This is a genomic window from Neobacillus drentensis, assembly GCF_036962125.1.
In the GTDB taxonomy this organism is placed as follows: Bacteria; Bacillota; Bacilli; order Bacillales; family Cytobacillaceae; genus Neobacillus; species Neobacillus drentensis_B.
In genome coordinates, this window is the sequence record NZ_JBALOA010000014.1 from 301,083 (window position 1) to 356,922 (window position 55,840).

The 55,840-nt window shown below is 36.6% G+C and carries 66 protein-coding genes and 1 riboswitch (1 of these 67 running past the window's edge); of the genes, 58 read left to right on the forward strand and 8 right to left on the reverse strand.

Features of this window, described 5'->3' with window-relative positions:
- From sigF to lysA, 6 genes are all read left to right on the forward strand, one after another.
- A protein-coding gene (gene sigF, locus V7121_RS13235; protein WP_335496108.1) for an RNA polymerase sporulation sigma factor SigF crosses the window boundary here: on the forward strand, positions 1-288 show its 3' portion. Its footprint begins 471 nt before the window's first position; only the last 288 of its 759 coding nucleotides appear in the window; the start codon falls outside the window, past its left edge; its stop codon occupies positions 286-288.
- Between the two features lie 110 nt (positions 289-398).
- Entirely contained in the window at positions 399-1,019 is a 621-nt protein-coding gene (locus tag V7121_RS13240; RefSeq protein WP_335496106.1) for a stage V sporulation protein AA, read from the forward strand.
- The gene (locus V7121_RS13245; RefSeq protein ID WP_335546783.1) at positions 1,012-1,431 is read left to right on the forward strand and encodes a stage V sporulation protein AB; all 420 of its coding nucleotides are present in this window, start codon (positions 1,012-1,014) and stop codon (positions 1,429-1,431) included. Before V7121_RS13240 ends, V7121_RS13245 begins: the two co-directional genes overlap by 8 nt.
- A gap of 48 nt (positions 1,432-1,479) precedes the next feature.
- Positions 1,480-2,055, forward strand: a complete 576-nt coding sequence (locus V7121_RS13250; RefSeq protein ID WP_335496101.1) for a stage V sporulation protein AE — start codon at positions 1,480-1,482, stop codon at positions 2,053-2,055.
- Positions 2,042-3,532, forward strand: coding sequence for a spore germination protein (locus V7121_RS13255; protein ID WP_335546785.1), 1,491 nt, complete (start codon positions 2,042-2,044; stop codon positions 3,530-3,532). The genes V7121_RS13250 and V7121_RS13255 overlap by 14 nt, the downstream gene beginning before the upstream one ends.
- Positions 3,533-3,689: 157 nt before the next feature.
- Positions 3,690-4,994 (forward strand): diaminopimelate decarboxylase, encoded by a 1,305-nt coding sequence (lysA, locus tag V7121_RS13260; protein ID WP_335496099.1) that lies wholly within the window; start codon positions 3,690-3,692, stop codon positions 4,992-4,994.
- Positions 4,995-5,031: 37 nt separating this feature from the next.
- On the opposite strand, the gene V7121_RS13265 is transcribed toward lysA, so the two are convergent.
- The gene (locus V7121_RS13265; RefSeq protein WP_335496097.1) at positions 5,032-5,895 is read right to left on the reverse strand and encodes a DUF1002 domain-containing protein; all 864 of its coding nucleotides are present in this window, start codon (positions 5,893-5,895) and stop codon (positions 5,032-5,034) included.
- Positions 5,896-6,385: 490 nt separating this feature from the next.
- Between V7121_RS13265 and V7121_RS13270 the strand changes: the two genes are divergently transcribed.
- A complete protein-coding gene (locus V7121_RS13270; protein ID WP_335500704.1) occupies positions 6,386-6,736 on the forward strand; it encodes a GNAT family N-acetyltransferase in 351 nt (116 codons plus the stop codon).
- Between the two features lie 31 nt (positions 6,737-6,767).
- On the opposite strand, the gene V7121_RS13275 is transcribed toward V7121_RS13270, so the two are convergent.
- Positions 6,768-7,289 (reverse strand): DUF309 domain-containing protein, encoded by a 522-nt coding sequence (locus V7121_RS13275; RefSeq protein WP_335546787.1) that lies wholly within the window; start codon positions 7,287-7,289, stop codon positions 6,768-6,770.
- Between the two features lie 169 nt (positions 7,290-7,458).
- Positions 7,459-7,548 carry a YjcZ family sporulation protein gene (locus tag V7121_RS13280; protein WP_066363308.1) on the reverse strand — a complete coding sequence of 30 codons (90 nt, stop codon included), beginning with the start codon at positions 7,546-7,548 and terminating at the stop codon, positions 7,459-7,461.
- A gap of 209 nt (positions 7,549-7,757) precedes the next feature.
- Here V7121_RS13280 and V7121_RS13285 point away from each other — a divergent pair, with 209 nt between their 5' ends.
- The 18 genes from V7121_RS13285 to V7121_RS13370 all read left to right on the forward strand — a co-directional run bounded on the left by V7121_RS13285 (position 7,758) and on the right by V7121_RS13370 (position 24,637).
- The gene (locus V7121_RS13285) at positions 7,758-8,534 is read left to right on the forward strand and encodes a segregation/condensation protein A (protein WP_335546789.1); all 777 of its coding nucleotides are present in this window, start codon (positions 7,758-7,760) and stop codon (positions 8,532-8,534) included.
- Positions 8,521-9,108, forward strand: coding sequence for an SMC-Scp complex subunit ScpB (gene scpB, locus V7121_RS13290; protein ID WP_335500701.1), 588 nt, complete (start codon positions 8,521-8,523; stop codon positions 9,106-9,108). The genes V7121_RS13285 and scpB overlap by 14 nt, the downstream gene beginning before the upstream one ends.
- 120 nt (positions 9,109-9,228) lie before the next feature.
- Positions 9,229-9,648, forward strand: coding sequence for a hypothetical protein (locus tag V7121_RS13295; protein WP_335500700.1), 420 nt, complete (start codon positions 9,229-9,231; stop codon positions 9,646-9,648).
- A gap of 34 nt (positions 9,649-9,682) precedes the next feature.
- Positions 9,683-10,171 carry a YpuI family protein gene (locus tag V7121_RS13300; RefSeq protein WP_335500699.1) on the forward strand — a complete coding sequence of 163 codons (489 nt, stop codon included), beginning with the start codon at positions 9,683-9,685 and terminating at the stop codon, positions 10,169-10,171.
- A gap of 178 nt (positions 10,172-10,349) precedes the next feature.
- A complete protein-coding gene (locus V7121_RS13305; RefSeq protein ID WP_335546791.1) occupies positions 10,350-11,240 on the forward strand; it encodes a superoxide dismutase in 891 nt (296 codons plus the stop codon).
- Positions 11,241-11,397: 157 nt separating this feature from the next.
- Positions 11,398-12,543, forward strand: coding sequence for a D-alanyl-D-alanine carboxypeptidase family protein (locus tag V7121_RS13310; protein ID WP_335500696.1), 1,146 nt, complete (start codon positions 11,398-11,400; stop codon positions 12,541-12,543).
- Positions 12,536-13,123, forward strand: coding sequence for a nucleoside recognition domain-containing protein (locus V7121_RS13315; protein WP_335500694.1), 588 nt, complete (start codon positions 12,536-12,538; stop codon positions 13,121-13,123). Before V7121_RS13310 ends, V7121_RS13315 begins: the two co-directional genes overlap by 8 nt.
- Positions 13,124-13,129: 6 nt before the next feature.
- Positions 13,130-13,666 (forward strand): spore maturation protein, encoded by a 537-nt coding sequence (locus V7121_RS13320; RefSeq protein WP_335500692.1) that lies wholly within the window; start codon positions 13,130-13,132, stop codon positions 13,664-13,666.
- A 212-nt stretch (positions 13,667-13,878) separates the two neighbouring features.
- The gene (gene rluB / locus V7121_RS13325; protein WP_335546793.1) at positions 13,879-14,616 is read left to right on the forward strand and encodes a 23S rRNA pseudouridine(2605) synthase RluB; all 738 of its coding nucleotides are present in this window, start codon (positions 13,879-13,881) and stop codon (positions 14,614-14,616) included.
- Positions 14,617-14,714: 98 nt separating this feature from the next.
- A complete protein-coding gene (gene resA / locus V7121_RS13330) occupies positions 14,715-15,239 on the forward strand; it encodes a thiol-disulfide oxidoreductase ResA (RefSeq protein ID WP_335546795.1) in 525 nt (174 codons plus the stop codon).
- Positions 15,240-15,259: 20 nt separating this feature from the next.
- Complete coding sequence (gene resB / locus V7121_RS13335) at positions 15,260-16,882, forward strand: cytochrome c biogenesis protein ResB (RefSeq protein WP_335546796.1); 1,623 nt, start codon at positions 15,260-15,262, stop codon at positions 16,880-16,882.
- The gene (ccsB, locus tag V7121_RS13340; protein WP_335546798.1) at positions 16,883-18,070 is read left to right on the forward strand and encodes a c-type cytochrome biogenesis protein CcsB; all 1,188 of its coding nucleotides are present in this window, start codon (positions 16,883-16,885) and stop codon (positions 18,068-18,070) included.
- Between the two features lie 184 nt (positions 18,071-18,254).
- Positions 18,255-18,971: a response regulator transcription factor gene (locus V7121_RS13345; protein ID WP_335500682.1), complete on the forward strand. Its 717-nt coding sequence runs from the start codon at positions 18,255-18,257 to the stop codon at positions 18,969-18,971.
- Positions 18,968-20,746, forward strand: a complete 1,779-nt coding sequence (locus V7121_RS13350) for an ATP-binding protein (RefSeq protein WP_335500680.1) — start codon at positions 18,968-18,970, stop codon at positions 20,744-20,746. Before V7121_RS13345 ends, V7121_RS13350 begins: the two co-directional genes overlap by 4 nt.
- A 214-nt stretch (positions 20,747-20,960) precedes the next feature.
- Positions 20,961-21,512 carry an RNA polymerase sigma factor SigX gene (sigX, locus tag V7121_RS13355; protein ID WP_335500678.1) on the forward strand — a complete coding sequence of 184 codons (552 nt, stop codon included), beginning with the start codon at positions 20,961-20,963 and terminating at the stop codon, positions 21,510-21,512.
- Positions 21,487-22,662: a negative regulator of sigma-X activity gene (locus tag V7121_RS13360; RefSeq protein WP_335500677.1), complete on the forward strand. Its 1,176-nt coding sequence runs from the start codon at positions 21,487-21,489 to the stop codon at positions 22,660-22,662. Before sigX ends, V7121_RS13360 begins: the two co-directional genes overlap by 26 nt.
- Positions 22,663-22,869: 207 nt before the next feature.
- On the forward strand, positions 22,870-23,616 hold the full coding sequence (locus V7121_RS13365) for a peptidoglycan DD-metalloendopeptidase family protein (protein ID WP_335500675.1): 747 nt from the start codon (positions 22,870-22,872) through the stop codon (positions 23,614-23,616).
- A 136-nt stretch (positions 23,617-23,752) separates the two neighbouring features.
- Positions 23,753-23,885: riboswitch (FMN riboswitch) on the forward strand.
- Between the two features lie 167 nt (positions 23,886-24,052).
- A complete protein-coding gene (locus V7121_RS13370; protein WP_335546800.1) occupies positions 24,053-24,637 on the forward strand; it encodes an ECF transporter S component in 585 nt (194 codons plus the stop codon).
- A gap of 108 nt (positions 24,638-24,745) precedes the next feature.
- On the opposite strand, the gene V7121_RS13375 is transcribed toward V7121_RS13370, so the two are convergent.
- Positions 24,746-24,994: a ferredoxin gene (locus V7121_RS13375; protein ID WP_215043208.1), complete on the reverse strand. Its 249-nt coding sequence runs from the start codon at positions 24,992-24,994 to the stop codon at positions 24,746-24,748.
- 261 nt (positions 24,995-25,255) lie between these two features.
- Here V7121_RS13375 and V7121_RS13380 point away from each other — a divergent pair, with 261 nt between their 5' ends.
- The 5 genes from V7121_RS13380 (at position 25,256) to V7121_RS13400 (ending at position 29,638) form a co-directional block, all read left to right on the forward strand.
- Positions 25,256-26,293 carry a helix-turn-helix domain-containing protein gene (locus V7121_RS13380; RefSeq protein ID WP_335546802.1) on the forward strand — a complete coding sequence of 346 codons (1,038 nt, stop codon included), beginning with the start codon at positions 25,256-25,258 and terminating at the stop codon, positions 26,291-26,293.
- Positions 26,293-27,804 carry a RecQ family ATP-dependent DNA helicase gene (locus V7121_RS13385; protein ID WP_335546804.1) on the forward strand — a complete coding sequence of 504 codons (1,512 nt, stop codon included), beginning with the start codon at positions 26,293-26,295 and terminating at the stop codon, positions 27,802-27,804. The genes V7121_RS13380 and V7121_RS13385 overlap by 1 nt, the downstream gene beginning before the upstream one ends.
- Positions 27,801-28,406, forward strand: a complete 606-nt coding sequence (locus V7121_RS13390; RefSeq protein WP_335546806.1) for a CPBP family intramembrane glutamic endopeptidase — start codon at positions 27,801-27,803, stop codon at positions 28,404-28,406. Before V7121_RS13385 ends, V7121_RS13390 begins: the two co-directional genes overlap by 4 nt.
- Positions 28,403-29,092 (forward strand): LysM peptidoglycan-binding domain-containing protein, encoded by a 690-nt coding sequence (locus V7121_RS13395; RefSeq protein WP_335546808.1) that lies wholly within the window; start codon positions 28,403-28,405, stop codon positions 29,090-29,092. Before V7121_RS13390 ends, V7121_RS13395 begins: the two co-directional genes overlap by 4 nt.
- Positions 29,093-29,182: 90 nt before the next feature.
- Positions 29,183-29,638 carry a YpbF family protein gene (locus V7121_RS13400; protein ID WP_335500663.1) on the forward strand — a complete coding sequence of 152 codons (456 nt, stop codon included), beginning with the start codon at positions 29,183-29,185 and terminating at the stop codon, positions 29,636-29,638.
- Positions 29,639-29,667: 29 nt separating this feature from the next.
- Here the strand turns inward: V7121_RS13400 and V7121_RS13405 are convergent, their stop codons facing one another.
- The 3 genes from V7121_RS13405 to V7121_RS13415 all read right to left on the reverse strand — a co-directional run bounded on the left by V7121_RS13405 (position 29,668) and on the right by V7121_RS13415 (position 30,895).
- Positions 29,668-30,237, reverse strand: coding sequence for a manganese catalase family protein (locus tag V7121_RS13405; protein WP_335546810.1), 570 nt, complete (start codon positions 30,235-30,237; stop codon positions 29,668-29,670).
- A 170-nt stretch (positions 30,238-30,407) separates the two neighbouring features.
- On the reverse strand, positions 30,408-30,668 hold the full coding sequence (locus tag V7121_RS13410; protein ID WP_144547518.1) for a spore coat protein CotJB: 261 nt from the start codon (positions 30,666-30,668) through the stop codon (positions 30,408-30,410).
- Entirely contained in the window at positions 30,665-30,895 is a 231-nt protein-coding gene (locus V7121_RS13415) for a spore coat associated protein CotJA (RefSeq protein ID WP_335546812.1), read from the reverse strand. Before V7121_RS13415 ends, V7121_RS13410 begins: the two co-directional genes overlap by 4 nt.
- A 147-nt stretch (positions 30,896-31,042) precedes the next feature.
- On the opposite strand from V7121_RS13415, the gene V7121_RS13420 reads away from it, so the two are divergent.
- The 15 genes from V7121_RS13420 to fni all read left to right on the forward strand — a co-directional run bounded on the left by V7121_RS13420 (position 31,043) and on the right by fni (position 44,343).
- Positions 31,043-31,678, forward strand: a complete 636-nt coding sequence (locus V7121_RS13420) for a CBS domain-containing protein (RefSeq protein WP_335500654.1) — start codon at positions 31,043-31,045, stop codon at positions 31,676-31,678.
- Between the two features lie 55 nt (positions 31,679-31,733).
- The gene (locus V7121_RS13425) at positions 31,734-32,102 is read left to right on the forward strand and encodes a hypothetical protein (RefSeq protein ID WP_335546814.1); all 369 of its coding nucleotides are present in this window, start codon (positions 31,734-31,736) and stop codon (positions 32,100-32,102) included.
- Positions 32,103-32,126: 24 nt separating this feature from the next.
- Positions 32,127-32,909 (forward strand): metallophosphoesterase, encoded by a 783-nt coding sequence (locus V7121_RS13430; RefSeq protein ID WP_335546816.1) that lies wholly within the window; start codon positions 32,127-32,129, stop codon positions 32,907-32,909.
- A 75-nt stretch (positions 32,910-32,984) separates the two neighbouring features.
- Positions 32,985-33,566 carry a genetic competence negative regulator gene (locus V7121_RS13435; RefSeq protein WP_335500647.1) on the forward strand — a complete coding sequence of 194 codons (582 nt, stop codon included), beginning with the start codon at positions 32,985-32,987 and terminating at the stop codon, positions 33,564-33,566.
- A 233-nt stretch (positions 33,567-33,799) separates the two neighbouring features.
- Positions 33,800-35,077 carry a Glu/Leu/Phe/Val family dehydrogenase gene (locus V7121_RS13440; RefSeq protein WP_335500645.1) on the forward strand — a complete coding sequence of 426 codons (1,278 nt, stop codon included), beginning with the start codon at positions 33,800-33,802 and terminating at the stop codon, positions 35,075-35,077.
- A 103-nt stretch (positions 35,078-35,180) separates the two neighbouring features.
- On the forward strand, positions 35,181-36,164 hold the full coding sequence (locus V7121_RS13445) for a YpdA family putative bacillithiol disulfide reductase (protein WP_335500643.1): 984 nt from the start codon (positions 35,181-35,183) through the stop codon (positions 36,162-36,164).
- A complete protein-coding gene (locus V7121_RS13450; RefSeq protein WP_335500641.1) occupies positions 36,161-37,117 on the forward strand; it encodes an asparaginase in 957 nt (318 codons plus the stop codon). Before V7121_RS13445 ends, V7121_RS13450 begins: the two co-directional genes overlap by 4 nt.
- Positions 37,118-37,229: 112 nt before the next feature.
- On the forward strand, positions 37,230-37,919 hold the full coding sequence (gene prsW, locus V7121_RS13455; RefSeq protein ID WP_335500639.1) for a glutamic-type intramembrane protease PrsW: 690 nt from the start codon (positions 37,230-37,232) through the stop codon (positions 37,917-37,919).
- A gap of 101 nt (positions 37,920-38,020) precedes the next feature.
- The gene (gene sleB, locus V7121_RS13460; RefSeq protein ID WP_335500635.1) at positions 38,021-38,929 is read left to right on the forward strand and encodes a spore cortex-lytic enzyme; all 909 of its coding nucleotides are present in this window, start codon (positions 38,021-38,023) and stop codon (positions 38,927-38,929) included.
- Between the two features lie 14 nt (positions 38,930-38,943).
- Complete coding sequence (gene ypeB / locus V7121_RS13465) at positions 38,944-40,293, forward strand: germination protein YpeB (protein ID WP_335500633.1); 1,350 nt, start codon at positions 38,944-38,946, stop codon at positions 40,291-40,293.
- A 77-nt stretch (positions 40,294-40,370) separates the two neighbouring features.
- On the forward strand, positions 40,371-40,550 hold the full coding sequence (locus tag V7121_RS13470; protein WP_335500631.1) for a YpfB family protein: 180 nt from the start codon (positions 40,371-40,373) through the stop codon (positions 40,548-40,550).
- Between the two features lie 164 nt (positions 40,551-40,714).
- Positions 40,715-41,389 (forward strand): (d)CMP kinase, encoded by a 675-nt coding sequence (cmk, locus tag V7121_RS13475; RefSeq protein ID WP_335500629.1) that lies wholly within the window; start codon positions 40,715-40,717, stop codon positions 41,387-41,389.
- 2 nt (positions 41,390-41,391) lie between these two features.
- Complete coding sequence (locus V7121_RS13480; RefSeq protein ID WP_335500627.1) at positions 41,392-41,973, forward strand: lysophospholipid acyltransferase family protein; 582 nt, start codon at positions 41,392-41,394, stop codon at positions 41,971-41,973.
- Between the two features lie 160 nt (positions 41,974-42,133).
- Positions 42,134-43,273, forward strand: a complete 1,140-nt coding sequence (gene rpsA, locus V7121_RS13485) for a 30S ribosomal protein S1 (RefSeq protein WP_335500625.1) — start codon at positions 42,134-42,136, stop codon at positions 43,271-43,273.
- An 11-nt stretch (positions 43,274-43,284) separates the two neighbouring features.
- On the forward strand, positions 43,285-44,343 hold the full coding sequence (gene fni, locus V7121_RS13490; protein ID WP_335500708.1) for a type 2 isopentenyl-diphosphate Delta-isomerase: 1,059 nt from the start codon (positions 43,285-43,287) through the stop codon (positions 44,341-44,343).
- Positions 44,344-44,438: 95 nt separating this feature from the next.
- Here the strand turns inward: fni and V7121_RS13495 are convergent, their stop codons facing one another.
- Positions 44,439-44,579, reverse strand: a complete 141-nt coding sequence (locus V7121_RS13495; RefSeq protein WP_335500623.1) for a YpzI family protein — start codon at positions 44,577-44,579, stop codon at positions 44,439-44,441.
- 107 nt (positions 44,580-44,686) lie between these two features.
- On the opposite strand from V7121_RS13495, the gene V7121_RS13500 reads away from it, so the two are divergent.
- The 13 genes from V7121_RS13500 to ndk all read left to right on the forward strand — a co-directional run bounded on the left by V7121_RS13500 (position 44,687) and on the right by ndk (position 55,819).
- A complete protein-coding gene (locus tag V7121_RS13500) occupies positions 44,687-45,295 on the forward strand; it encodes a YphA family membrane protein (protein WP_335500621.1) in 609 nt (202 codons plus the stop codon).
- 245 nt (positions 45,296-45,540) lie between these two features.
- Positions 45,541-46,851, forward strand: coding sequence for a ribosome biogenesis GTPase Der (der, locus tag V7121_RS13505; RefSeq protein WP_335500619.1), 1,311 nt, complete (start codon positions 45,541-45,543; stop codon positions 46,849-46,851).
- An 84-nt stretch (positions 46,852-46,935) separates the two neighbouring features.
- Entirely contained in the window at positions 46,936-47,928 is a 993-nt protein-coding gene (locus V7121_RS13510) for an NAD(P)H-dependent glycerol-3-phosphate dehydrogenase (RefSeq protein WP_335500706.1), read from the forward strand.
- A 276-nt stretch (positions 47,929-48,204) separates the two neighbouring features.
- Positions 48,205-48,390, forward strand: a complete 186-nt coding sequence (locus V7121_RS13515) for a DUF2768 domain-containing protein (protein ID WP_335500617.1) — start codon at positions 48,205-48,207, stop codon at positions 48,388-48,390.
- A gap of 31 nt (positions 48,391-48,421) precedes the next feature.
- Positions 48,422-49,132, forward strand: a complete 711-nt coding sequence (locus tag V7121_RS13520; protein ID WP_335500615.1) for a hypothetical protein — start codon at positions 48,422-48,424, stop codon at positions 49,130-49,132.
- 269 nt (positions 49,133-49,401) lie between these two features.
- Positions 49,402-50,880, forward strand: a complete 1,479-nt coding sequence (gene spoIVA / locus V7121_RS13525; protein ID WP_098261644.1) for a stage IV sporulation protein A — start codon at positions 49,402-49,404, stop codon at positions 50,878-50,880.
- A gap of 384 nt (positions 50,881-51,264) precedes the next feature.
- Complete coding sequence (gene hbs / locus V7121_RS13530) at positions 51,265-51,537, forward strand: non-specific DNA-binding protein Hbs (protein WP_024030636.1); 273 nt, start codon at positions 51,265-51,267, stop codon at positions 51,535-51,537.
- A 151-nt stretch (positions 51,538-51,688) separates the two neighbouring features.
- Positions 51,689-52,255 (forward strand): GTP cyclohydrolase I FolE, encoded by a 567-nt coding sequence (gene folE, locus V7121_RS13535; protein WP_335503368.1) that lies wholly within the window; start codon positions 51,689-51,691, stop codon positions 52,253-52,255.
- Between the two features lie 31 nt (positions 52,256-52,286).
- Positions 52,287-52,523: a trp RNA-binding attenuation protein MtrB gene (gene mtrB, locus V7121_RS13540; RefSeq protein ID WP_335503372.1), complete on the forward strand. Its 237-nt coding sequence runs from the start codon at positions 52,287-52,289 to the stop codon at positions 52,521-52,523.
- A 213-nt stretch (positions 52,524-52,736) separates the two neighbouring features.
- Entirely contained in the window at positions 52,737-53,558 is an 822-nt protein-coding gene (locus V7121_RS13545) for a heptaprenyl diphosphate synthase component 1 (protein ID WP_335503375.1), read from the forward strand.
- Between the two features lie 7 nt (positions 53,559-53,565).
- On the forward strand, positions 53,566-54,270 hold the full coding sequence (locus V7121_RS13550; RefSeq protein WP_335503377.1) for a demethylmenaquinone methyltransferase: 705 nt from the start codon (positions 53,566-53,568) through the stop codon (positions 54,268-54,270).
- Positions 54,271-54,313: 43 nt separating this feature from the next.
- Positions 54,314-55,276 (forward strand): heptaprenyl diphosphate synthase component II, encoded by a 963-nt coding sequence (hepT, locus tag V7121_RS13555; protein WP_335503381.1) that lies wholly within the window; start codon positions 54,314-54,316, stop codon positions 55,274-55,276.
- A gap of 96 nt (positions 55,277-55,372) precedes the next feature.
- Positions 55,373-55,819: a nucleoside-diphosphate kinase gene (gene ndk, locus V7121_RS13560; RefSeq protein WP_335503383.1), complete on the forward strand. Its 447-nt coding sequence runs from the start codon at positions 55,373-55,375 to the stop codon at positions 55,817-55,819.
- Positions 55,820-55,840: the final 21 nt, after the last annotated feature.

Here is a 55,840-nt window from a genome sequence, read left to right on the forward strand (position 1 = left end):
AGCAGAACACCTTCTTCCATTCATGAAACCGTCTATGAAAATGACGGGGATCCAATTACATTACTTGACCAGATTGACGATGGTAATGATGGAAAATGGTTTGATAAAATAGCCCTAAAAGAAGCTATCAGGGAATTAGACGAGCGTGAAAGGCTTATTGTCTATTTAAGATATTATAAGGATCAAACCCAATCTGAAGTTGCTCTCAGGCTTGGGATATCGCAAGTTCAAGTGTCAAGACTTGAGAAAAAAATCTTACAGCAAATGAAAGGCCGTATGGATCTCTGATTCATACGGTTTTTTTTGTTCAAAAATTATGCCATTTTTTGGATTAATGAAAAGGATGCTTAAAACTCATACTATTTATACAGGAAATCATTGTGTGGGATGTGAATGTTTTGGAAGAGACAATATATATCCGGATGAGAAATCGTGTTCAAGCTCCGCCGGAAGAAAAGGTATTGTTAAAGGATATTGCCCAAGTCATTGCCCGAGATGATGTTCTTTCACATTTGCAAACTATGATGATTCATCAATTAACAGCTTCGGACCGGAATATCGTCATCATTGATGTCATGAAAGTGATTCGCTTAATAAAAAGTCAATTAGGTGATATGGATATTCAAACGATTGGACCAGCCCAAACTATTATTGAAGTCACGATTAAGAAAAAAGGAGTTTCCGTTCCTTTTTTCCTTTTAATTTGGTTTCTCTTATTTTTCGGATCAGCTATGGCCATTATGAATTTTCATGATGATGTGAGCATGAGAAGTGTACAAGAAAAGATTTATACAATCATTACGGGAAAAAAAGAAACAAAACCATTATTGTTTCAAATACCCTATTCCATTGGATTAGGAATGGGAATGATTCTTTTTTTTAATCATGTTTTTAAGAAACGTATTAATGAAGAACCCAGTCCACTAGAGGTTGAAATGTTTAATTATCAAATGGATTTAGATAATTACGTGATTATCCATGAAAATAAGGAAAGTGTGAAAAGAATAAGTGATGATTAAGATTATTATCATCCTTTTTTTTGGTCTAGCAAGTGGATTGGCAGTAGGTTCTGGGTTTGTGGCATTTCTTACCGTATTAGGGATTATCCCGAGGCTAACTCAGCTGAGCAAAACAATGAAAATGATTCAACACTATGAATGGGCTGTAGTTTTAGGGGCACTTGCAGGGGTAGGAGCAAGTCTAAGAGACCCTATTTTACATATTCCTTCGTTTCCTTTAATTCTTTTAGGAATGACAGGTGGGATCTTCTATGGCATGTTAGCTGCAGCCCTCACGGAGGTATTAAATGTTCTTCCAATTCTTGCAAAAAGAATCCGATTGGATGGAGAAATTGCCATATTAATCATGGCCATTGTTTTAGGGAAAATCTTTGGTTCCATCTTTCAATGGGTTTATTTTGTTCATCATTAAAGCTTTTGAAAATAATCTTGCATTTGTGAATAGAAAGGACATCACAGAATGAGCATTCGGAGGCGTGTTATTTTAATTACTGACGGTGATGAATATGCAAAGCGGGCTGTGGAGCACGTTGCAACGGAAATTGGCGGCAGGTGTATTTCACGTTCCCAAGGAAATCCGTCTACATTAACCGGCGAGAAAATAGTCCAGTTAATAAAGGAAACTCCTCATGATCCAGTTTTAGTGATGTTTGATGATAGTGGCATAGTTGGAGAGGGTGCAGGAGAGAATGCATTAAAGTATGTAGCCGGGCACGAAGAAATTGAGGTTCTCGGGATTATTGCCGTTGCAGCAAAATCCAGACATGAAGAATGGTCGAGGGTGGATGTAAGTATTGACCGTGATGGAAATTTAACGCCATATGGTGTGGACAAGTTTGGAATACCAGAGCTTGAAATTGGGAGAATAAATGGTGATACAGTATACTGCCTTGATGAACTAGAGGTACCTATCATCGTAGGAATTGGCGATATTGGCAAAATGGCTAGACGTGACTCCTACAAGCATGGTTCACCGATTACAAAAAAAGCAGTGGAGCTTATACTTGAAAGGAGTGGCTTTCATGTCAAGAAGTAATGAACAAAAGTGGCCAATCCCCGAATCAGTAAATGAAATTGAAAATTATATGAAACAACGGGTTGGTCTGGGAAAAAGCTTTGATTTTGGTGTCAGGAAATTAAAGGTACTTAAAAAAGACGTTCATATCTATTTTGTTAATGGCTTATGTGATTCCCGCTTCGTAATTGAATTAATCGAAGAATTAGTTGAAATCAATGACCACGAAAAAATATCAACAAATTTCTTTAAGGTAATTGAAAATAGGCTAATTAATCAATCGGTTGAACAAGCTGACACACTTGATTACATTGTTGATAAGGTTTTGTCTGGATTAGTGGCTGTAGTAATGGAAGGAGAAAATACAGCTTTTGTAGTTGATGTTAGAAGCTATCCAGGCAGACAGCCGATGGAACCTGATACAGAAAAGGTGGTTAGGGGTTCCCGTGATGGATTTGTTGAAAATATTATTTTGAATACAGCCTTAACAAGGCGGAGAATTAGAGATGAACGCCTTCGCTTTGAAATGCTAAAGGTAGGTGAAAGATCAAAAACCGATGTAGCTTTAGGTTATTTGGAAGATGTCGCAGATCCAAATATGATCAACGTAATCCGCAATGAAATTCAAGCGATTAAAACAGATGGAATTCCAATGGCCGATAAAACCATTGAAGAATTCATTCTCAAACAGGGGTGGAATCCATTCCCGCTCGTTCGATACACGGAGCGTGCCGATATAGCTGCCACGCATCTTCTTGAAGGACATGTGATTATTTATGTCGACACTTCCCCTAGTGTCATCATCGCTCCAACCACATATTTTCATCATGTACAGCATGCAGAAGAATTTCGTGAATCTCCTGCAATGGGAACATTTTTGCGGTGGACCCGCTTTTTAGGCGTACTAACTTCTATTTTACTGCTCCCATTATGGATGTTATTTGTATTAGAACCGTCCTTATTACCTGAGAGATTTTCGTTTATTGGACCGAATGAAACAACCAATATCCCGATTATTGTTCAGATATTTTTAGCTGATTTTGGGATTGAGTTTTTAAGATTGGCCGCAATACATACACCCACTCCACTTTCTACTGCAATGGGGTTAATTGCAGCAGTATTAATTGGACAGATAGCTATTAGCGTTGGCTTGTTTGTGCCTGAGGTGATTTTGTATGTTGCTGTTGCAGGTATCGGATCATTTACTACTCCTAGCTATGAATTGAGCGTAGCAAACAAAATTGGCCGATTAACACTGTTAATACTAGTATCACTATTTCATTTACCCGGTTTTGTTATTGGGTCGACAATTTTCTTTCTTTTCCTTGTTAGAATTAGTGCTCTTAATACACCTTATTTATGGCCATTCCTTCCTTTTGAACCAAAAGGGTTTTTACAAATTATTGTGCGTCGAGCGATTCCAGGTTCAATTCTAAGACCAAGTATTGTTCATCCTAGAAACAGCTACCGTCAGCCACCAAAAGCAAACGAGAAATAATTGCACTTTTCTAACAGGTGTGCTAAAGTATTTTTAATTAAATAAAGGGATAAAGCGTGAAAATAGGCAGTATCTTTTGGAGATTCTGTCTATTTATTATTATCTTTTATGATTGTCTTCATAAACTATAGTGAGTGTTTGGGAGAGAGGGAAGGAAATGAATTTTTACGGGACAACAGGGGTAAACAAGAACGGTAATTTAGAGATTGGCGGGGTAGATGCTGTTGAGTTGACGAAGGAATTTGGCACTCCCCTTTATGTATATGATGTGGCGTTAATGCGTGAGCGGGCGCGGTCCTTTAAAAGGACATTTGAAGAACAAAATATTAAGGCTCAAGTGGCCTATGCCAGTAAAGCATTTTCAACGATTGCAATGATTCAACTGGCTGAAGAAGAGGGGTTATCCCTTGATGTAGTATCGGGCGGTGAATTATATACTGCTTTAGTTGCAGGATTCCCAGTCGAGAAAATTCATTTTCACGGTAATAATAAAAGCAGAGAAGAATTAGAAATGGCTCTGGAACATGAAATTGGCTGCGTTGTTGTTGATAATTTTTCAGAATTGGCACTTTTAAAATCAGTTGCGCTCGAGAAAAATGCACATGTTAATATCTTGCTTCGGGTAACTCCAGGTATTGAAGCACATACCCATGATTATATATTAACAGGGCAGGAAGATTCGAAATTTGGGTTTGATCTTCAAAATGGACAGGCGGAAAATGCTTTAAAAATGGCGCTTGAATTTGACAACTTCGAGGTACTTGGACTCCATTGTCATATTGGTTCGCAAATCTTTGAAACAACTGGATTTTTATTAGCTGCAAAAAAGATTGTTGAAAAAATGGAGGATTGGAAAAACCAGCATTCCTTTGAAGCAAAAGTTTTAAATCTTGGCGGTGGCTTTGGAATCCGTTATACAAAAGAAGATGAGCCATTACAACCATCCCAATATGTTAGTGAAATTATTCGGGAGGTAAAAAAGTTAACTGAGATACACGCTCTTAGAATGCCTGAAATTTGGATTGAGCCAGGCCGCTCGCTTGTTGGAGATGCCGGGATTACTCTTTATAAAGTTGGATCATCGAAAGAAGTCCCAGGTGTAAGGAAGTACTTAGCCGTTGATGGTGGAATGAGCGATAATATTCGACCTGCTTTGTATCAGGCCAAATATGAAGCAGTGCTTGCTAATAAGCCATTAACGCAAGCGAAAGAAACTGTATCTATTGCTGGGAAATGCTGCGAATCAGGGGATATGCTAATATGGGATTTACCCCTGCCTGAAGCAGGTGGAGAAGATATCCTTGCTGTATTTTGTACGGGAGCCTATGGTTATTCCATGGCAAATAATTATAATCGTATTCCACGTCCAGCTGTCGTTTTTGTTGAAAATGGGACCGCGACCCTTGTTGTGAAAAGAGAAACATATAAGGATTTAATCCAATATGACTTACCTTTAAAATAAAAAAACCTGCCGCAGAAATTTTCTGCAGCAGGTTTTTTTATGAAAATATTGATTTAATTGTATCAATGAGCCAGATAAAGAATTGTTTAATTTTATCTAAAAAGCCTTGTCCTTCGTCCGATTCAAGAAATTTTGAAATCTGGTCCTTCGCTTTATTTAACTGATCGCCAACCTGGTTCCAATCAATGTTTAAATCTTTGAGCTTATTAAAAAAGTCCATTAATCGCTTCATTTCATCATCGGTCAGTTTAACATTTAATTCACGTGAAGCTTGTTCAATAATGTCACGTAATTCTTGATCATTTTTTGGTTTATTCTTAGCAATTTCTTCTTTAACTTTAGCAATTAATGCAGCCGCATTCTTTTCACCAATTGAATCACCTAGTTTCGCTGTTTCGACCATTTCTTGGTTTGCAGCCTGCTTCACTTCTTCTGGTATGGTTTTATCTGCAGAGATCTCGTAGGCTTTTATAATCCCAGTCAAGGCAGCTGTTCCAGAAACAGTAATTGGAGCAGTAATATAAATTTTTGCATCCTTTACGCCTGCAGTAATCAGGGCATTGACATACATTTCATCTGTAACCCAATTGATATTCTTGGTTTCAACAGTGATTCCTGTGCCTTTGGGTTGAATCGTTATCGCAGATGATGAGATAGCTTTTGTACCGATTAGTGCTTTTGATACATATTTTCCTAAATATTGGTGTTCCTCTGCATTTGAAACGGTAACAATTTGAACATCTTCAGGGGCACCCATTTCTGATAGTAGTACCTTGCGCTGAACTTCAGTTAAATTTTCACCCAGCGTAACAATCATGTCACCTTCAGCAACATCTGCAAATGTGCGAACTGGACTGAAAATTAGAAAGATTAACATTAAATAAATTAGAATTTTTTTCATAGTTTCCTCCTCGGACTTCTACTCTTAGTCAGTAAATGTAGACTTTTTTATTAATATAACCGAATCCATTAATAATAACGTAAATATCAGGCTTGAAGTTTCATAGAAAGTAAATTTTACTAGAAAAATGCAAAAAATGTAAGGGGAATAGCTTATTTTTGTAATTTAGTGTAGAATTAAGCAGAACGCATCTTCAAAATGATTTTGGAGGAAATTTTTTAATGAAGAAAAGCAACTGGATGCTATTTAGTCTGCTAATTGGTGGCTCACTTATATGGGGAGTTATTTATTGGATCTTTATTGGACCTAAACACTAATTATTATTTTCCATTGATGATTGCCGATATATTATGTATCATGGTGTTTAATGAAACATAATAACTTACACTACATATAATGAATAATGTTTAATATTGATTTACTTGGTAAAAATATACTATTGTTAAACCAGCTTGTTAATCGGTTTATTTAATATAATGAGGGATTCTAAATGTTAATTCGTTATAAGAAAACTTTCGAAAAAATTGCCATGGGCCTATTATCTTTTATGCCTACCGAAAAAGACTTAAAAAAACTTCAACAGACAATGAAGGATTATGAAACAGAGGATCAACTGCTGTTATTCCTTTGGAAAGAGGAAGATATCATCGGATTGTTAGGTGTCTTGAACCAAAATGATACAAATTCTTTACAAATCTTGCATATCTCCGTTAATCCCTCGCATCGGTTTCAGGGTATCGGTAAAAAAATGGTTAAAGCACTTAAAGAAATGTATCCAGAAAAAGAAATTACTGCTAATGAAAATACAGCGGCTTTTATTGAAAAATGTGATTTTTGTTAAATTTATATTTAAAAAGGCAGTGAATACTAAATTATTCGCTGCCTTTTCGTGTCTTTAATAATTGCTTTCTATCCTCAATAATGGTGGTTCTATCTCGCAATTTATGACGGTCGATAAGGAATGGGTCGGTAAGATCACTTTCACTTTTCCATATAAATCCTTTAAGTTCGCAAGCTTTTTTCGCCATTTCTATTAAAACGAGGTCAGAGAGGGGCAAAGAAAAGCTTTGATATGTTTTCCCTTTTTGTATTGCGGTTACACGTTCATTTAATAAGTGGTGTAGTTCCACTTTATTTACGCCTAGTTTAGTTAAAGAATCTCCCTGTTTTTTGAAAATTTGGCGGGCTTTTATTAACGTTCGCTGTGCACCGTTGAAATTATTTCGACGATGATGATAAGCAGACACAGACATTAAGATAAAACCAACCCAGATCGATTCTTTATTTTTTGGATCTGTTTTCTTCCAAAAGTCTTCAAGAAGTTCGTGGCACTCAAAATAATCACGGTCTCCATGGAAATGGGCTAAAAATTGGATATATTCGCTTGGGTACATGAAACTCCCCCCTTCCTATTTTTTTATGTATAGTTTATCACAGTACGATTGTCCATTGATAAATTTTGATTATAAAAATACCCGTCATGAATGACGGGTATAGTAGTTCTAATTTTTTGGTTGCAAATGGAACTGAAGCTGCAGCAGTTCCCTAAGCTTCCTTAGTTAATTAATAAACCCAGGAAGCACCAACGATAATTAATAAGATAAACAGAACTACGATTAATGCAAAACCGGATCCAAATCCATGTTCAGACATATTCACTACCTCCTAAATAATGTTTTGTTCTTTTCCTTGTCATCATATGTTGGATATTTGTCCATTGTTATGGGCAATCATCCTGATTTGAGAATATTCATTTGCCAAGATGATTTTTCTATTGGATAACCTTGTTTAATCCTCTATACTAATAATAGTCGAAGTGAATAATTCACGAATTTATTTTTAAAGAATTTTGGTGAAATACAATGCCATATGAAGTTAAAATTGATGCATTTGAGGGTCCTTTAGATTTGCTGCTCCATTTAATTAATGGGTTAGAAATTGATATCTATGATATACCAGTGGCCCAAATAACCGAGCAATATTTAATGTATATAAAGACAATGAATGAGCTTAAATTGGACGTTGCTAGTGAGTTTTTGGTAATGGCTGCAACTTTGCTCGTAATCAAGAGTAAGATGCTCTTACCCAAACATGAGGAAATCCAGGACTTAGAGGATCCCGAAATGATCTTCGAGGAAGATCCAAGGGACGAACTAGTCGAGCGTTTGATTGAATATCGAAAGTATAAAGAAGCTGCCCAAGACTTAAAATCCATGGAGGTGGAGCGGGGGCTGATGTACACAAAGCCGCCAAGTGATCTTTCGGAGTTTGCAAAAGAGAAACAGCCTGAAAAAACAGACATGAATGTTTCTTTATATGATATGTTAGCGGCATTTCAAAAATTATTACGTCGAAAAAAGCTTCAACGTCCGATGACAACGAAGGTAACGCGTCAGGAAATATCGATTGAAACAAGAATGACAGAAATAATGGGTGAGCTAAACCAGGTTAACGGTCGGACAAACTTTAATGATTTATTTCCGTATCCCACGAAAGACCATATTGTGGTTACCTTTTTAGCAGTCTTGGAGTTAATTAAAAGAAAAGAGATTGACGCCGAGCAACAAGAAAATTTTGGAGATATTTATGTTAAAGCCGTAACCGTAAAGGAAGGGGCAGAAATGATTGGACATCATTAATTGGAACAGTATCCTAGAAAGCCTATTGTTTGCTGCTGGGGATGAAGGACTTTCACTAAAGCAAGTTGCAGAGGTATTAGAGGTTAATGAACTAAAAGCATATGAAATCATTGAGGATTTGAAAAAAGACTATGACAGCGACAACAAGCGGGGAATCATGATGGTTCAGCTAGCAGGTACCTATCAGCTTGCGACAAAGAAAGAAAATGCTTCTTATCTAAAGAAACTGGTTGATTCCCCGCATACTTCTACATTATCACAGGCAGCCTTAGAGACCTTGGCAATTATTGCGTATAAGCAGCCAATAACTCGAGCTGAGATTGAGGAAATTCGCGGTGTGAAAACAGAAAGGCCCTTGCATACCCTAATGGCAAAAGCATTAATCAAAGAAGTTGGCCGTGCAGAAGGAACAGGGAGAGCTTATTTATATGGAACAACGAAGGAGTTTCTTGATTATTTCGGTTTAAAGAGCATTGAAGAACTTCCACAACTTCCAGAAAAAGCGGAAGATGAATTTATTCAAGAAGAGGCCGATTTATTTTTTGAGAAATTCAATGAGACGATTAATTCTTAATTTTCAAATACTGATTTCGAATTTATGTTAAAATAAATCTATGTAAATTATTCAATTCTTCTTACCAGAGTTGATTAGATTTATATGCCATATTTACATTGGCCAAGGAGTGGAATAAATTTGATAATTAAAGAGTGTAAAGGTTTTGAATTAGAAAAAGAAAAATCAAATACTTCTGAGGACTTTTTTAACAGAAGCATCGTTACCTTATATGAGGGTGGAGAAGAAAGGACACTACACGTTCTCTATGTAAGGTATTTTGATGAAGTTCGACATGAATTCACGCCATATGAACAAGACCCAGTCTTTACCCTTCAAGATCAGGAGATTTCCTTCAAAGATATTGTAGCACTTGTATGTCTCTTGAAAAATCCTGGCCTGCGGAGCCGGAAACGTCTTTATATTAATTCAAAGCAGGAATTTGCATCTTATTTTCAAGATATCAACTTTAATAAATTACCTGAAATCTTTTTGTCTCTAAAAGAAAAGAGAGAGTATGAGCTTCGTTCTCCACTAGAATTCATTTTGCAGCCACAATAAGTAAAGTTTACGAAGTAAAATTAGGGGGTTAACAATGGGGAATACATTGGTAAAAACACAATTAAATGATGTAAAGAATTTTCTAGGGAAGTCTATTTTAACTTTGGAGAACTTTTTAAATGAAGCAACCATATCCCAATTAAACTTAGAAAATGAAGAAGATCGAACTTATAATAAATTGATTTTCGCAAATTTACGAAAATTAACCGTATATAGTGAAGAGGGTCTTGATGCATGTTCCGTAATTTTGCAGGGCAGCCCATTTCAAAAAGCAGCCGCGGAAAAAACCCTTTATAAAATCTATCATCAATGTATAGAAGAGTTTTTCTCGCCTAAGAATGATGCCTGGTACGAAGATAGCAGATCAGCCTACACTGGAAGAAACTCCATTAAATTTTACCGGACGGTTTCTGACGATATTGTTCAATTGGTTAAAAGCTTGGAAGGCGAATTCCAAAGAATTAGGGAAGAACTTGAATACTATGAAACAGATTACCGGACAAAAATGATTCAATCCAAATAAAAAGTTTCAACACCTGGTTGCTGAGCAAAAACTGTTACTTAGTTGAAAGACTTAAAATCTTAATTAATATTAGAAGGCTGTCCTAATGGGCAGCTTTTTAATTTGTTCTTATTAGATTGTATAACTCATACCATGTAGGGTGATTACCTATCAAAACCAAGGTGGAATGAGGGATTGGATGGATAAGTTTAGTCAGTATGTAAACGAATTGTTTGATTGGAATGAGCAAATGAAGCAGTTTCTTCAATCAGAAAAGGAAGGGGGGAATTCCGAACTATGGGAACAGCTTGATCATTTTACAGAATTAATTGAAAGTACAAGAGGGCAGTTATCCAATGAAGAACTAATAGCTTTACAAGCAAAGGCTGAACATATTCATGAGCAAATGGAAAATTACTTTCAAAGAAAGCAAGCGAGCGGTGTCATTTTGATTGATGAAAAAGTGCTTCCTCCGGGAGGTCATACATTGCCAGATTTACCGTATCCTTACAATGCATTGGAACCATATATTTCAGAGGAAATCATGAGGCTTCATCATGATAAGCATCACAGAGGTTATGTAGATGGTTTAAATAAAGCAGAACTTAATCTTAAAAAGGCAAGGGAAACCAATGATTTTTCATTAATTAAACATTGGTCGAGAGAGCTTGCCTTTCACGGCTCTGGACATTATCTGCATTCAATATTTTGGAAAAACATGAGTCCTAATGGAGGTGGTACTCCACAAGGCTTGCTGAAAGGAGAAATAGAAAAATACTTTGGCAGCTTTGCTGCTTTTAAGAAACAATTCTCTGAGGCGGCCAAACAAGTGGAAGGAGTAGGCTGGGCAATCATGGTTTGGTCACCGCGTGCAAGACATTTGGAAGTTCTCCAATCTGAACGGCACATGCTATTGACACAGTGGGATACTATTCCGCTATTAGTCTTAGATGTTTGGGAGCATGCATATTACCTTCAGTATAAGAACAAAAGGCCAGAATATGTAGATAACTGGTGGAATATTGTTAATTGGCATGATGTAGAAATGCGCTTTGAAAAAGCTGCGGATATTAAATGGCCTAGTTATTAGTCTGTGCAGTTGGCAAAATGTCATATGCTTTCGTTTTTCTTCAGTAATCAGTCATAACAAGCCTTGTCCTGCATAAACTTGTACAAGTAAAACGAAAAAGCAGTAGTGCTTCGGCGCTCTCGAATCGATAACTTTACAAGGGGACGAGGTTAATCTAATGAGAATGATTTGGAAGCTAGTTATTTTTTCCCTCATAGTTTCAATATTCATTGCTAACATTCCTCAAAAGGTGGAAGCTTCTGTTTCCGTAAGTGCAGCAAGTGCGGTTTTGATTGAGCAGAAATCAGGGCGTATCCTTTATGAGAAGGATGCTTACACAAAAAGAAGAATCGCAAGTATTACGAAAATAATGACTGCGAAATTAGCAATTGAATCAGGGAAAATGAATGAATACGTAAAAGTAAGTGATCAAGCAACACGTGCAGAAGGATCATCAGTCTATCTAAAGCCAGGGGAAAAAATAAAGCTTAGAGACCTAGTGTATGGATTAATGCTCAGATCAGGAAATGACACGGCAGTTGCAATCGCTGAGTACGTTGGGGGAAGTGTGGAGGGATTTGCCTACTTAATGAATTTAAAGGCAAAGCAAATTGGGATGCTAAATACTCATTTTTCCAATCCGCATGGACTTGATGATCATGAAGATCACTATTCTACAGCTTATGACATGGCCGTATTAATGCGTTACGCAATGCAGGACAAGACGTTTAGAAAGATTTCTGGAACAAAGGTATATCGAGCACCCAATCCTACAGAGGAGTGGGATCGAGTTTGGAAAAATAAAAATCGCTTGCTAACAAAATATAAATATACCACCGGTGGGAAAACAGGTTATACAAAACGTGCAAAACGGACCCTGGTTACAACCGCAACAAAGGGAGATATGAGCTTAATTGCGGTTACCTTAAACGGACCGGACGACTGGAATGATCATATATCCATGTATGAAGGTGGTTTTAAAGGGTTCGATATGGCTGAAGTATTACATGCGGGAAAAATTGATGGTATTAAAAATAAGTACTATAAGAATCATTTATATGTGAAGAAAACAATTGTCTATCCTGTAACGAAGGAAGAGATGGACTTATTTTCTATTAAATATAAGTTAAATAAGAAAATCAAGAAGTTTGATGCAGATAAGAATATTAATGAAATCGTTGGTAAAGCGGCAATTTATTTGGATGGAAGAGTCGTTCAAGAAACCCCAATATATTATCAGAACGTGCATGAAAAGGAAGAAGGAATGTTGGATTATATAAAGGATGTCCTCCACGCTTTCCTTGGTGTGAAGGCTAATGGTTAATTATATCTGGGTAATTATGTTTATTATTGGTTTTGTTTTTGCCCTAATCAACGGGACTATGGCAGAAGTGAACAAAGCAATCTTTGATGGAGCGAAAGAAGCTGTGGCCCTGTGTATTGGATTAATTAGCGTCCTTGTCTTTTGGCTTGGATTGATGAGAATAGCTGAGGAGTCTGGTCTCCTCGAACGACTTTCTAAACTATTTCGACCGCTTGTAAAACTATTATTTCCTGAAGTGCCAGTCAGCCATCCAGCAATGGGATATATTTTATCGAATATGATCTCGAATATGTTTGGTTTAGGAAATGCCGCAACGCCACTTGGTATTAAGGCAATGGAGGAACTGAAAAAGTTAAATGGCGGAAAGGATTCAGCCAGCCGATCTATGGTCACCTTTTTAGCTATTAATACGGCAAGTATTACGATTATTCCAACCACTGTTATTGCGATTAGAATAAATTATCACTCTGTATCTCCTACTGAGATTGTCGTTCCAACCATTATTGCGACCGTTATCTCTGCACTCGGTGCAATCTTAATTGACCGTTATTTTTATTATCGCAGAAACAGAAAAAGGTGAAGAATCATGGAGCTAATCTCAGGTGTTTCAATAACTTTTATCCCCTTATTAATTGGATTTATATTGTTATATGGTACGATCAAGCGCGTTCCAACCTATGAGAGCTTTGTTGAAGGCGGAAAAGAAGGGATTAAAATTGCAGTAGCCATCATTCCTTTCCTTGTTGGGATGCTTGTGGCAATTTCCGTATTCCGGGCATCGGGTGCTTTAGATGCCCTTATGAATTGGATACGTCCGCTAATGAAAACAATGGGCATTCCTGCTGAAATTGTACCATTATTAATTATTCGGCCGATTTCTGGAACTGCTGCCCTTGGAATGACGAGCGATTTAATTGCGGTATATGGTCCAGATTCGTTTATTGGGCGTTTAGCATCAGTCCTGCAAGGCAGTACAGACACAACTTTTTACGTTTTAGCTGTCTATTTTGGAGCGGTGGGTATTAAAAAAATGGGGGACGCATTAAAAGTAGGTCTACTTGCAGACGTTGTCGGTATCATTGCTTCGATTCTAGTAGTTGCGTTTATTTTTGGGACAAATTAATTATTAAAGAATGCGGCATGTTCAATTTGAACATGCTATTTTATTTTTATACTAATAATACACGTCACTTTGAAAAGTGAAGAAATTGTGTCATAATTCATTAGGATAGGATACTGTTTTCGTTTTTGCATCGAAGTTTGATTGGATGTAACGAAACAATGGCAGAATGCTGCCAGCTTATCTTTTCATATAGATAAATTCGAGGTGGAATAATGGAAAGATTACAAAAGGTAATTGCTCGAGCGGGCATTGCTTCAAGAAGAAAAGCAGAGGAATTAATTAAAGAGGGACGAGTAAAGGTTAATGGGAAGGTTGTTACAGAACTTGGTTTGAAGGTATCTTCATCTGATCGGGTTGAGGTGAATGAAATTCAGATTGAGAAAGAAGAACCTGTTTATTTCCTTTTATATAAACCAAGAGGAGTTATCTCAAGCGTTAATGATGAAAAAGGTAGAAAGGTAGTTACTGATTTCTTTCCACACTTAAAGGAAAGAATTTATCCAGTTGGACGCCTTGATTATGATACTTCAGGTTTATTAGTGTTAACCAATGATGGAGAATTTGCGAACTTACTAATGCACCCTAAAAATGAAATAGATAAAGTTTATGTTGCAAAAATCAAAGGGATCCCATTAAAGGAAAATCTGAGAAAACTTGAACGGGGTATCCGATTGGAAGATGGGAAAACAGCACCTGCAAGAGTAAAATTGCTTTCAGCCGATAATAAAAAACAATCAGCTATCGTTGAAATAACTATCCATGAAGGTAGAAATCGCCAGGTAAGAAGGATGTTTGAAGCAATTGGTCATGACGTGTTGAAATTAAAGCGGGAACGTTATGGATTCTTAACATTGGGTGGATTGAGAACTGGGGATGCTCGTGAACTGAGTCCACACGAAGTAAAGCAACTAAGAGCTTTAGGTATGGGTTCTGCTAATAAAAATTCATAAAACCGTCACAATTAGTACTTCGTATTAACACTGTGACAATGTTGTAAAATGCTATAATTAGACAAACTGTGTCAGGTGATTTACTGGGAGGGTTATTAATGAAAAAACGGCGATTAGTAATAAGATCCATTATTTTACTTTTATTAGGATCTGCCGTTGTTTACTCGCTTTATGCTAATTTAACGAGAGATACCAAACAAAAAGTAGCAATTGGTTCCGAGGCTCCTGATTTTGCATTGGTCGATATGCAAGGAAATAAGCATCAGTTATCGGACTATCGCGGTCAAGGGGTATTTTTGAATTTCTGGGGAACCTGGTGCCCTCCCTGTAAGAAGGAAATGCCTTATATTAATAATCAATATCATCAATATAAGGACAAAGGGGTACAAGTATTGACAGTAGATATTCAAGAATCTGAGCTTGCTGTTAATCAATTTGCAGACCGTCTTAAGCTGGATTTTCCGATTATGATTGATACGGATAAAGAAGTTATGAATACCTATGGAATTGATCCGCTTCCAGCTACATTTCTTATCGATAAGAATGGCAAGGTTGTCAAATATTATACCGGTGAACTTACAGAAGATAAAATAAGGGAGTTTATGGAGAAAATTAAACCTTAAGGTTATAGGGAGTTTTTTCAATGAATGATGTGAAATGTGAATGTGGGCATGTGAATCCCCATGGTACCGTATTATGTGAGGCCTGTGGAAAAGAGTTGATGATTGGAACTATCACTGATCAACTTATTGATATGCGCTATGAAGGTAGTGCACGACGTTCACAAACATACAATAAAACTATTATTGATAAAATATGGAATTTTTTTTCATCAGTTAAGGTTGGCGTTTGGCTGATTATTATTACCCTAGTTGCATCATCCCTTGGGACCATATTGCCGCAGGAAATGTATATCGACTTACCTGCGGATGTATACTACGAGCAAGAATATGGCTGGTTTGGTAAATTATATTACCAATTAGGATTTAATAACCTATATGGTTCCTGGTGGTACTTAATTTTGATTGCGATGATTGGTATCTCGCTAGTAATTTGTAGTCTTGACCGGGTTGTGCCTTTATATAAGGCCCTTAAAGCTCAAAGAGTAACTAGACATGAAGGTTTTTTAAAGCGTCAACGTGTTTTTGGTGTGAACGATGTAGTCAGTGAAAGTGACTTGACTGTAATAAAAAAACAACTGAAGGAAAGACACTACCATATCCGTGAAGAAAATGGTGATGTTTTAGCAGAAAAGGGTCGCTTTTCCCGCTGGGGTCCGTACGTTAACCATGTAGGGTTAATTATTTTCCTATTTGGTGGTATGCTTCGTTTTATTCCAGGGATGTATGTAAATGAAGACCTGTGGGTCCGTGAAGGTGAAACCGCTATTGTTCCTGAGACGGATGGACAGTTCTACCTTCATAATAATAAGTTTATTCTGGAACATTACGACAAGAATAAAGATAAGACTTTTGAAAAAGCGATTAATAAGGCCGGGGAAGTTGTAAAAAATTATCAATCCAACGTTGTCTTATATAAGCGGGTTGGACAAAATCTTCCTGGTGAGAAACCAAACCTTAAGAAGATTAAAGATTATAAGGTTCGGGTTAATTTACCACTTCAATATGAAGGGTATTCTGTTTTTCAGGCTTCATTCAGAAATGAATTAAATAAGATGTCATTTGCTTTAACAAATAAACAGACTAACATCTCAAACGGCGAACTTACGATAGACCTAAGAGATCCCCAGATGAAGTATGATCTTGGCAAGGGATATTCGGTTGAGATTCTAAACTATTTTCCGGATTTTGAATTTGCTAAAAATGGCGAGCCGACAACAAAATCAAGAATACCCAATAATCCTGCATTTGTCTTCCGTATGGTCACTCCTGACAAGCCAAAAGGGGAAACTAGTTTTGTAGCTATCAAGCAAACAATTGAACCCTTCGGTGATAATCGATATAAAATGACTTTTAAGGGAATAGAAACCACAAATGTTTCCGGATTTATTGTTCGAAAGGATTCAACATTGTGGGCGATTATATTAGGTGGAATCATCTTTATGATTGGAGTCATTCAAGGCGCTTATTGGAACCATCGCCGCATCTGGATTCAAAACAAAAACGGTCAGGTTTGGATTGCAGCCCATACAAACAAAAATTGGTATGGATTAAAACGAGAAATTGAAGGGGTATTGGCAGATACGAAACTTTCCGTGCCAATCGATCAAGCGCAAATAGAAGAAAATGAAAAGGGGGGCGTCTAGTTGGCAGCAATAAGCAGTAATTTATTATTTATTTCTTTTATCCTATATTTAGTTGCAACCCTATTTTTTGGAGGATCAATTAAGGATAAAAAAACAGGAAATGAAAAGGAAGGAACCAATCGATGGGGGAAAATTGCCGTCTTATTAACAATTGTTGGTTTTATTTCGCAGCTCGGGTACTTTATTACTAGATGGATTGCAGCAGGGCACGCTCCTGTAAGTAATATGTTTGAATTTACAACATTCTTTGGGATGGCTCTTGTTGGTGCATTTATTGTTATTTATTTCATCTATCGAACGACCTTACTAGGATTATTTACAATGCCTGTTGCTATACTGGTAATTGCCTATGCTAGTATGTTTCCTAAAGATATTACTCCACTAATACCAGCATTACAAAGTTACTGGCTCCATATTCATGTAACTACTGCGGCGATTGGGGAAGCGATATTAGCGATTAGCTTCGCTGCAGGTCTTATATATCTGGTTAAGGCAATTGACCAAACTAAATCCAGCAAACAAACATTTTGGCTTGAAATGGTCATGTTTGCATTAGTTGCCGTCCTCGGTTTTGTAGCGGTTTCATCAATTTTTTCAGGAATGGGTTATCATGAAAAATTTAATTGGATCGATAAACACAAGAATGAGGCTGTTGTCGAATATACGATGCCTGCCATTTCCGGTCCACATGAAGGAGACCTACTCACTAAGGGTGGATTTAGTCCATTGTTTGAGGTGCCTGCCTTCATCAATGCCAAAAAATTAAATACAGTTATTTGGTCACTAATGGCGGGACTTGTTATATACGGCCTCATTCGATTGATTTTAAGAAAGCGGATTGCAGCAGCGCTGAAACCGATTGTTAAAAACATTAAACTAGACTTTGTAGATGAAATCAGCTACCGCTCGGTACTAATTGGTTTCCCTGTATTTACTCTTGGTGCACTTATTTTTGCGATGATCTGGGCACAAATGGCCTGGTCAAGATTTTGGGGATGGGATCCCAAAGAAGTTTGGGCATTAATTACTTGGTTATTCTACGCAGCCTTTTTACATCTACGTCTTTCAAAAGGGTGGCATGGAGAAAAATCAGCCTGGTTAGCTGTAATAGGATTTGTTATTATTATGTTTAACCTTGTTGCCGTTAATCTTGTTATTGCAGGACTTCATTCTTATGCTGGATCTTAATTTGGTAAAAGCTTTGACTGTTAATTTTATAGCCTTCACTTATTTATGAGTGGAGGCTTTTTTAAAAAAATAATTGTGAATTGAGTTTGTCATATTTTTGACACTTTTTATAGGAGTAATTAGCACGAAAATATAGCATATTACTATACCGTTTTGTAAAATAAACTCTATGGGGGGATTAATAATGGATAAAGACGTAAAAATTTTAGTTGTAGATGATGAAGAAAGAATTCGCCGTTTATTAAAAATGTATTTAGAGCGTGAAGACTATACAATAGATGAAGCAGAAGACGGGAATGAGGCATTAGAGAAAGCGTTTGCTAATGATTATGACGTCATTCTTCTTGATTTAATGATGCCTGGTAAGGATGGAATTGAAGTTTGTCGAGAATTAAGAGATAAAAAAGCAACTCCTGTTATTATGCTTACCGCAAAAGGTGAAGAAATTAATCGCGTCCAAGGGTTTGAAGTGGGGACTGATGATTATATTGTCAAACCTTTCAGTCCGAGGGAAGTGGTTTTACGTGTCAAAGCCCTGTTAAGAAGGTCATCACAAACTAGTTACTTGCAAACTGAAACGACAACGAAAGACGTTATTGTATTCCCACATTTAACTATTGATAATGATGCTCACAGAGTCACCGCAGATGGTAAAGAAGTCAGTTTAACTCCAAAAGAATATGAATTACTTTATTTCCTGGCGAAAGCACCGGATAAAGTATTTGATCGAGAACAATTACTTAAAGAAGTTTGGCATTATGAATTTTTTGGTGATTTACGAACTGTCGATACCCATGTAAAGCGTCTCCGTGAAAAATTAAATAAAGTTTCTGAACAAGCTGCAAGAATGATTGTTACTGTTTGGGGTGTAGGTTATAAATTTGAGGTTATTAATGAATGACCCTTTTAAGAAGTGTTGTAGGTAAGCTATGGTTAACGATTCTTTTATTAGTATCATTTGTTCTATTTATTTTAACAATCATGCTTCTTGAATTTTTCCAAAACTACAATGCTGATGTAATGAAGAATGATTTAACCAATACAGCTAATAAAATTGCAAATGTTATAGAAAAGCATCCGGATGATAAATTACCGCTTGGTTTAGAGATATCCTGGGAAATTATCGATAAGGTTAATAACGTAGTAATTGTTAAAAACGAGAATGAAATTTACTACTCACCAAACACTGGCGAAAAAAAACAGTTATCATTGACAAAAATTAAAAATGATCCAAAATTATCAAAAGTATTAAAAAAGGGTTCTAGTCTAGAGGAAATATCTACTCTTGGATTTGACGGTGATGCAAAGGATGCTAAGTATTTAATTAGTGGTGTACCTTTGCATCTTCCTGGGGAAAAGCATAGTGCCGTTTTCATTTATCAATCATTGGAAGTTATGCAAGAAACAACCCATGAAACAACCAAATTTATCCTTTTAGTTGCCGGTGTTGCCATTATCCTTACAACTATTTTTGCCTTCTTTTTATCAACTAGAATCGCTGCGCCATTGAGAAAGATGAGGGAAGCAGCCTTTGAAGTGGCGAGAGGGAAGTTTGATACCAAAGTTCCCATTCTTACCGGTGATGAAATTGGTGAACTAGCAACTGCGTTTAATCAAATGGGAAGACAATTAAAGTTCAATATGAGTGCTCTAAGCCAGGAAAAAGAACAGTTGTCGAGTATCTTAAGCAGTATGGCAGATGGGGTTATTACTTTTAATCGGGATGGTACGATTCTAATTACCAATCCTCCAGCTGATCGTTTTCTCCAATATTGGTATTATGAAATGGGCGGATTTAGTTCAGACGCCGAAGCAATCCCGCCAGAAGTAATGGAACTATTTCAACAAACTGTAGATTCAGAGGAAGAACAAGTTGGTGAAATTTCATTTCAAGGCAGGCATTGGGTGATTCTCGTCAGTCCATTATACAGTAACCGGTTTATTCGTGGTGCAGTGGCTGTGCTGAGGGATATGACAGAAGAACGTCAGTTAGATAAGATGAGAAAAGACTTTATTGCCAATGTTTCTCACGAACTTAGAACGCCTATATCGATGTTACAAGGATATAGTGAGGCAATCGTAGACGATATTGCTGAATCGCAGGAAGAGAAAAAGGAAATGGCGAAGGTCATTTATGATGAATCACTGCGCATGGGCAGGCTTGTTAATGAACTATTAGATTTGGCACGAATGGAAGCAGGGCATCTCCAATTAACAATAGAGGAAATTAATATTTCTTCCTTCATTAACCGAATCATTCATAAGTTTCAGGGATTAGCAAAAGATAATGAAATTCAGCTATTTGCTGAAATTGAAAATGGAATCAACTCTATTTCCTTTGATCCTGACCGAATCGAGCAGGTACTTACAAATTTAATCGATAATGCAATCAGACATACGCCTAAAGGCGGTTCGGTTAAATTAAGTGTGACATCGGAAGACAAGGGGATTATGATTCGCGTCAAGGATTCTGGCTCAGGTATTCCAGAAGAAGACTTGCCATTTGTCTTTGAGAGGTTCTATAAGGCGGATAAAGCCCGAACGAGAGGAAGAGCGGGGACAGGTCTCGGACTAGCTATTGCAAAAAATATTATTGATGCACATTATGGGAATATCTCTGTTCAAAGTAAGCTTGGTCAAGGAACGACATTTTCCTTCTTGCTACCTCGAAAATAGTAAAATCAACAAGTTTTTTGCCGATTGTTCTTGATTCACGAGGAACAATTAACAAAAAAACTCATCCCACCACAGGATGAGTTTTTTTGTTACCTATACTGGGAATTGTATTCCAATTTATCTCTTTATTTTTGTCACAAAAAAGTCTATATTTAGAAGGTGAAACTTTTTATACATATAAGTCGACTAATATTATGAACGGGGAGGGGAATTGATGGACTCCGTTTTCGATGAACTCTATCAAAAATATCATCATGACGTTTTTCAATTTCTATTTTATATGGTTAGAAACAAAGAGCATGCAGAGGATCTGGTCCAAGAGGTATATATAAGGGTATTTAAATCTTATCGTCGATTTGAAGGGAAAAGCAGCGAAAAAACATGGTTGTTTTCGATCGCAAGAAATGTAGCGATAGACTTTTTCAGAAAACAAAAAGGCTGGAAAGAAAGATTAATGGAAAAGTTTGATTGGTCAACTGATCAGCTGAAGGATGGGTACCCTATACCAGAAGAAATTACTGTCCAAAGGGAAGAAATCAAGTGCATTTATACCTGTCTGGAATATTGTACGATGGATCAACGCGCTGTCATAATTCTTCGTTATATACAAGATTTATCAATTGCAGAAACAGCACAGGCGCTTGGGTGGACAGAAAGTAAGGTAAAAACCACACAACATCGTTCGTTGAAGGTTTTGAAGAAACATATGGAATTATCATATGTAAAGGAGGGATCAGCAAGTGAAAAAGTCGGAGTGGAGCGATAAGCAGCTCGAAGAATTATTAAGGCAAATGCCTAAAATACAAGATGATCGCAATCCTCGTGACATATATCAAAATCTTACTTTAAGAAAAACAAAATCAAAACAATGGCTGATACCTGGTCTCGCTACCGTGGCAGCATTACTTATATTTTTCATCTTAGTTCCTAAATTAATGGTTGGGACTCATTATTCCGAGGATCAAGCAAGTCAGGAAAAATCAACAGAGCAGCAGGATATGCAGAATGCTGAGGAAAATTCAACCATTACATTGAAGAAGGATGATACAAGTTCACAAGCAAGAACATTTTCAGGAGCGAAAAAGATAGAACTAATCAAAACGGCTATCTATGATGAAGAAGTAGGGAAGGGAACTGTTTTAACTTATTGGATTCCTGATCCACAAGTACAAATACTTGTACCCGTTTCAACCTTAGTTGATAATGCTGATAAAAAAACATGGCTTACTTTATTTAATGAAACTATGGTGAAATTAAAGGAGCAGGAATGGGGATTAAGTGAATTTTATCCACTAAATGCTACATTGAAACTGGATAATAAAAATAAAGCAGTTTTGGTTGATGTGCCGGAAAATCATCAATATGGACAAGGTTCAGCGACAGAGACCAACTTTATGAATGTGTTGCAAAAAGATATTTCATCCAATAGTAATCTAAAAAAGGTAAAATTTTCAACAAATGGTCAGCCTGGCATTGAGTTAGGAAATTTTGGGACTAAAGAAGAACTAGATATTCCACAACAAGAGAAACATGCTTATTTCTTCTATTATCCCGAAGGCAATGAATTCCCTTACTTAGTCCCATCTATAGAAACTTATAAGGATATTAAGACTGCTTTAGAAGCAATGAAGAAGGACCAACCTATTCTCGGGTTAAAAAGTTCACTTTTACCATTACTTCCGATAAGTGAAGTTTCTATTAGTGGGAAAACATTAGATGTATCAATTGCGGAAAATTCCGGTCTTCAAGATGATCAGTCTACAATTAACGCTTATGAGTCTCTGTTATTGACCGCTAAAGAATTTGGGTTCGAAAAAGTCATGATCGAAAATTCTCCATTAAAAATGCTTGGCTCTTTTGACCTAACTAAAGAAAACAAAGTTCCACTGGCTCCCAACGTTCGGACAATTCAGTAGGCATTTTCAATCAACCATTTTGTACTGGTTGGTTTTTTTTTATTCTATTGTAAATATAAACAGTTATTTAATGAATAAAATATATGCTGACTCCAAATTATAACAAGTATGCCTAATCACTCCACCAAGAAGGAATGTGTTCTAAACAGTAACTTACAAACATATTGTGTGGAGGAGGAAAAGAACTAAGGAGGATGGAAAAGGAAAATGCGAGATTACATAAAAAGGGTTTTAATCGCCCTAATTATGGCGCTATGTGTCAGTTTGTTATTTTTAGGTGGAAAACATTCAGAAGCAAGTATGAAGGAAGACAAAGAAGTAAAAGATGGGTGGATATGGCCTGCTGATGGGGTTATATCTGATACATATGGAACAAGAATGGGCAAACATAAGGGAATTGATATTGCAGGTAAATTGAATACACCTGTTCTTGCCGTTGAGGACGGTAAAGTAGAAAAATCTTATTACTCTAATACATATGGAAATGTGGTGTTTATTAAACATCCTAGTCATTTTGTTACTGTTTACGCACACTTAAACAAGCGTAATGTTTATAAAGGTCAAATTATTAAGCAAGGTACCGTAATAGGAAAGATGGGGAAAACAGGACAGGCTACTGGAACCCATCTTCATTTTGAAACCCATCAGCAAGAATGGAGATATGATAAGAAGTTTGCTTTGGATCCAGAAAAGATATTAGGGAAAGCGGAAACTGGTGAGACCGTACAGGGGGGAATTGCTTCGAGGGTTGACGATGTCTTGGAGGCAAGTACCCATATAAAACTATTGAATGAAGACAAGGCGATAGTGAAAAAGAAGCAATACATCGTCAGACAGGGAGATACATTGTATTCAATTTCGAGGACGAGCAACATTTCGGTGAACCGCATCAAAGAACTCAACCATCTTTCCACGGATTTAATTAAACCTAATCAAATATTAAAAGTTAAATAAGTTAACAAAACCCGTAGACTTCAGTCTGTGGGTTTTGTTATTTAAACCGAAGAAAGTTACAAACTAGTTAAAACAAAACCTTTTACTTAACAAAAAGTAAGTTCTGCAGTATAATTAAAATTGTAATTTAATATCGATCTATCTTCGGGGCAGGGTGAAATTCCCGATCGGCGGTATTTGAGTTTAACTCATAAGCCCGCGAGCCGTAACAGGCAGGATTTGGTGCGATTCCAAAGCCGACAGTATAGTCTGGATGGGAGAAGATGGAGGTTCTGCAGACGTTCAAAAAATTATATATTAATGAACGTTTATTAAGCGTGCCTTTGTAAACTCCCTCAAGCAAAGATTGTTGAGGGAGTTTTTTATTTACATAGGTTGCGGTTGTTTGCTGAACCTCTCTTCCTAAACGCGATGGATCAAAAAAGGAGAGAGGAAGATGAAAAAAATGAAGAAAAAGAGGAAAATGAATGTAAGGGCTTATGTGTCAATTGGAATGCTGAGTAGTATAGCGTATTTATTAATGCTATTAAACTTTCCTTTGCCGCTATTTCCCAATTTCTTGTTTGTCGATTTCAGCGACATCCCAGCATTAATTGCCACTTTGATTTTTGGACCGGTTGCAGGAATATTAGTTGAGTTCTTTAAGAATGTCCTTAATTATATCGCGACAGGAAGCCAAACGGGAATTCCTGTCGGTCATATAGCTAATTTCGTTGCAGGAATTGTGTTTATCCTGCCAACATATTTTGTTTATAATAGAATTAAAACTAGAAAAGGGATGACAATTGCATTAATTGCTGGTTCAGGAATTATGGCTGTGATGATGAGTTTATTAAATTACTTCTTCATACTTCCAGCATACACTGTTCTTATGGGCTTTCCAGACATGAGGCACTTGGTAGTGCCGGCTATCTTGCCTTTTAACATCTTAAAAGGGGCGATGATGTCTGTTATCTTTATGCTCTTATTCATTCGAATGCAAGCCTGGATTAATAAGTATACAACCATCAAAAGTGCCTAATTAATGTAACAGGGGATAAATTTCCCCTGTTATTTTATTTAACAAAAAATAAAACCCCTCACCAGTAAGGGTGAGAGGCAGTAGCTTAAACTTTATTATTACAGGATATTATTCAAATTTAGTTGGATTGCCGTCAAACGGCTCGTCTGCAACTTTAATTGAATCAGTAGGACAACCTTCAAATGCATCCATCATGTCATCGATTAAAACATCTGGAATTTCAACAATTCCTTCATTTTCATCAAGAGTTACGAAAGCAATGCCTTCATCATCGTAATCGTAAATATCTGGAGCAGCTGCTCCGCATGCACCACAAGCGATGCAAGTTTCCTTATCAACAATCGTATACTTTGCCATGAAAAAAAACCTCCCAGTAAAATAAAAAAGATTATACTTACACATTCTCCATCATCGTATTGAAAACGGATAACTCATATCTATTGTAAAACTGTATCGACAACTTTTCAATAGAAAAATACCAAGAGAACCTTAGATAATATTGTTGATTTTCTAATTCTAACACATTTTTAGACAACAAGGTCCTCGGTTTCATGGTAGAATAAAGAAGAAAAATGGGTATTTTGTCGATAATTCTCGAAAATGTGGTGGGAGGTTCGTATGCAGCAGATTGAATCCATCATTCTATATTGTAGTAACCAAATAAACAGGGAACGGACTATTTATTCCATATATCATCTTTTAAATGGAAAGAAGTCATCACAAACCATTCAAGATGCCCATTTATTTTCATTGAAAAAATTTTTTGGGATATATGACCAGTTGTCACGGGAGGATTTTGAAGAGATTATCCAAGGGATGCTCAATAAAAGTTGGATGAAAATTATTGGAAATCACCGATACTGTCTAACTAGTCATGGAATGACACTTCTTGAAGCAGGACAACTGCCAGAGTATATAAATGGATGGAATTATAACCATGTAACCAATCTATTTTGGGAAAGATTGTCGTTATTAATTCAGGTAGTTTCCAATATTATGTTTGGAGAAACAAAATATATACCTATCCAGAAAAACCAAGAGGTTCATAAGTGGATAAAATTCTTCTTAAAGAATGTAAATATACCTAAAATCGAAATCGGATCTACTGCTTATTCTGAGCTGCTGGAATGTTTTAAGGCTGGAAGTAGTGTTGATCCATCGTTAGTCGTATTTCGATTAACTGGTTTTCATCAAATTGGATTGACCCCTCATCAGGCTGCAAGACAATTAAACTTGAATATTCACGATTACCAAATTGGGTTCACAAATACTCTGCATTATTTACTTAGTTACATTAAGGAAGATGGTAAGCAATATAAAATCTTACCTTACCTAATATACGACCTAATGCAAAATGATGAATTAACCCTCACTACTAGGAAAACACAGAGATTATTAAATCAGGGTTATACGCTTGATATGATTGCGAATATAAGAAAATTAAAATTAAGTACAATAGAGGATCATCTTGTTGAATTAGCTTTAAATATGGAAGGTTTCTCAATCGATTCTTACGTTGATAAAGAGTTACAAAAGGAAATTTTAGAAATTTCACAGCGAATAGCAACCAAACAGTTAAAGTTAATTAGAGAAAAGATAATGAATGCAACATATTTTCAAATAAGGTTGGTACTGGCCAAATATGGTGATAGATAATGGAATTAGAAAAGCTTTTAAAAGAACATTTTGGTTATCAACGTTTTAAGACTGGACAAAAAGAAGTAATCACATCAATATTATCTGGTCAACATACGCTTGCAATGCTGCCGACAGGTACTGGAAAATCCTTGTGTTACCAACTACCTGGACTATTATTAAATGGGCAAATATTAATTGTTTCTCCACTCCTCTCACTTATGCAAGATCAAGTGGAACAATTTAAAAGATTTGGTGAGAAGAGGGTAATCGCCTTGAATTCTTTTCTTTCTGGACAAGAAAGGCAGGATGCCTTTAACCACCTTAATGAATATAAATTTATATTTACTTCACCTGAAATGCTTAAAATTCCTTCTATCCTTCGCAAACTTCAAGAACTTACGATTGCTTTGTTTGTGGTAGATGAAGCCCATTGCATTTCCCAATGGGGTTTTGACTTTCGTCCAGACTATTCAAAACTAGGTGAGATACGGAAAAAATTCGGCAATCCGCTAACACTTGCACTGACTGCAACAGCTACTACAAAAGTGCGTGAGGATATAATTGGTTCACTAGATTTAGAAGAAGTGGTAAAGATAGAATCAACGATAGACCGTCCTAATATCGGTTTTTATGTAAAAGAGTTAGATGACTTCCGCGACAAGCAAGCAACAATTCTGGATTTAGTGGCCAACTTAAAAATGCCGGGTATCATTTATTTTTCTAGTAAAAAAGTAGCCGAACACATGGCTTTAGTATTAACAGAAAAAGGAATTTGTCAGGCGATGGCTTATCATGGCGGATTAGACCAAAATACAAGAATTCTAATCCAACAACAATTTATTTATGGGCAATTAGATGTTATTTGTGCAACAAGTGCTTTTGGTATGGGAATTAATAAGGAAAATGTTCGCTTTATTATCCACTATCACATGCCAATGCAAATAGAGTCCTATCTCCAGGAAATCGGAAGAGCGGGCCGCGATGGCGAGCCCAGTATTGCCATTCTCCTATATACGCGAGGGGATGAACAACTTCCTCTTCAGCTAGCTGAGAGTGAATTGCCATCAGAACTGCAAATAGACTGGTTATTTAAATCAAACGAGGAAAAGATTCTAAAGGATGGAAAGGTCACTTTAAATAGAGAATTAATGAACCTAGGGGGCTTTTCAGAAATTCAATGGCGGATTGTTGAGGATTTTGTAAATAACTCATCAGTTGAAACAATAAATTATGAACAAATACAAATAACCATTAAGGAATTTGTTAAGGAAAGATTAGCAACTAAAAAGAATAATATTTTTCGTATGAAAACTTGGATTGAATCTAATACGTGTAGACGTGAACAGATTTTACGGTATTTTGATGAAACACTACATGAAGTGGTAAACCCTTGCTGTGACATATGCGGCATTCAATTAAATGACTATCAAAGAATTCATTCCAGTAATATTCCTTCGGAAAAAGTAACTGAACAGACCTGGAAGGACTATCTTGCCAAAATTCTAATTAATAGTGAGCTGAGGGAATGAAAAAGAAGTATTATGAATTAATTAATGGTTTAACGGATAAGGATTTGCTTTTTCATCTTTATATGACACAGACAATTCTTTGTGCCATCTCATTGATATTAGGGTTTATCTTTTTTGACCATTTTTCCTATTTAGATAAAATAATTTTGGATGACGTTCACATTTTTACAATTGGTATCCCCGCCGGGCTAATTATTGTAATGATTGATATTTTTTTAATGAAACTCCTGCCGACTTCCTTCTATGATGATGGAGGTTTAAATGAGCGGATTTTTAAATATAGGAAGATGATACACATAATAATTATTGCTCTTTTTGTAGCTTTTAGTGAAGAATTGTTGTTTAGGGGAATTATTCAAACAAAAGTAGGACTAATTTTGGCTAGCATAATTTTTGCAATTATCCACTATCGTTATCTTTTTAATTTGTTTTTATTTGTCAATATTGTTCTATTAAGCTTTTTTATCGGAATAATTTATGAATGGACAGACAATTTAGCTGTAACTATCGTTATGCATTTTGTTATTGATTTTTTATTAGGTATATATATTAAATTTAAAAGCTCAACTGAAGACGATGTACAGGGAGGAGAGACATCATGAATAATGAAGAACCATTTAGGGACCAAGCAGAAAGATTAAAAAAGCGAATAGAAAAAATTAATGAGAAATTGGACGACAAAGAAAATTTACCTCCGCGTGAGCACATTCATCGTCAAAAGAAGAAAAAAACAAAATGGAAACTTAAATATCCAGTGATTCGTTTATTAGTTTTGTCGTTTATCCTTCTACCAATTATTATTTTTAGTGTTATCTCATATCAAAACGGAACTAAAAAAGTAGATGGTGTACAAAAGTCTGGGGACGATTCAGTTGAAACTATAAATTTGGAAAAATCAAATGAGGCAGAGGAAACACAGGTAGACAACTTAGATCAATCGGAGGAGGCCATTTCTGACACGAACGATACCGAAGAGTCTAAAGGCCAGGAATCACAAATAGAAACGACTAGCGGATCATTAGACAATACAACTGATAACGAAAATAATACAACTGTAAATCAAAATAGTAATAATGAACAAGAAAAAGAGACAGAAACAACGGATACGACTGAAATAGCAAAAAATTCGGTTGTTACACATATCGTTAAACCTAATGAAAATCTATACAGATTAGCAATGATGTATTATCATTCTCCAAAAGGGATGGACATTATTATAAAAGCTAATAATCTTCAAAGTAAGCAAATTAATACCGGACAAGTTTTGAAAATACCACTAAACAACTAGCCAATCCATAAAGGATTGGTTTTTTTTTCGCCGAAAAACATAATAAATAGGACAAGTTCATATGTATATATAGAAATGGAGGGTGGTAAAATGGATTCTCCAATCCAATTACTTGAAAATACGGATCAGGCAACAAAGCAAGCTTTAGAAAATGTGAGAAAAAGGAAAGAAAAGTTTGACCGCTTTAAAAAGCGCCATATTCTCTCAATCTGGGCAACAATTATTATAGCAAGTAGCTTTTTTATCTATTTATACTTCACAATTGCTAAGGTTTATTCCTATTCTTTTGCGGCGATGTTCTCTGCGTTTGTCAATGATTCCAATAACTTTACCTTTTTAGTCTTTTGTGTAGGAATGTACGGAACAATGAATTTACTGAAAACGAAAAGGGATAAGGCTGAAAAGGAATATCATGAATTACGCTGTGAAATTGTCGACCGCAGTAAGGATTACTGGAAAAAAGAGGAGGAATGGAAAAGTCGTCATATTGTCTTTGAAATGATGAAAAGTAAATATGACATTAACCTATATCATGAAAAAAAATAAGAAGCAGTACAAAACTGCTTCTTAGCCTTTTAAAATACTTTCTTTTTTCCCTGTTCTTCTTTTAATATTTCTACTGCTTCACGGAAGCGTTGTGAATGAATGATTTCCCTTTCTCTTAAAAACCTTAGCCCATCATTTAAATCAGTATCATCACTCATATTAATAATCCATTGATAGGTGGCCCTTGCTTTTTCTTCCGCAGCGATATCTTCATAAAGATCGGCAATAGGATCGCCTTTAGTTGCAATATAGGAAGCGGTCCAAGGAACTCCTGAGGCATTATGGTAATAAAGACCTTTATCATGATTTACATAATGGTCTTCAAGGCCCGCCGCTTTAATTTGCTCAGGTGTGGCATCCTTTGTTAGCTTATAGATCATTGTCGCAATCATTTCAAGGTGGGCAAATTCCTCTGTTCCAATGTCAGTCAGAAGTCCGATTACTTTATCAGGAATGGTATAGCGCTGGTTTAAATATCGAAGTGCTGCAGAAAGCTCCCCGTCAGCACCACCGTATTGCTCAATTAAATATTTTGCCAATCTTGGATTACAAGTACTGACGCGAACCGGATATTGTAATTTCTTTTCATAAATCCACATTTACACCAATCCCTCCTCTAAAAATATTAAGGGCGCTTCCGCTTACCTAGATAATTATCCAGCTCCAGCGCCCAGCGGCTAGTGTACTTCGCTCTCCGCCCTACGATAATTCAANNTTATCTCAGTTGGAGCGCTCCAGTCCATACGCAGCTAAACGGGCGCTTCCGCTTTTATACTTGCCAAGGCCAAGGTGTGTCGTCCCAATTCCATGGATAACTTGAGTAACTATTACCAAATTGCAATAAAGGTCCAAATTGACTTTCAAAGGCCTTTTTTAGATGTTTTCTCTCTTTGGCGTAATGATTGAATTGATTGATGGCTTCAAGGTCATCATTGTGGGTATCCAAGTAAAGAGTCAGTTCGACTAAAACAAAGTCAACTGCCTGCAGCTGCTCCATTAATTGATAATATTCGGCAGGAACTTGTTTCATTGAGGCAATCCTCCTTTACCAGGCTCAAGTGGACTAAACCAAGGATCGTAAAATGCCTTCCAGAGTGTACCAGCTCTAAGGGCTTCAAGGGGTGAGAATTGTGGAAGATTTTGCGGCTGGAAGCCCATATATAAATTAGGTGGGGTAGAATAGGCTTTTTCTAGAATCGGCTTACAAGGGTCAAACGGACTGGCAAAAGGATGATATGTTTTGAAATGTGTATTCATTTTAGCCCTCCCTTTATTCAACATCATTTAATAATATGATATATTCCTTTTTCTATGACATAATCTCAAAATATAAAGGGGATTTTTCAAGCCTTGTCGAAGTATAATAGATAGATAAAGCAAGATTTTATTTTGAGGTGATGGGAATTGTTCGTAAAAAATATTATGATTCCAAAGCATGAATGCTTTACTGCGCAAGAAAATACTACACTTAAAGAGGCGCTGGAAAGTTTGGAAAAGCACCAAATTGACGGATTGCCAATTTTGAGTGGGGATAAATATGCAGGAGTTGTGACAAGATATAACATTTATCAGAGTTATTTTGAATCGGAAAAACCAAGAGAGGAGTTTTTAAACTCAACTTTTGTAAAAGATGTTGCCACACATCATGAAAAAGTTTTAGAAGGCGGAGAATTATTTGAGAGAACACTACTTGATTTAAAGGATTTTCCGTTACTAGCCGTTGTTGACTCGAACAAAAATTTCCTCGGAGTGGTTACACGCTCGGATGTTATCAGTTCTTTTGAAAGTGCCTTTGGCGTAAATCGCCCTGGTGTTAGGATTGCTTTTACTTCAGTCGAAACCGAAGGACGGATTGCACGTTTGTCTGAAATAGCTCATCAATTCCATGAGCATATTATTTCGCTTGTAACCTTTGATGAAACGGATAAACTTGTCCGTAGAATCGTTATGAAGATTGAGAAAAAAGATAATATCGATCGATTTACAAAGAAGTTGGAAGAACATGGGTTCAGAATATTGAGCATTCAAGAAGATCAATAACCTGTAGATGGTAAGTTTTTAAAACCCTCTCATACATTGTATGGGAGGGATTTTTATGTTGATAAAAGTAGTGAAGTTTTTAGTGATTTTTTTATGTGGTTATATCGTAATTAAATGGGTTTCAATACAACATCCCTTTATTTTAGCTGATTTCTTTATAAGTTTGGTCGTAAATCCATTAAAATTTTTTGCAGCAACTCTGGTTTTTTTTATTGGATTTCTCCTTACAGGCAGAGTCTTCCGTGAACTTATCGTAAGCATAAAAAAAGCTTGGCATAAACCAAAAATATTTGATGTAAATATTTTCTTAGAATATCTCTGGTTCCTGATTATTTTTTCATTTCTATTTTATTTAGGTTGGGAGTTGACGCTTGTCTTTTTTAGTTTAAGTCTTTTTTATGGTATGATTTCCATTGAACGTTAAGTTAAGAAATGGGGAAAGAGACAGATGGTCATTACTTTGGTTATTCTCTGCATCTTTGGTGGATGCCTTCTTATATATATGATACGAGAAGCTTTTTTAAATAAAATCATTGAACAAGAGTTGAGCTTTCCAGATTTTCCTCAATCTCTTGGAAAGGTTTCCATTTTTTTTATTTCAGATATACATAGGCGGAAAATTTCTGAAAAAGTAATTACCCCGACGATAGGGAAAGCGGATATTGTTATCATTGGAGGGGATTTAACAGAAAAAGGGGTCTCCCTTGAAAAAGTTAAAGCAAACCTGATGAAATTAAAGCAAATTGGTCCAGTTTATTTTGTTTGGGGAAACAATGATTATGAAGTGGATTATCATAAATTGGATGCCATTTTGCTGGAATTGGGGATTAAAGTTTTAGCAAATACTGCAGTTACCTTTGAATCCGCAGAGGGTGAAAAATTATCTTTACTGGGTGTTGATGATTTAAGTCAAGAGCGTGATCGACTTGATTTAGCACTAATGGATGCAGAAGAAACGGGCTTTAAGATTTTAGCCAGCCATTTTCCAAGTATTACAGAAAAGATTCTTCCAGAGCACAAGATTCGCTTAGTGTTAAGCGGTCATACTCATGGAGGACAAATTCATATATTAGGATATAGTCCCCATGAACGAGGGAAGATAAAAATTTTAGAGAATACAACCATTCTTATCAGCAATGGTTATGGAACCACAGCAATTCCATTGAGGTTAGGGGCACCAGCGGAATGCCACTTGATTACGATAAATGGTAATACAGAAAAGAAAGGATAAACATAGACAATTCACCAACAGAACCCTGGGGCATACACTGAAAACAAGAGTTATGTCACGGCAGGGGGCAAAATCATGCGCTTAGAACGCTTAACAGCCAATAAAATAAAAATTTTTCTAACCTCTGATGATCTATTTGACAGGGGGCTCTCCAAAGAAGATATTTGGAAAGACTCCATTAAATGGAATCAGCTTTTCCATGATATGCTGGAAGAGGCAAGTGAGGAATTTGATGTTGATATTCAAGGTTCTGTAGCGGTAGAGGTGTTCTCCCTCCAGGCCCAAGGGATGATATTGATTATTACCGTTGACGAAGTAATCGAAGATGAAGAAATATTATATGATGGTTTTATAGAAATGCAAGTACGGGTTGAAGGTTTTGAGGACCTTTTGTATGAATTTGATGAATTTGAAGATATTATTGGTCTTGCTAAAAGACTTTCCACGCTAAATATTTATGGTGGTAGTCTCTATGTCTTGAATAACCGCTACTATCTGGTAATGGAAAATTTAGAATCCTCATTAAATATAAAGGCAGCATGTGTTTTATCTGAATTTGGAAATGCATCTATTTTAAGCCCATACGTGCTAGCTGAATATGGGAAAAGAATAATCGATAATAAAGCGGTGGAGACCATTGTTCAATTTTTTAAGTAACCTTACTTTATTGAATAAATGAACTTGAAAGGGCGCCACCGCCCTTTTAAAAAATAGATATTGAGCAATAATATTTCGCCATTTTCATATTTTCAAACCATTAAAACGTGAAAATGGCAGCGTTTACATATTCCGCGTTTTATCTGTTTTTTTTCTTGCATAAATGTATTAATGGTGTATACTTGTGTCTGAAAGCTGACAACATACGTAGCATTTTTTAGGGAGGATTTCAAATGGTAGCCGAAAAAGCTAATGAAAAAACTAATCAAGAGGAAAAGCATGATGTGTTGAAATCGACACAAACAGTTATACATAATGCCCTTGAAAAGTTAGGTTATCCTGAAGAGGTATATGAGCTTTTGAAAGAGCCATTACGTTTAATGACAGTTAAAATTCCAATTAGAATGGATGATGGATCCATAAAAATATTTACGGGCTACCGCGCCCAACACAATGATGCTGTGGGGCCAACAAAAGGTGGGATTCGGTTCCATCCAGGAGTAACAGAAACGGAAGTGAAAGCCCTTTCAATCTGGATGAGCTTAAAATGCGGAATTGTTGATCTCCCTTATGGCGGGGGTAAAGGCGGTATTGTGTGCGATCCTCGAGATATGTCCTTTAGGGAGCTTGAGAGATTAAGCCGTGGGTATGTTAGAGCAATCAGTCAAATTGTAGGACCAACTAAAGATATTCCTGCACCAGACGTATTTACTAATTCACAAATTATGGCTTGGATGATGGATGAATATAGTCGGATTGATGAATTTAATTCTCCAGGTTTTATTACGGGGAAACCACTTGTTCTTGGAGGATCGCATGGGCGTGAATCTGCTACCGCTAAAGGTGTGACAATTTGTATTCGAGAGGCTGCTAAGAAGAAAGGAATTCAAATTGAAGGCGCAAGGGTGGTAATCCAAGGTTTTGGTAATGCGGGCAGCTTTTTAGCCAAATTTATGCACGATGCGGGTGCAAAGGTAATTGGTATATCTGATGCCTATGGTGCCTTGCATGATCCAAATGGACTTGATATTGATTATTTATTGGATAGACGAGACAGCTTCGGTACGGTTACCAAATTATTCAATAATACGATTACAAATAAAGAATTGCTTGAACTTGATTGTGACATTCTTGTTCCAGCGGCGATTGAAAACCAAATTACTGAGGAAAATGCTCATAATATTCGTGCAGGGATTGTGGTTGAGGCTGCAAATGGTCCAACCACACTCGAAGCAACTGAGATTCTTACTGAGCGGGGAATTCTTCTTGTTCCCGATGTATTAGCATCAGCAGGCGGTGTAACAGTATCTTATTTTGAGTGGGTTCAAAATAACCAAGGATATTACTGGTCTGAGGAAGAAGTAGAGGAAAAACTTGAAAAAGTAATGGTAAAATCATTTAAAAATATTTATGACACTGCTCAAACCCGCCGAGTAAATATGCGTCTAGCTGCTTATATGGTTGGGGTTAGAAAAATGGCAGAAGCCAGTCGCTTTAGAGGTTGGATTTAATAATATTACTTAACCATTGAAACATAGTAAAAAAACTCCTATCATAGACGATAGGAGTTTTTTTACAATGACTGTATGTTTGTTTTTAAGGAGTGTATTATATATGCAATTAGAAGATGTTATTATTGTTGGCGGCGGTCCATGTGGTTTAGCAGCGGCTATCGCACTTCAAAATAAAGGGATAAAACCGTTAATCATTGAGAAGGGGAATGTAGTAAATTCCATTTATCATTACCCTACCCACCAAACATTTTTTAGTACAAGCGAAAAGTTAGAAATTGGAGAAGTTCCCTTTATTACAGATAGTTATAAACCAAAAAGAAATCAGGCCCTTGTTTATTACCGCGAAGTAGCAAAACGCAAGCAACTAATTATTAATGCGTTTGAGGAAGTTTCAAAAGTAACAAAACAGGATGATCAATTTCTTGTTTATACTAATAAGAACAACTATTGTGCACGCTATGTAATCATTGCTACCGGTTATTATGATCATCCGAATTATATGAAGGTTCCAGGTGAAAATTCACCAAAAGTCCATCACTATTTTAAAGAAGGCCATCCATTTTTTGATAAGGATGTATGTGTTATTGGCGGGAAGAATTCTAGTGTTGACGCTGCCTTAGAACTGGTAAAAGCGGGTGCCAGAGTAACTGTTTTATACCGTGGAGATACATATTCACCAAGTATTAAACCATGGATTCTCCCTGAGTTTGAGTCATTAGTACGCACTGGGACCATTTTGATGGAATTTAACGCCCATGTAAAGGAAATAACAGAGACACAAGTAATATATACAAAAGACAATGAAGAAAAAATAATTAAAAATGATTTTGTGTTTGCTATGACTGGATACCATCCAGACCATCAATTTTTGAGGAACATGGACGTAAAAATTGATGAGGAATCAGGCAGGCCATCGTTTAATCCAGATACAATGGAGACTAATATTGAGGGAATATATATTGCAGGTGTAATTGCGGCAGGAAATAACGCAAATGAAATATTCATTGAAAATGGCAGATTTCACGGTGAAGCAATCTCTCGTTCAATCATTGAAAAAGATACTAAAAGGGTGACTAGGAAATGAAAAAGGTAGTCTTATTAACTACAGGTGGAACGATCGCAAGCAAGCCCAATAAAGATTCGGGTAAATTAGCATCAGGAGCCTTAACTGGTGAGGAATTAGCTAGTATGTGCCAATTGCCGAATGATATTGAAGTGGTTGTTGAATCCGTTTTTCAAAAAGCGAGCATTCATATTACTTTTGATGATTTAATACTTTTAAAGAATAAAATTGAGGACTATTTTAAGGATGATGATGTGTCTGGTGTGGTTGTCACACATGGTACAGATACAATGGAAGAAACCTCTTATTTTCTTGATTTAACAATTAAGGATTCCAGAACTGTGGTAGTGACAGGCTCACAGCGTTCTCCTGAGGAGCTAGGCAGCGATGTATTTATTAACCTACGTCATGCCATTTATTGTGCTTGCTCTCCTGATTTAAGAAATGCAGGGACCGTAGTTGTTTTTAATGAACGGATATTTGCTGCGAGATATGTAAAAAAAGAACACGCTTCAAATATTCAAGGCTTTAATGCCTTTGGGTTTGGATATCTCGGCATCATTGATAATGATCAAGTCCATGTGTTCCAAAAGCCAATTAAAAGAGAATATTTCGAAGTGAAAACATCCATTCCTCAAGTTGAGATTATTAAATGTTATATTGGTGCAGATGGGAAATTTATTAAGGCAGCGCGTGAGGCAGGTATTGCTGGTATTGTTTTAGAGGGAGTGGGACGTGGACAAGTTGCCCCTAATATGATGACAGAAATTGAAAAAGCGATTGCCCAAGGAATTAAACTAGTTATCACTACAAGTGCTGAAGAAGGATCTGTTTATACCACCTATGATTACGAAGGAAGTGCCTATGATTTATTTAATAAGGGAGTAATTCTTGGAAGTGACAACGACTCTAAAAAAGCAAGAATTAAATTGGCTGTTGCCCTTGCTAGTAATTTACAGGAGATTAAGTTTTAGTTCTAAACCAGTTAAAAGATAAGTACTTTATCTTAATTGGAATGAATCTTTCATTTTCTTTATAGAGTATACATGATACGATTAAGAAAATGGATTTGAAAAGAGGTTCACCATGCTGGGAATATTATCAGCCGGAATTGCCCCCGGACTGGCATTACTTAGTTATTTTTATTTAAAAGATGAATATGACTCAGAGCCAATATCCTTTGTTCTAAGGACATTCTTGTACGGAGCTCTTCTTGTTTTTCCAATCATGTTTATCCAGCATGTACTTGAAACAGAGCATATCGTTAAATCTGACCTTTTTAATGCATTTCTTAGCTCTGGCCTGTTTGAAGAGTTTTTTAAGTGGTTTATTCTCTTTTATGTTGTATATCAGCATGTAGAGTTTGATGAACCCTTTGATGGAATTGTATACGGAGTAGCTGTTTCACTTGGCTTTGCAACAATTGAAAATATTTTTTATTTAATAGCAAATGGAATCGAACACGCGGTGACACGTGCATTATTACCTGTTTCCAGTCACGCCCTATTTGGTGTAATTATGGGGTTTTATATTGGAAAGGCAAAGTTTACTGAAGGGAATAAAGCTAAGTGGGTTGTTCTTTCCTTGTTCATGCCATTTATTCTACACGGAGCATACGATTTTATTTTAATCTCACAAGAAAATTGGTTGTTTATTATTTTTCCTTTTATGATCTTTCTTTGGTGGTTTGGATTAAGGAAAGTAAAGAAAGCAAAAATTTTAAGTGCTAATCACATGAAAAAGCAATATTCAGTTCAGAAAACCCTTCACTCATAAAGAAGGGTTTTTTTATTTATTATGTTTATTTGGAATAAAAATACCATAAAAACAAAAAATAGGTTTACTGTAAAAAGATTTACAATGGGGGTTAAAATTCGATGATAGAGAAGAAAATCCTAATAAAATTATTTATAGTAATCTTTCTGTTTGTTCCAGCCTCTTTTTCTGAAGGCAAGGAGGTGTATGCTTTTTCCAATCAGGTGATTCAAAAAGGTGCAGTTGGGGACGATGTCATTGAGCTTCAATCCAGGCTCCAGTATTTAGGTTTTTATCACGGGCAAATTGATGGGGTTTTTGGCTGGAGCACCTACTGGGCGTTAAGAAACTTCCAATCTGAATTTGGCTTGCCGATTGATGGACTAGCAGGATGGCCAACCAAATTAAAACTAGCTAAAGCTAGCAAATACAATGAACAGTTTGTGAAAAATAATATTAATTCAGGTAAAAAGTTTACACATTACGGTGGGGTTGATCAGAGTAAGCAGGTTGCTCCTAGTCCCCAAAAACCTGCAAATAAAGGCTCAGTAAAGCAAGCACCCGCAAAGCAAACACCCGCAAAGCAAGCGCCTGTTAAACAAGCACCAAAACCAGTAGTCCCATCAAAGCAGGCACCATCTAAAAAACTAACGGCTGCTAATACACCGAATGGTTTTTCGCAAAATGACATCCAACTGATGGCAAATGCCGTTTATGGAGAATCAAGAGGTGAACCCTATACCGGTCAAGTTGCAGTTGCGGCTGTCATTCTTAACAGGGTAAATAGTGCAACTTTTCCTAATACTGTTTCAGGAGTCATTTTTGAACCAGGAGCGTTCACTGCTGTAGCGGATGGTCAGATTTGGCTTACTCCAAATGAAAATGCAAAGAAAGCAGTATTGGATGCAATTAATGGCTGGGATCCAACTGGAGAAGCGCTATACTATTTTAATCCTGATACTGCTACAAGCGGATGGATCTGGGGACGTCCACAAATTAAACGAATTGGGAAACATATTTTTTGTAAGTAGAGAGGTGATTGGAATTGATAAGAGGAATATTAATTGGAGTTCTGGCAGTCGGTGTTGCAGGAACAGCATACTGGGGCTATCAAGAACATCAGGAGAAAAACGCAGTTCTTTTAAATGCAGAAAATACTTATCAACGGGCATTTCATGACCTTAACTATCAAGTGGATTTATTACACGATAAAATTGGTTCAACTCTTGCGATGAATTCGAGACATTCATTGTCTCCATCCCTAATTGAAGTGTGGAGACTTACTTCGGAAGCACATAGTGATGTTGGACAACTGCCGCTTACTCTGCTTCCCTTTAACAAAACGGAAGAATTCTTAGCTAAAATTGGGAACTTTAGTTACCGTACTGCAGCAAGAGATTTGGACAAGGAACCATTGTCAAAAGATGAATACAATACTTTAAAAGTGCTATATAAACAGTCTGGTGAAATCCAGAATGATCTTCGAAAAGTACAGCATATGGTGTTAAAAAATAACCTGAGGTGGATGGATGTTGAACTTGCCTTGGCCTCTGGAAAGGAAACGACAGATAATACCATTATTGATGGCTTTAAGACCGTAGAAAAGACAGTAAGCGGTTATTCTGAATCCGATCTGGGCCCAACTTTTGCAAATCTGCAAAAAAAGGATGAGAACTTTAAAAAAATCTCTGGGAAAAAGATTTCAAAACAAGAGGCAATTAAGATTGCTAAGAAATACATTAAAATTGATGGCAATTCAGAAGTGAAGGTTACTGAGAATGGCAAAGGCTCAGACTATGGCTTTTACAGTGTTTCCATAAAAGATAAGAAAACCAATGACGAAGGCAGTATGGATATTACGAAAAAAGCCGGTCACCCCATTTGGTTTATTAACCATCGGGATGTGAAAAAACAGGTTTTAAGTTTAAACGACGCTGATAATAAGGCAGCAGCTTTTCTAAAAGAAACAGGCTTTAAAGATTTGCAAATATTTGAAAGCACTCAATATGACAATATTGGTGTCTTCAATTTTGTAACAACCAATAACGGTGTTAGAATTTATCCTGAATCAGTTAAAGTAAAGGTTGCGCTTGATAATGGGGATATTATTGGACTATCTGCTGAAGAATACTTAAAATCTTTTAAGACGAGAACAATTGAAAAACCAGAAATCACTTTGAAGGATGCCCGAGCGAAGGTTAATCCTAACTTTAAAATCATGGAAGATCGTCAGGCAGTAATTATTAATGATTTAAACCAAGAGGTCCTTTGTTACGAATTTCTTGGTACAATCGATGACGATACGTATCGAATTTTTATTAACGCAAAAAGTGGTGTAGAGGAAGACGTTGAAAAACTAAAGAATGCCGAAGCGGTTTATGAAGACGTGTTATAAGGAAAAGCATTTGCTTTTCCTTATATTTTTTACAAAAAACTCCAATAATAAGGATATTTAATAGTGGAGTGGATTTAATGAAAAATGTAGAAAGAATTCTAATAAAAATTGTGATTATCCAATTTATTTTTTTATTTCTAGCACAACTATTTTTTCATCAATTGGACGTGTTCCCTGAGATAAAACAATTGACAAAATATGAAGGTGTAAATGAAAATACATATACTGAAATTCTTGAAACCTTTCAGGGAGAATGAGAAAGCAGGTAAGCCTGCTTTCTTTTAATTGAACAATTCTCAGTTTATATAGTGTTAAAAATTTCATTTTTTATCATGGTAAATAAAGAGGGATTATAATATCTTGTGGTAAAATAAGTAGTAGACAACATCTGAGAAACTCATGATGACAAATAGGAGGACTTATGGAAAAGAAGATATCAATCGCAATTGACGGCCCTGCTGCTGCCGGAAAAAGTACTGTCGCAAAAATTGTAGCAGAAAAACTATCTTATATTTATATCGATACTGGTGCAATGTACCGTGCGTTAACATATAAGGCAATTGTAAATCAGCTGAATTTAGAGGATGAGGATGCTTTACTAGAGACATTATTATTGACAGATATTCAATTGCAGCCCTCTGATAATGGTCAGTTAGTGTTTTTGGATAATCGGGATGTTACCAATGAAATTCGTTTTGCTGAAGTAACCAATTCAACATCCTTTGTTGCAAAACATCAAAAGGTTCGCGAAGAAATGGTCAGAAGGCAGCAAGCTTTTGCCACAGAAGGCGGAGTAGTGATGGATGGAAGGGATATTGGTACCCACGTATTACCAGACGCCGAAGTAAAGGTATTCTTACTTGCCAGTGTTGAGGAACGAGCAGAAAGGCGCCATAGTGAAAATATTCAAAAGGGCTTCCCATCTGACTTAGAAAAATTGAAGGAAGAAATTGCACGTAGAGATAAAATTGATTCTGAGAGAGAAGTAGCACCATTGAAAAAAGCGAATGATGCAGTGGAAATCGATACAACCTCTTTATCAATTGCAGATGTTGTCGAAAAAATAATGGTGTTGGTGCACGAAAGGATTGGATAGGCGTGACGTTTTATGACTTTGCGAAATCAGTGGTTACAGGAGTTTTTAAACCACTTTACAGAGTTGAAGCTATCGGATTAGAACATTTCCCCAAAGAAGGTGGTGTCCTTCTTTGTGCGAATCACATCCATAATTTTGACCCCATTATAGTTGGAATAATGGCCCCGCGTCCTGTTCATTACATGGCAAAAGAAGAGATTTTTTCTGTTCCAGTTCTGGGTAATATCGTTAGAAAATGTAATGCCTTTCCAGTAAAAAGGGGGTTCAGTGATCGAGAAGCTCTTAGGACCGGCTTGAAAATCCTAAAGGATGGTTTTGTTTTCGGCCTTTTTCCAGAGGGAACAAGAAGTAAAACGGGGGAATTAGGAAAAGGACTTGCAGGAGCAGGATTTTTTGCATTAAGGTCAACAGCCGCCGTTGTACCTTGCGCCATTATCGGTCCATATCGAAGTTTCAGAAAATTAAAGGTGGTCTATGGAGAGCCTATTGATTTGGAGGAAATGAGAAAAGAGAAAGCATCTGCAGAACAAGTTACTGAATTAATTATGTCAAAAATTGATAAACTTAAAAAAGAACATCAATAGGTTCTGCTTGACAAAATAGTCTATTTGTAAGAAGTTAATGGAAAGAGTTTTTTTTGAAAATTCACTGCTTTTTTATTATTTTTATATGTGTTGTATGCTGCGTGGCAACCACCAGATCATATATAGAATTTTGAAGTAAATGGATTAAGGAGGAATACATATGTCGGAAGAATTAAATCAAGTAGAAGTGAAAAGCTTTGAAATTGGGGATAAAGTAACAGGACAAGTTACTAAAGTAGAAGAAAAACAGGTGCTAGTCGATATCCAAGGCAGCAAACTTGATGGAATTATCCCTATCAGTGAACTTTCAAGCCTGCATATTGAAAAGGCTTCTGATGCTGTTGCAGATGGTGATGAATTAGAATTAGAAGTTTTAAAAGTCGAGGAAGAGGCAATCATTCTTTCAAAACGGAAAGTGGATGCAGAAAAAGCCTGGGAAAACCTTGAAAAACAATTCCTAAGTGGAGAAATATTTGAAACTGAAGTGAAGGACGTTGTCAAAGGCGGCTTAGTTGTTGACTTAGGGGTTCGTGGATTTGTACCAGCATCATTAGTAGAAGCTCATTTTGTAGAAGATTTTAGTGATTATAAAGGTCGAATCCTTACCTTTAAAATTGTAGAACTTGATAAGGAAAAAAATCGTTTAATCCTTTCACATCGTGCTGTTGTGGAACAAGAAAAGGGCAAGCAAAAACAAAATCGTCTTAGTGCTGTACAAGTAGGTCAAATTATCGACGGAACAGTACAAAGAATTACTGATTTTGGAGCATTTGTTGATATTGGCGGCATCGATGGACTCGTTCATATTTCTCAATTATCCTATGACCATGTAGATAAACCTTCAGATGTAGTTCATGAGGGGCAGCAAGTACAAGTTAAGGTTTTAAGCGTTGATCGTGATAATGAACGCATTTCTTTATCAATTAAAGAAACACTCCCTGGACCATGGTCAAATCTTTCCGAAAAAGCTCCTAAAGGAAGTACATTAAAAGGTAAAGTGAAAAGATTAGTATCATATGGTGCCTTCGTAGAAGTATTTCCAGGTGTTGAAGGACTTGTTCATATTTCACAAATTGCCCATAAACATATTGGGACTCCACATGAGGTATTAAAAGAAGGACAAGAAGTAGACGTTAAAGTCCTTGAAGTAAATGAATCTGATCAACGTTTATCATTAAGTATTAAAGAACTTCTTGAAAAAGAGTATGAAGAAAACCATGATTATGAACTTCCTGAAGAGTCAAAAGGGTTTCAGCTTGGTGAAGTGATTGGTGATAAATTAAAGAATCTAGGAAAATAATGGTGATAAAAGTGTCTAGATCTGAGCGGAAATGGGACCATATTCGTTTTGCCCTTGAGAAAAGGCAAAATCATTCTTCAGCTTTCGATGATATTAAATTTATTCACCAAAGCTTACCGAATATTGGTGTGATCGATGTTGGTTTAGACCATGAAATTGGCGGACTTTATTTAAGTTCGCCTATTTTTATCAACGCTATGACTGGTGGCGGTGGTGAAAAAACATATCGTATTAATAAACAACTTGCAATAGTTGCTAAAAATACAGGTTTAACCATGGCAGTCGGCTCACAAATGGCAGCTTTAAAGGATAAGTCACAAAAATACACCTACGAGGTTGTCCGCAAAGAGAATCCCACAGGTGTTATAATTGCAAATTTAGGAAGCGAAGCTAGTGCCGATCAAGCAAAAGCCGCGCTTGAAATGATTGAGGCTGACGCTTTGCAAATCCATTTAAATGTTATTCAGGAATTAACCATGCCCGAAGGAGATCGTGATTTTTCTGGTGCACTTAAAAGGATTGAAACGATTGTAAAAGAAATCAAAGTTCCTGTCTTTGTAAAGGAAGTTGGTTTCGGAATGTCTAAGGAGGCTGTCAATTCACTTACATCAATTGGTGTTAAAATAGTGGATGTGGGCGGTTCTGGTGGAACAAATTTTGCTGAAATTGAGAATAAGCGCAGGGAGAAATCATTGTCGTTCTTTAATAATTGGGGAATTCCCACAAGTGTTTCTATTCTTGAAGCGTCGTCTGTTTCTAAGAATCTTTCTGTCATTGCCTCAGGTGGATTTATGTCAGGGCATGACATTGCCAAAGGATTAGCGATTGGTGCAGATGCAGTTGGGATTGCAGGCTATTTCCTGAAAATTCTTGTTGAAGATGGGATTGAAGCTTTACAAAAAGAAATTGAAGCCCTCCATCTGGAATTAAAGATGATTATGACTGCTTTAGGTGCTAAAACTATATTAGATTTAAAAAAAGCTCCATTAATAATCTCAGGCGAAACCTATCATTGGCTAAATCAGCGCGGCATCGACACAAAACAATTTGCTCAGCGTTCCATTAAGTAAGCTCCCGCTTTTAGCGGGAGCTTTGTTTGTTATTGCTGTTTCGCTCCAGCGCCGGCTCGGGGTCAAAAGCCCCTGAGCAAGGCGCTTCCGCTTTATTATCTTTTACCGTCGTTTAATCCCCTTGCCTCTTCAGGGCTTGATAGTTTCGTTGCCCCAGGATAATGCAATGCCTGATCGCGATCTGATTCCACTCTTCCACTCGCACGTAACTTTTTTTCTTGTCGGTCTTTTCCCATTCTACACACCTCCTCTTAATAAGATGATTCAGACAGGAAATATTATTCAAAGAAGTATGAAACTACATAAAGATTACCAATAATGATAATAATAGGAGGTGTATGAGTTGGAAGGGGCCATTTTCTATTGGGTCTTTTGGGGAGTTTGGATCTACTTGACCTTTATTCTCGAAAAGCAAAACCCATATCGATTGAAACTAGCAATAATTGTTTTAATTGCAATTATATTATCTAATGTCCAGTTTGCTGTTGGGAAGTTTGATATACAGGCAAGTGGGTTATTTATGTTAGGCTGCTGTTATCTATTTATAAACCAAGAAAAACGAGCGGCGCTCATTTATTTTTTCATTTGTACATTTACGGTATCGATTGCTTATGTGACCTTCCATTTATTTGAGATTTTTGATCCGATTTGGATTATCTTTAAAAAAGAATGGATGATGGGAATAATGTTGTGGTATTTAGCGATACTATTGCAAAAAACATTAAAAGGGAGATTACTCATAATCTTTGCTGGCGCTATGCAGGGAGAAATTTTATATGCATTTACATTAAATAAATTTCAATTTCAATATTTAATTGGAACCTTCTCTTATTTAGATGTTTGTTCTTTAACAGCAGTGCTGCTTACAGGGTGGAGTGTATTAGAGAATGCAGGTTCAATACTACAAACTCAATTTCACTATTTTGAAAAAGGAAAGCAAAAGTCATCTTAAAAAGGTGAGGGATAGTGCTTATCCAACTGGTTTTCGTTTTTTTTTCATTGCGGTATAGGATTAACATTGATAAACTAATATAGTTAGGCCCTTCTAAATCACAGAAGGGTTTCTTTACTTAATAAGAACTAAAGGGAATGATCCCGCATTAACGGGAGGTAAGCACCCTCTGATGTAATTTTCACTCTATGCTAACATACTAAAACGTATTTTTAATTATAGAAAAGAAAGGATGGCGATTGTAATTGGTTAAACCTGTTATTGCCATTGTAGGACGGCCCAACGTAGGGAAATCAACGATTTTTAATCGGATTGTAGGTGAAAGAATTTCCATTGTTGAGGACATTCCTGGAGTTACAAGAGACCGAATCTATAGTTCGGGTGAGTGGTTAACACATGACTTCAATCTTATTGATACGGGTGGAATTGATATTGGTGATGAGCCGTTTTTGGAACAAATTCGTCAACAGGCTGAAATTGCCATTGATGAAGCAGATGTTATTATCTTTTTGACAAATGGACGTGAAGGGGTAACTGCCGCTGATGAAGAAGTGGCAAAAATCCTATATAGGTCTAAAAAACCGGTTGTACTAGCTGTTAATAAAATTGATAACCCTGAAATGCGCGACCAGATCTATGATTTTTATTCTTTAGGATTTGGAGAGCCCATTCCTATTTCTGGCTCTCACGGTCTTGGTTTGGGGGACTTATTAGATGAGGCCGCAAAACATTTTCCCAAAACCCAGTCTGGTGAATACGGTGAAGACGTAGTCAAGTTTTCCTTAATTGGACGCCCAAATGTAGGGAAATCCTCTTTGGTCAATGCTATATTAGGCGAAGAACGTGTAATCGTCAGTAATATTGCTGGTACCACACGTGATGCAGTCGATTCTCCATATACATATAATGGGGGAGAATATGTCATAATTGATACAGCTGGAATTAGGAAAAAAGGAAAAGTTTATGAGAGTACAGAGAAGTATAGTGTCCTTCGTGCTCTAAGGGCCATCGAACGTTCTGACGTTGTTTTGGTTGTCATAAACGCTGAAGAAGGAATTATAGAACAGGACAAAAAAATTGCTGGGTATGCCCATGAAGCAGGCAGGGCTGTCGTAATCGTTGTAAACAAGTGGGATGCGATAGAAAAAGATGAGAAGACGATGAAAGAACTCGAACGTAAGATTAGAGAACATTTCTTATTTCTTAGTTATGCACCTATCGTATTTTTATCTGCAAAAACAAAAAAACGGGTTCATACGCTGCTCCCAATGATTAACACTGCTAGTGAAAACCACTCAATGAGGGTTGAGACAAGTGTTCTTAATGATGTCATTATGGACGCTGTAGCAATGAATCCAACACCAACAGACAATGGTAGACGCCTAAAAATCTATTATACGACCCAAGTGGCAATTAAACCGCCAACCTTTGTTGTATTCGTTAATGAACCAGAGTTATTACACTTTTCATATGAGCGTTTTCTCGAGAACAGAATTAGAGAGGCATTTGGCTTTGAGGGGACTCCTATCAAAATTTATGCAAGAGAAAGAAAATAAAATAAGGTGGGTGTAATTTAAGTGAAGGATACTAAAACCGCGATAGCTGTTATTGGAGCAGGAAGTTGGGGCACTGCCTTGGCAATGGTACTTGCAGATAATGGTCATGAAGTCCGTCTATGGAGCCATGATGAAGTACAAGTAATAGAAATTAATGAACAGCACACTAACAAGAAATATTTACCTGACATTGTCCTATCAGAATTAATAGTTGGATATGCTTCATTAAGTGATGCACTATCTGGAGTGGATACACTAATCTTGGCAGTTCCAACGAAGGCAATTCGTGAGGTTATTGGAAAAATCCGTACTGTACAAGCATTACCGCTAACAATAGCTCATGTTAGCAAAGGAATCGAACCTGATTCACTATTGCGTATCTCAGAAATTATTAAAGAAGAAATGCCCAAAGATTTACTAAGAGATGTAGTAGTCCTTTCTGGACCTAGCCATGCTGAAGAGGTCAGCTTGCGTCACCCAACTACGGTTGCAGTGACGTCGGAAAATATGGCTGCTGCAGAAAAAATCCAGGATTTATTCATTAATAACAACTTTCGAGTTTATACCAATTCAGATGTTATCGGTGTTGAAATAGGTGGTGCCTTAAAAAATATCATTGCACTTGCTGCGGGTATTACAGATGGTCTAGGCTACGGGGATAATGCTAAAGCTGCATTAATGACACGAGGGTTAGCCGAAATAGCTCGCTTAGGTACGAAAATGGGTGCTAACCCATTAACTTTTTCTGGACTTGCGGGAATAGGTGACCTAATTGTTACATGTACCAGCGTCCATTCAAGGAACTGGAGAGCTGGAAACCTATTAGGTAAAGGGAAAACCCTTAACGAGGTTTTGGATAACATGGGGATGGTTGTGGAAGGCGTAAGAACCACCAAAGCCGCATATCAATTAGCCCAAAAGTATGATGTAAACATGCCTATTACTTTTGCTCTATATGATGTTTTATTTAACGGGAAGAACGCACTTGATGCAGTTGATGTACTAATGGCTCGTGGAAAGACTCATGAAATGGAAGAATTGGTCAATGTCTTAGAAGAAAGAAATACTGAAGAGTAAACATGTATTAGTCACGAAAATGGGAAAGGCTGCGACTAATGTCCATGAAAAGTTTTTTTATAAGAAATAGGCTTTCAGAGAGACGCATTGTGGCTGAATTGCATACAATGCAACGAAGCAACCTAGTAGTTATACGCTGGCGTATGGGTTATTTAGTCGGTGAAGCTGAAGTAAAGAATTCGCCCCTCTTTACTTCAGTTTTTTTTTGGTCCATATTTTTTCTGAAAAAGTAATAGCTTGTGATATAATTAATTTTCGAAAAAGGGGGAGTTATGTTTGTCACCAGGGATGTTTAAAATGTGGGTCTCAATTGCAGGAATGGGATTTATGTTTCTTGCTATTATGACAATTTATTTAAGTCGATATAAATTAAAGGGAATACTCCGCATAATTACAGCCATTATCGCTTACTTATTGATGATTGTTGCCGGAATAACGCTTCTTATTGTTTTTTTAACATAATGGGATAAATACATAAATAAAAGGTGATTGTATGAAATGGAATTTACTCGGTTGTTTTCTAGCATTAACAGTTCTTCTCTTGTCAGGATGCATGTATCCCGATGAGGAATTAGCAAAAAATCAAATCCCTTATAAAGATCAAATCTCAGCAGTTCAAACAGCAGTAGATGCATTTAGAAAAGACAATGGAGGGATTCTTCCGATAAAAACAAAGGAAGCTGAAACTCCTATTTATCAAAAGTATCCTATTGAATTTAAAAAAATTTCTCCAAAATATATCTCTGAGCCTCCAGGCAATGCTTATGAAAATGGGGGGATTTTTCAGTATGTACTTGTGGACGTTGAAACCAAACCTGCAGTAAAGTTATTTGATTTAAGAATTACTGAAGCAATTCGCGATATTAAATTAAGAATTAGAACAAAAGGGTATCCCCCCTATAAAGAGCAAATTGCCAAAAATGTATTTACCCTTGATTTTAAACAACTGGGCTATGAAAAAGCTCCATATGTTGTTAGTCCCTTTTCAAATCAAAATTTAACTTTTGTCATTACAGGCAGTGCAGAGGTATTTGTAGATTATCGCCCAGATTTATACCAACTAATGAATAAAATATCTAAAAAGGGGAAGCCTGGAGAGGATATTCGTCCATTTTTAGTGGAAGATTCTATGTTTGTGCCAGCGTATTCGCTGCCATATACCTGGGATGCTAAGAAGAAAGAACCAATATTTTTAGAAGAATAAATAGTCATAACCCTTTTCCTATGAAATATATTGTAGGAGAAGGGTTTTTTTTTACTAATACAACAGGTGAAATATATATAGAAACCCTCCATTATATCAAATGTTAAGACACTACAGATACAAGAGAACCTAGTGAATGAAAAGTAAGGGGGTAAAAAATTTTTAGAAAAGTGTCATAACATGATAGGACAACATCATAAACATATATTGTCCAAAAATACCTAAATGGATGTTTATCCCACTTTACTCTATGATCGGGAGGGGATCACTTGGAAAAGGTTGATATTTTTAAAGATATTGCTGAACGAACTGGCGGTGATATTTACTTAGGAGTTGTAGGAGCAGTTCGAACTGGAAAATCTACATTTATTAAAAAATTTATGGAGCTAGTTGTTTTACCGAATATAAACAGTGAAGCTGAGAGGTCACGTGCACTTGATGAGTTACCTCAAAGTGCAGCAGGAAAAACGATCATGACGACCGAACCAAAGTTCGTACCAAATCAAGCAGCAACAGTTCACGTTGATGATGGATTGAATGTTAATATCAGGCTGGTTGATTGTGTGGGCTATACGGTCCCGGGTGCCAAGGGCTATGAAGATGAGAATGGTCCAAGAATGATTACAACCCCTTGGTACGAAGAACCTATTCCATTCCATGAAGCGGCCGAAATTGGCACAAGGAAAGTAATCCAAGAGCATTCCACAATTGGTGTGGTTGTAACTACCGATGGGACGATTGGTGAGATTCCAAGAAGTAACTATATTGAGGCAGAAGAAAGAGTGATAAACGAGCTGAAAGAGGTTGGCAAGCCGTTTATCATGGTAGTCAACAGTGCACAGCCATACCATCCCAGCACAGAAACATTAAGATCGAGTTTAGCAGAAAAATATGATATCCCAGTCATTGCGATGAGTGTGGAGAGTATGCGCGATAGCGATGTTCTTAATGTCCTCCGTGAAGCACTTTACGAGTTTCCAGTTCTTGAAGTGAACGTAAATCTCCCAAGCTGGGTTATGGTCTTAAGAGAAAACCATTGGCTCCGTGAAAGCTATCAAGAGGCAGTCAAGGAAACTGTAAAAGATATCAAGAGATTAAGAGATGTCGATCGAGTGGTCCAACACTTTAGCGAATTTGAATTCATTGAAAGAGCTGGTTTAGCAGGGATTGAAATGGGCTCAGGGGTGGCTGAGATCGATTTAATTGCCCCGGATGAATTGTATGATGACATCTTAAAAGAAATTGTAGGAGTAGAAATCCGCGGGAAAGACCATCTGCTTGAATTAATGCAGGATTTTGCTCATGCCAAAGCTGAATACGACCATATTGCGGATGCCTTAAAAATGGTAAAACAAACGGGTTATGGTATTGCCTCACCAACGCTTTCTGATATGAGCCTTGAAGAACCTGAAATTATTCGTCAAGGTGCAAGGTTTGGTGTTAGGCTGCGTGCGGTAGCTCCGTCGATTCATATGATTAAAGTTGATGTTGAATCTGAGTTTGCCCCAATTATTGGTACGGAAAAACAAAGCGAGGAACTTGTCAGATACTTAATGCAGGACTTCGAAGATGATCCATTATCAATTTGGAATTCAGATATCTTCGGGCGCAGCTTAAGTTCAATCGTTCGAGAAGGTATCCAGGCAAAGCTTTCCTTAATGCCAGAAAATGCAAGATACAAATTAAAAGAAACATTAGAGAGAATTATAAACGAAGGATCTGGCGGCTTAATTGCCATCATTCTTTAAGATATGGACTCCCAATTGGAGTCCTTTTTTTGTTTTGGAAAAGGGAGTAAACTGCCATTATTTCAAAAAATCTCCCAATAAAATTCAAAATAAGTAGAATTTTGTTGAAAGAAAGAAAAGATTACCATAAATTCATGAATTCTTCTTGATAAGCTGTATTGGATATGATAATCTTTTAACTGAATTACGTTATAGTGTGTGAACCCTTATTCTATAAGGGTTTTTCCTTAAAAAATAGATTTTATTTACTAATTTGGTTATTTATTGTTATCTTAGTAATAAAACCGCGCTATGACGTATAGAAATTAGAAAAATTGTTTAGAAATGTAGATAAGTAATCTTATTTACGAATCTTGATAATTTCTTTGGGAGGAGGTGAATGGCATGAACAAGACAGAACTTATTAATGCAGTTGCGGAAGCAAGCGAACTTTCAAAAAAGGACGCTACTAAAGCAGTTGATGCTGTTTTTGATGCGATTTTAGATGCTTTAAAAAATGGTGATAAAGTACAATTAATCGGTTTTGGAAACTTTGAAGTACGTGAGCGTGCAGCTCGTAAGGGTCGCAACCCTCAAACAGGTGAGGAAATCGAAATCGCTGCTAGCAAAGTTCCAGCTTTTAAACCAGGTAAAGCGCTTAAAGACGCAGTAAAATAAGTACATAAATTTATTGCTATAGGCGGATGCTTTAGCAAAAAGGTCATGGAAAGATCCATGGCCTTTTTTCTATTTTTTGCTTGAACTTAAAAGATTGTGCTAATATGTATTTGTCATATATACTTGACAGAACATTAGGAGGAATTTATATATGCCACAAGTGAATCGTACCCAAATTGAAGAAGCGGTACGTTTAATATTAGAAGCCATTGGTGAAGACCACACACGTGAAGGTCTTCTTGATACACCAAAAAGAGTGGCGAAAATGTATGAAGAAGTCTTCAGCGGGTTAAATGAGGACCCGAAGACGCATTTTGAAACAATCTTTAGTGAAGACCATGAAGAGCTAGTGTTGGTGAAGGATATCCCGTTTTATTCCATGTGTGAACATCATCTCGTTCCATTCTTTGGAAAAGCACATGTAGCATACATTCCTAAAAATGGCCGCGTTACTGGATTGAGTAAATTGGCTCGTGCAGTTGAAACGGTCGCAAAAAGGCCGCAGCTCCAAGAACGGATCACTTCCACTATTGCCGATAACATGATGGAAAAGCTGGAACCGTACGGGGTAATGGTAGTTGTTGAAGCGGAGCATATGTGTATGACCATGCGCGGCGTTAAAAAGCCTGGCTCTAAAACGGTTACAACTGCAGTCCGAGGGACTCTTGCAGAGGATGCTACTGCACGTTCAGAAGTGCTTTCATTAATTAAATATTAATCCTATTAATAACAGTATTAGAGGTGATTATATGGAGAAACGAGATAACCAAAATAGTGAGTATGTAGTTATCAAGGCAATTGAAGATGGAGTTAGTGTAATCGGCTTAACGAGGGGATCTGATACTAAATTTCATCATTCCGAAAAGCTTGACAAAGGGGAAGTTCTAATCGCCCAATTTACAGAGCATACTTCTGCTATAAAAATCAGGGGAAATGCAAAGATACTAACGCATCTTGGTGAAATTGAAAGTGAAATAAAAAAATAATAAAATAAATTCTAATCACGTTGTTTTCATCTTATTTCAAATGGCTAAAGTGATTATTTTGTGAATTCCTGCCTAAAGAAAATCTTTTATGATATAATGGTGACTGCCTTGTTTTTTAGAGATAGGTTAGGATTTTCTTTATTAAACGGTATGAATTTTACTATGGAAATAGGAAATAAGAATACATAAAGACATTACTTCGGGGAAGCAAGGGTGATTAAATTGCTGGACATTCGACAAAAATTCACAAATATTAGAGAGTTGGTTGAGCAAAGAGTTTCTGACACATACCTGCTCAAATATATTGAAACTCCAATTATCGACGAGGATAAGCTACTTATTCTGGTCTCAATTATGGAACGCCTCGAATTGTCATACAGCGATATGCAGACCTACGCCTTGTCAACGATGCTCATACAAATTGCCCTTGATACCCATGAACATATCTCAGATGCTTCAGTAGACGAGAAAAATCGTCAGTTAACGGTACTTGCGGGTGATTATTTTAGTGGCCTATATTATAAGCTGCTTGCAGATTCAGATGATATACTGATGATTAAGGCACTCTCTCAAGGAATAAAAGAGGTTAATGAAAATAAAATTTCTGTATATAAAAATGAAATAACATCAATCGAAGAGTTAATGACAAGTATAATACGGATAGAATGCTCCTTGCTTTTACGTTTATCTGAGTATTTTAAAGTAGATATCTGGAATGAGTTTCTTGAAAATTTGTTTCTGTTTAAGAGGTTGCTGAATGAAAAAAGTCAATTTATGAAAACAGGTAGTTCTGTTTTATTTGAAGCCTTGAAAAAAATTGTTTTCCCAATCAATACCACTAACTTAGATGAGTTTTCTTTTGAACAGAAAAGTCACTTGTTTAAATACTGCGATCAGTACCTTGAAAAAACAAGAGTCTTTATTGAAAATAGACTTGAGCAACTGCCTTACTTAAATGAACTGCTTGAGAATAGAATTATATCGTTCTTAAACCTCTATCAGCCAAATGTAAAAACTTTTGTGGAAGAAGGGTAATTAAAACATGCAGGAATCGAAAGAACAGCGGGTTCACCATGTGTTTGAAAAGATATCCGATAACTATGATAAAATGAATTCTGTTATCAGTTTTCAACAACACATCAAGTGGCGGAAAGACACGATGAAAAGAATGAATGTACAGCCTGGTTCGCGAGCTCTTGATGTTTGCTGCGGTACAGCTGATTGGACAATAGCCTTAGCTGAAGCGGTAGGTCCAACGGGTGATGTTACTGGTTTAGATTTTAGCCAAAATATGCTCAATGTGGGTATTGAAAAGGTTAAAGACCTCGGTTTAAAACAGGTGAAATTAGTACATGGTAATGCCATGGAACTCCCTTTTCCCGATAATAGTTTTGATTATGTAACCATTGGCTTTGGTTTAAGGAATGTCCCCGATTACCTGCAGGTGTTAAAAGAAATGCACCGCGTTGTAAAGCCTGGAGGACTAGCTGTCTGCCTAGAGACATCACAACCAACCTTAATAGGCTATAAACAGCTTTATTATTTTTATTTTCGCTTTATCATGCCGATGTTTGGTAAATTGCTTGCAAAAAGTTATCGTGAATATGCTTGGTTACATGAGTCAGCACGAGAGTTTCCAGGAATGAGGGAACTTGCTAAAATGTTTGAGCAAGCTGGTTTTAACGATGTGAAATATAAACCATACAGTGGCGGCGCAGCAGCTGTTCATATTGGCAAAAAAAATTAAATTATTGAACATGAAGACAGGATGAAAAGCTGGGTGAATACAAATGAAATTAAAAATGATGTATTCATTTTTGAATTCGGATATTAACTTGATTGAAAAAAAGTTAGAAGAGACCATTACAGCAGAGTCTCTTCTATTGAAACAGGCTTCTATGCATACATTACAAGCCGGAGGGAAAAGAATTCGTCCTGTTTTTGTTTTGCTTGCTGGCAAATTTGGTAATTATGATATCCATGTGATGAAAAATGTCGCTGTTGCCCTTGAATTAATACATATGGCATCACTGGTCCATGATGATGTTATTGATGATGCTGACCTTCGTCGTGGCCAGCCAACCGTAAAATCCAAATGGGATAACAAAATCGCTATGTATACGGGTGACTTTGTTTTTGCTCTTGCTATAGAACTAATGACTAACATTCAAAAACCACTTGCCCACAAAATTCTGGCTAATACCATTGTTGAAGTTTCTATAGGGGAGATTCAACAAATTAAGGATAAATATCGCTTCGATCAAAATCTCCGCGATTATCTTCGGCGAATTAAGAGAAAAACTGCTCTGTTAATTGCTGTGAGCTGCCAATTAGGGGCGATAGCGGCAGATGTAGAGGAAGCTATCCATAAAAAGCTCTACCGTTTTGGGTATTATGTGGGTATGTCTTATCAAATTATTGATGATATTTTAGATTTTACCTCTACAGAGAAGGAACTTGGCAAGCCTGCTGGCGGTGATTTGCTGCAAGGGAATATTACAGCCCCAGCACTTTATGCAATGGAAAATGCTGAAATAAGAATAGAAATTGAAAAAGTTCATGAATCTATGAATTCATCTGAAATTTCTAAGGTTATCTCTATTATTAAAAATTCAGCTGCCATTGAAAAATCGATTGCCTTAAGTGATCTCTATCTACAAAAAGCCTTGGCTGAATTAGAAGGGTTACCTGCAAATAAAGCTAAAAAAACTTTGCACGATATTGCAAAAGTCATAGGTAAACGAAAATTTTAAACAAACTTGTTAAATTTTCGAAAAAATGATAATATTTTCATGGATTGTTCTAAAAACAATCATTATACATAATAATTTTTTTTAGGAGTGAAATTCATGGAAAAGACTTTTTTAATGGTAAAACCTGATGGTGTACAACGGAACTTAATTGGTGAAGTTGTATCACGTTTTGAAAGAAAGGGCTTTCAATTAGTAGGAGCTAAATTAATGACAATTCCGAATGAGCTTGCTGAGGAACATTACGGTGAGCATAAAGAGCGTCCATTCTTCGGAGAGTTAGTGGACTTCATTACTTCTGGACCAGTTTTTGCGATGGTTTGGCAAGGTGAAAATGTAATTGCTACTGCCCGCCAAATGATGGGTTCTACTAATCCGAAAGATGCAGCTCCGGGCACAATTCGCGGTGATTTTGGTTTAACAGTCGGAAAAAATGTGATCCACGGTTCTGATTCACCTGCCAGTGCCGAGCGTGAAATTGGCTTATTTTTTAAAGATTCTGGTGTAGTCGAGTACAATAAACTAGTTAACGAATGGATTTATTAATATTAAAGCGGAAGCGCCCTG

Excerpts from the sequence above, each read along its gene's own strand:
- V7121_RS13245 (WP_335546783.1), top strand. The coding sequence starts at position 1,012 with ATGATTAAGATTATTATCATCCTTTTTTTTGGTCTAGCAAGTGGATTG.
- V7121_RS13250 (WP_335496101.1), top strand. The coding sequence starts at position 1,480 with ATGAGCATTCGGAGGCGTGTTATTTTAATTACTGACGGTGATGAATAT.
- V7121_RS13255 (WP_335546785.1), top strand. The coding sequence starts at position 2,042 with ATGTCAAGAAGTAATGAACAAAAGTGGCCAATCCCCGAATCAGTAAAT.
- lysA (WP_335496099.1), top strand. The coding sequence starts at position 3,690 with ATGAATTTTTACGGGACAACAGGGGTAAACAAGAACGGTAATTTAGAG.
- V7121_RS13265 (WP_335496097.1), bottom strand. The coding sequence starts at position 5,895 with ATGAAAAAAATTCTAATTTATTTAATGTTAATCTTTCTAATTTTCAGT.
- V7121_RS13270 (WP_335500704.1), top strand. The coding sequence starts at position 6,386 with ATGTTAATTCGTTATAAGAAAACTTTCGAAAAAATTGCCATGGGCCTA.
- V7121_RS13275 (WP_335546787.1), bottom strand. The coding sequence starts at position 7,289 with ATGTACCCAAGCGAATATATCCAATTTTTAGCCCATTTCCATGGAGAC.
- V7121_RS13280 (WP_066363308.1), bottom strand. The coding sequence starts at position 7,548 with ATGTCTGAACATGGATTTGGATCCGGTTTTGCATTAATCGTAGTTCTG.
- V7121_RS13285 (WP_335546789.1), top strand. The coding sequence starts at position 7,758 with ATGCCATATGAAGTTAAAATTGATGCATTTGAGGGTCCTTTAGATTTG.
- V7121_RS13300 (WP_335500699.1), top strand. The coding sequence starts at position 9,683 with ATGGGGAATACATTGGTAAAAACACAATTAAATGATGTAAAGAATTTT.
- V7121_RS13305 (WP_335546791.1), top strand. The coding sequence starts at position 10,350 with ATGGATAAGTTTAGTCAGTATGTAAACGAATTGTTTGATTGGAATGAG.
- V7121_RS13310 (WP_335500696.1), top strand. The coding sequence starts at position 11,398 with ATGAGAATGATTTGGAAGCTAGTTATTTTTTCCCTCATAGTTTCAATA.
- V7121_RS13315 (WP_335500694.1), top strand. The coding sequence starts at position 12,536 with ATGGTTAATTATATCTGGGTAATTATGTTTATTATTGGTTTTGTTTTT.
- V7121_RS13320 (WP_335500692.1), top strand. The coding sequence starts at position 13,130 with ATGGAGCTAATCTCAGGTGTTTCAATAACTTTTATCCCCTTATTAATT.
- rluB (WP_335546793.1), top strand. The coding sequence starts at position 13,879 with ATGGAAAGATTACAAAAGGTAATTGCTCGAGCGGGCATTGCTTCAAGA.
- resA (WP_335546795.1), top strand. The coding sequence starts at position 14,715 with ATGAAAAAACGGCGATTAGTAATAAGATCCATTATTTTACTTTTATTA.
- resB (WP_335546796.1), top strand. The coding sequence starts at position 15,260 with ATGAATGATGTGAAATGTGAATGTGGGCATGTGAATCCCCATGGTACC.
- V7121_RS13345 (WP_335500682.1), top strand. The coding sequence starts at position 18,255 with ATGGATAAAGACGTAAAAATTTTAGTTGTAGATGATGAAGAAAGAATT.
- V7121_RS13350 (WP_335500680.1), top strand. The coding sequence starts at position 18,968 with ATGACCCTTTTAAGAAGTGTTGTAGGTAAGCTATGGTTAACGATTCTT.
- sigX (WP_335500678.1), top strand. The coding sequence starts at position 20,961 with ATGGACTCCGTTTTCGATGAACTCTATCAAAAATATCATCATGACGTT.
- V7121_RS13365 (WP_335500675.1), top strand. The coding sequence starts at position 22,870 with ATGCGAGATTACATAAAAAGGGTTTTAATCGCCCTAATTATGGCGCTA.
- V7121_RS13370 (WP_335546800.1), top strand. The coding sequence starts at position 24,053 with ATGAAAAAAATGAAGAAAAAGAGGAAAATGAATGTAAGGGCTTATGTG.
- V7121_RS13375 (WP_215043208.1), bottom strand. The coding sequence starts at position 24,994 with ATGGCAAAGTATACGATTGTTGATAAGGAAACTTGCATCGCTTGTGGT.
- V7121_RS13380 (WP_335546802.1), top strand. The coding sequence starts at position 25,256 with ATGCAGCAGATTGAATCCATCATTCTATATTGTAGTAACCAAATAAAC.
- V7121_RS13385 (WP_335546804.1), top strand. The coding sequence starts at position 26,293 with ATGGAATTAGAAAAGCTTTTAAAAGAACATTTTGGTTATCAACGTTTT.
- V7121_RS13390 (WP_335546806.1), top strand. The coding sequence starts at position 27,801 with ATGAAAAAGAAGTATTATGAATTAATTAATGGTTTAACGGATAAGGAT.
- V7121_RS13395 (WP_335546808.1), top strand. The coding sequence starts at position 28,403 with ATGAATAATGAAGAACCATTTAGGGACCAAGCAGAAAGATTAAAAAAG.
- V7121_RS13400 (WP_335500663.1), top strand. The coding sequence starts at position 29,183 with ATGGATTCTCCAATCCAATTACTTGAAAATACGGATCAGGCAACAAAG.
- V7121_RS13405 (WP_335546810.1), bottom strand. The coding sequence starts at position 30,237 with ATGTGGATTTATGAAAAGAAATTACAATATCCGGTTCGCGTCAGTACT.
- V7121_RS13410 (WP_144547518.1), bottom strand. The coding sequence starts at position 30,668 with ATGAAACAAGTTCCTGCCGAATATTATCAATTAATGGAGCAGCTGCAG.
- V7121_RS13415 (WP_335546812.1), bottom strand. The coding sequence starts at position 30,895 with ATGAATACACATTTCAAAACATATCATCCTTTTGCCAGTCCGTTTGAC.
- V7121_RS13425 (WP_335546814.1), top strand. The coding sequence starts at position 31,734 with ATGTTGATAAAAGTAGTGAAGTTTTTAGTGATTTTTTTATGTGGTTAT.
- V7121_RS13430 (WP_335546816.1), top strand. The coding sequence starts at position 32,127 with ATGGTCATTACTTTGGTTATTCTCTGCATCTTTGGTGGATGCCTTCTT.
- V7121_RS13435 (WP_335500647.1), top strand. The coding sequence starts at position 32,985 with ATGCGCTTAGAACGCTTAACAGCCAATAAAATAAAAATTTTTCTAACC.
- V7121_RS13440 (WP_335500645.1), top strand. The coding sequence starts at position 33,800 with ATGGTAGCCGAAAAAGCTAATGAAAAAACTAATCAAGAGGAAAAGCAT.
- V7121_RS13445 (WP_335500643.1), top strand. The coding sequence starts at position 35,181 with ATGCAATTAGAAGATGTTATTATTGTTGGCGGCGGTCCATGTGGTTTA.
- V7121_RS13450 (WP_335500641.1), top strand. The coding sequence starts at position 36,161 with ATGAAAAAGGTAGTCTTATTAACTACAGGTGGAACGATCGCAAGCAAG.
- prsW (WP_335500639.1), top strand. The coding sequence starts at position 37,230 with ATGCTGGGAATATTATCAGCCGGAATTGCCCCCGGACTGGCATTACTT.
- sleB (WP_335500635.1), top strand. The coding sequence starts at position 38,021 with ATGATAGAGAAGAAAATCCTAATAAAATTATTTATAGTAATCTTTCTG.
- V7121_RS13470 (WP_335500631.1), top strand. The coding sequence starts at position 40,371 with ATGAAAAATGTAGAAAGAATTCTAATAAAAATTGTGATTATCCAATTT.
- cmk (WP_335500629.1), top strand. The coding sequence starts at position 40,715 with ATGGAAAAGAAGATATCAATCGCAATTGACGGCCCTGCTGCTGCCGGA.
- rpsA (WP_335500625.1), top strand. The coding sequence starts at position 42,134 with ATGTCGGAAGAATTAAATCAAGTAGAAGTGAAAAGCTTTGAAATTGGG.
- V7121_RS13495 (WP_335500623.1), bottom strand. The coding sequence starts at position 44,579 with ATGGGAAAAGACCGACAAGAAAAAAAGTTACGTGCGAGTGGAAGAGTG.
- V7121_RS13510 (WP_335500706.1), top strand. The coding sequence starts at position 46,936 with ATGGTACTTGCAGATAATGGTCATGAAGTCCGTCTATGGAGCCATGAT.
- V7121_RS13520 (WP_335500615.1), top strand. The coding sequence starts at position 48,422 with ATGAAATGGAATTTACTCGGTTGTTTTCTAGCATTAACAGTTCTTCTC.
- hbs (WP_024030636.1), top strand. The coding sequence starts at position 51,265 with ATGAACAAGACAGAACTTATTAATGCAGTTGCGGAAGCAAGCGAACTT.
- folE (WP_335503368.1), top strand. The coding sequence starts at position 51,689 with ATGCCACAAGTGAATCGTACCCAAATTGAAGAAGCGGTACGTTTAATA.
- mtrB (WP_335503372.1), top strand. The coding sequence starts at position 52,287 with ATGGAGAAACGAGATAACCAAAATAGTGAGTATGTAGTTATCAAGGCA.
- V7121_RS13550 (WP_335503377.1), top strand. The coding sequence starts at position 53,566 with ATGCAGGAATCGAAAGAACAGCGGGTTCACCATGTGTTTGAAAAGATA.
- hepT (WP_335503381.1), top strand. The coding sequence starts at position 54,314 with ATGAAATTAAAAATGATGTATTCATTTTTGAATTCGGATATTAACTTG.
- ndk (WP_335503383.1), top strand. The coding sequence starts at position 55,373 with ATGGAAAAGACTTTTTTAATGGTAAAACCTGATGGTGTACAACGGAAC.